The sequence below is a fragment of the Kribbella sp. NPDC000426 genome (genome assembly GCF_040300265.1).
Lineage (GTDB): Bacteria > Actinomycetota > Actinomycetes > Propionibacteriales > Kribbellaceae > Kribbella.
On sequence record NZ_JBEPDK010000007.1, the window covers coordinates 283,259 to 338,710 of the forward strand.

Below are 55,452 nucleotides of genomic sequence, written 5' to 3' on the forward strand. Positions count from 1 at the left end.
AAGGACCCGATCGAGACGCCGCCCTTGCCGTGGTAGGTGTTCAGCGTCGGGTCGCCGCCGGTCTTACCTTCCGGGGTGTCGAGCTCGACCGGCTGACCGCCGTCCGGACCGCCGACGATCGAGTAGTCCGGGGACTGCTCGCCGAAGTAGATCCGCGGTTCGTAGTCACCCAGCTGACCGGTCGGCGGCAGGTCCTTCTCCGTCCAGACCGGCGTACCGTCCGCGGCCCGCTGGTTGCCGTTCGCGGCGACGACGCCGTATCCGTGCGTGTAAACGGTGTGGTCGTTGTTCCAGTTGCGCTGGCCGGCCGGAAGCCGGTCGACCTGGACCTCGCGGACCGCGATGACGGTGTCGTTGACCTTGTCGCCGATCTTGTAGCGGTCGACGTCCAGATCGGTCGGGAACGAGTAGAACCCGCGGACCTGCTGGAGCTGCTCGAAGGTCGGCCCGACCACGCTCGGGTCGATCAGCCGGATGCCGGGCAGCACCTCGGTGTCCTGCAGCAGTTCCGTCGGCGTCGCCGTCGTCTTGGCCTGGTAGTCCGTCACCTCGGTCCCCGCGAGGCCGTAGGCGTCACGGGTGGCCTCGATGTTCTTGGTGATGTACGGCCCTTCCTTCACCGGCTCGCTCGGCCGCACCCGCAACTGCTGGAGGGCAGCCGGCCAGAGAGCGCCGAGGAGGATCGCCGACAGGATCAGCACGACCGTGCCGACACCGGGCAGCAACCAGGTCCGACGGACCACGTTGGCGAAGAACAGACCGGCACACAGGACCGCTATGACGGCCAGGATCTCTTTGCTGGGCAGGATCGCGTTGTCACCGGTATAGGAGATACCGGTGAAGAGCCGACTATCCGAGGTTGTGAGACCGAAGCGGTCGAGCCAGTAGCTGAACGCCTTGAGCAGCACGAGCAGACCAAGCAGGACGGAGAACTGCACCTGCGCCGCGCCAGAGGCCTTCTGCCCCTTCGCGGACGGGCGGAAGCCGCCGTACAGGTAGTGCGTGATGATCGCGGCGACGAGCGACAGCAGAACGATCGAGTATCCGAAGCCGAGCAGGACGCGCAGCCACGGGTAGTCAAAGACGAAGAACGCGATGTCCTTGTTGAAGTGTTTGTCGGTGACACCGAAGGGGGTCCGGTTCTTCCATGCCAGGAAGACCTTCCACTCCCCCGACGCGGCCGAGCCGCCGAAGACCAGCATGAGGGTCGCCACCACGCCGACCGCGATCTTCCCGTGCTGCTGGAGCAGGTCGCCGTACCGCTCGAAGCCCGGGCTCGGCGAAGGCGCGAGCGCGACGCGGGGACGGGTGCGGAACGCGACGATGATGTTCGCGACGACGGCGCCGGCCATCAGCAGCCCGACGACCACGAACAGCAACACCCGGGTCCCGAGCACGGTGCTGAAGACCGAGCCGAGGTCGACCGAGCGGTACCAGAGCCGCTGGGTCCAGACATCGGTGAAGACGCTGAACAGGATCAGGAGGACGATCAGGGTCGCGATCGTCGGCAGCAAGGCCCGAGGACGTCCGCCTGTTCGCCGCGATCTGCGCGCCGGTGGCTCCTCCGGCATGTCGTAGACGCCGTCGCTCATCGTCGCTTCTCCTCGTCACTCATGCCGTCGACCCCGGAACCCTCGCCCGGCCGGCTGCCGACCGAAGGTTCGAATGTCAAAGACAGTACTTCGCACAACGTGGGGACCAAGTCGACGCCGGAAAGCACCGCGCTGTCCTCGTCGTGCTCACGGAGCCGGACGGCGCCGAAGCGCCCGCCGTCCCGGAGCACCGCTGCGACCATCCGGACCTCGTGCCGGCGCGGATCGCTGCCGGCCAGCTGTGCCAGTTGGGAGTCGGACTCGACGCTGGACAGACCGGCCTCGGCCGAGGCCGGGAGCACGATCCGCTCGATCGCCAGCGCGCAGCCGGCGACTCCGTCGGGCCATTCGATCCGGCCGAGCGCATCGGCCAGGTTGTCGTCCTCCAGACCGCCGGGAAGCTCACCCTGGGCGACCGGCGTGAGCGGCTGGGAGGCGTCGTCGGCGCCGAGCTGCGCGGCCAGCTGCGGTTCGGCCCGGAGCAGTTCCTCGGTCGGGACCAGCGCGAACAACTGCGCGGGCTGGTCCCAGCCCGCGCTGCTCACGTGCTTCTCGATCTCGATCACCGCGCGGTTGAGCGCGTCAGGAGGCAGCGTGCCTACGGATTCCATGCCGGCAGGTCTTCCCTTCGGGTCACCGGGACGTACGGGTCGCTCATCAGCTGCACGACGGAACATCTCCCTTGCCGCTGGCGACAGCCTGCAGCGCGCTGATCGCACCGGTCAGGGTGCTGATCTTCACCAGCCGGATGTCCTTCACGTCCGCGTGCAGTGCGGCTTCGCAGTTCGGCGCCGGGACCAGGAAGACCGTGGCGCCGTCGTTCTTGGCGCCGGCGATCTTCTGCTGGATGCCGCCGATCGCACCGACCTCGCCGAGCGCGTCGATCGTGCCCGTGCCGGCGACGTGCTTGCCGTCCAGCAGCGGGCCCGGGGTCAGCTTGTCGTAGATGGCCAGGGCGAACGCCGTACCGGCGCTCGGGCCACCGATGTCCTGGCCGAGGTTGACCGTGACCTTGACCTGCGATTCGACGCCGATCGTGATCCCGACCATCGGGCGGGTCGCGTCACCGGGCGTCGCGGCGGTCTTCAGCTCGACGGTCTGTTCCTCGGTGCCCCGACGGATCAGGAAGACGACGTTCTCGCCGACCTTGTGCCTGCGGACGAAGTCACCGACCTGCGGGACCTGGGTCACCGGCTGGCCGTCCACGGCCAGCACGATGTCGCCAGGCTTCAGCTTGCCCTGGGCCGGCGTCTTGTCCGCGACCGTCGCCACCTTCGTGTGGAACGGGACCTTTGCCGCCTGCAGCGCGGCCGCGACCGCGCTGTCCTGCGAGCCGGTCATCTCGGCGGTGTTCTGCTCCTGGACCTGGTCGGCGCTCTGGTCCGGCGGATAGATGATGTCGCGCGGGAACAGGTCGTGGTGCGGGTCGAGCCAGTTGCGCATCGCTTGCGGCAGGGTCAGCTGACGGTCCGGCGAGGTCACGGACACCGTGGTCAGGTCGAGCTGCCCGGTGGTCGGGAACGTCTCGTGCCCGGTGATCTCGATGACCGGCTTGTTCTTCGCCGATCCCAGCGTGTCCTTCACCGGACCGGGGCTGAACGAGACGAACGGCACCGGGAACGCGGTCACCAACCCGAGCGAGACGAGCAGCACGACGATCGAGGTGACCAATGTGGCGGTACGACGTGTCACGAACCCTGCCCTGCGATCTTGGTGGAGGCCTGCTGATGATTACGACGACCCAGGCCCCGGCGACGTTCCGGAGTGGCCCGTGGACCGGGCGCGGCGATCGCGGCGTTGAACCGCCGGAAGTCCTCGACCGAGGCGAAGGCGCCGCCGGACCGGGGCCGCTCACGGCTGCGCCAGCCGCGCCAGGCTGCCCAGCACATCGCCAGCAGCGTGGCGATCAGCGGGAACGCCAGCCACGCCAAAACCTTCATCCGGCCACCTTCATGCGCCCAGCGTACGGGTCAGTGAGCGCCGACCCACTCGCTGCCACCGTCGATGAAGTGCTGGTGTTTCCAAATCGGGACCTCGGCCTTGAGGTCGTCGATCAGCCGCCGGCACGCGGAGAAGGCGACATCCCGGTGCGATGCCGCCACCGCGACGATCACGGCCGCGTCACCGATCTTGAGGTCCCCGGTGCGGTGGATAGCGGCCAGCGCGGTCACCGCGGGGTCGTCGCAGATACGCTGCGCAACCTTTCGCAGGTGCTCCAGCGCGTCCGGATGCGCCTCGTAGGCCAGTTTGTCGACCGGCTTCTCGTGGTCGTGGTTGCGCACAGTGCCGATGAAGATCGCGGTCCCGCCCGCCGTCGGATCGGCGACAGCAGCCAGCACCTCGTCGCTGGACAACGGGCTCTCCCGTATGTCCAGCAGCCTGATCGCGTCGCTCATCCGTCCCTCATTCCCGCCGGTCCCCCGTGCTCACTCGCACACCATCCCATTCCCGATCGCACAATTCTCCCTCCCAGCTCCCTCTGTGCGTACATCACCTCCCCTTCTTACCGGCATTTCGGCGTACCGGGGGCTGCGGTGCGTGGTGTGCCGCGTACCCGGAGAGACTGTTGCCTTCCTCACCTACCGGCGAACACGAGCGGTGATGCGTTCGCCGGTGGAGGAACTGATGGACGGAACCAGTACGTTGGAGTTGTACGCCCCACCCGCACAGGAAGGCCCTCCGATGAGCGACGAACCGGACAACCCGGACAACCCGTTCAAGGGAACGCCGTTCGAGGCCATGTTCCAACAGTTCTCCGGTGCGGCCGGCACGGGCGGCGCCCCGGACCTGAACGCGATCTTCGCCCAGGTCCAGCAGTTGCTGAGCGGTTCGACCGACGGCAAGCCGGTGAACTGGGACCTGGCCAAGGACATCGCCCGCAAGACCGTCGCCACCGCAGGCGACCGGTCGATGACTTCTGCCGACGGCGATCGCGTCGCGGACGCGGTCCGGCTCGCCGAGCACTGGCTGGACGAGGCGACCACGCTGCCCGAGGTGTCTGCCACCTCCGCGGCCTGGAGCCGCGCCGAGTGGGTCGAGAACACGCTGCCGGTGTGGCAGACAGTGGTCGACCCGGTCGCCGAGCACGTCGCGGGTGCGATGGGCAACGCGCTGCCCGCCGAGGCGCAGCAGTTCGCAGGCCCGATGGCCGGGATGCTGCGGCAGCTGGGCGGCTCTGTGTTCGGGGCCCAGGTCGGCCAGGGGCTCGGGGAGCTCGCCAGCGAGGTTGTGAGCTCGTCCGACATCGGGCTGCCGCTCGGGCCGACCGGTCAGGCGATCCTGCTGCCCGACAACGTTGCAAAGTTCGCCGAAGGGCTCGGGCTGAGCGACGAGGATGTTCGGCTGTACCTGGCGCTGCGCGAGGTGGCGCACCAGCGGCTGTACGCGGGGGTGCCGTGGCTGCGGCAGCACCTGCTGGCAGCGGTCGCGGACTACGCGGCCGGTATCGAGGTCGACACCGGCAAGATCGAGCGCGCGATGGCCGACATCGACCCGCAGAACCCGGAGGCCATGCAGGAGGCGCTCGCGGGCGGCCTGTTCGAGCCCGAGGACTCCGAGCAGCAGAAGGCGGCGCTCGTTCGGCTCGAGACCACGCTCGCGCTGGTCGAGGGCTGGGTGGACGACGTCGTACGCGAGGCCACCAGGGACCGGATGCCGTCGGCGATCCAGCTCTCCGAGACGGTACGACGCCGTCGGGCGGCCGGCGGTCCGGCGGAGCAGACGTTCGCGACTCTGGTCGGTCTTCAGCTTCGACCGCGTCGGCTGCGCGACGCCGCCAACCTGTGGGCCGCCGTTCGCGATGCCCGCGGAGTCGACGGTCGCGACAACCTGTGGTCGCACCCTGACCTGATGCCGAGCACTTCCGACCTCGATGACCCGATCGGGTTCGCGCAGCACGCGGGCGAACTCTCCAACATCGACATCACCGACTTCCTGACCGACGAGGACAAGCCGACCGACTCCACCTCGGACGACGACGGCGACAACCCCGCCAAGTAGCCGTTCCCGGGTCGCGGGGAGACTTGCCGGGTGCTTCTTGCGAATGCGGTTGAGGTCCTGGAGAGCTGGAGTGCGCCCGACGCGGAGCAGGAGGAGCTGCGGGCGCATTACCTGCGACACCTCGCGACGCATCCTGACGGGATGTGGCGGAGCTGTCGGCCGGAGCATGTGACGTCGAGTGCGCTGGTGGTTGACGGTGCGGGCCAGAACACGCTGCTCACGTTGCACAAGACCGTCGGCCGTTGGCTTCAGCTAGGCGGCCATTGCGAGCCCAACGACACGACGCTGCCCGGTGCGGCGCTCCGCGAGGCGACCGAGGAGTCAGGCCTCACGGGTCTGACGATCGGTCCGGAGCCGCTGCAGCTTTCGCGGCATCTACTTCTCGGCGGCGGATGCGCCGGGGCGTACCACCTCGACGTGCAGTTCCTCGTCATCGCGACGGCCGGAACGGAGTACGTCGTCAGCGAGGAATCCCACGACCTCGCCTGGTTCCCGCTCGATGGGCTCCCCGCAGATACGGATCCGTCGGTGAAGCAACTAGCGGCCCGGGCACGGCAGCAGCTCTCGCGCACCTGACGGCTCACTCAGCACGGCCGGCCTCTACAGCTGTGGGCCGACCCGAACGGCCGGCCCACCTCCCCACAGCAGGACATCAACACTTCCCCAGCCCTGCGATCCCTCCCACCCCACAACCCCCGCCAGCACACCAATCCCGCACCCCGCCGGTCCTGCGACCCCTGTTCCCAGTGGGCACTGCGATCCCCAGTGGTGCTGCGTTCCCCCGTTGGTACTGCGTTCCCCGTTGGCACTGCGTTCCCCGTTTGGCACTGCGTCCGCGCTGGTACTACGTCCCCGTCCCCGTTGGCACTGCGATCCCCGTTAGTACTGCGGCCGTGCTGGCGTTTGGTACTGCGTCCCGCTGGCGTTGCCTTCCCGTTGGTACTGCGTTCCTCGTTACCACCGCGATGCCCGTTGGCACTGCGTTCCCCGTGTTGCGATCCCCGTTTGGTACTAGGTCCGCGCTGGTGCTGCGTCCCCGTTTGTGGTGCGGTCCCCGTTTGTGCTGGTCTCCCGTTGGCATCGCGCCCCGTTCGCGATGCCGACGGTGTGCTGGGTCGCTGCGATCCCCCGTGATCCCCCCGGATCTTCGCGTCCCCCGCGACCTGCGATTCCCCCGCTGGTTTCGCTGTTCCGCGGGATCCCCTCGACCCTGTGGATACAGCTGTTCCACGTGATGTGTCCTGCTGTGTTCATCCCCCGTGCGATCCCCGTCGTACTGCTGCATCCCGCTGCCTGGATGGCCGTATCCCCCCGGGTGCGGCCGGCAGTGGGCTGATGTCGGGTGCCGCCCCTGAACGGCATCGGCTATCAGCTGGACTTCCCCCGAAGTCCCCCGCCGCATGATGAAACGAGCCGCCGGCAAGAAGGTGACGGGTCAGACAGAAAGAAGTTTCACGACTTCGGCTCGATCAGGCCGCGTTGGAGTGCCGTCATGATCGCCTGCGCGCGGTTCGACACGTCGAGCTTCTCGTACAGGCGTTCGACATAGGTCTTCGCCGTGGACACGCTCACGGACAGCGCCACCGCGATCGCCCGGACCGACAGACCCTGCCCGAGGAGCTCAAGCACCTGCGCCTCACGCGGGCTCAGCAGCGTCTGCGCCGCCGGATGGTCGCGCCGAGCCATGGCCGGCCCGAGCCCGGTCGCCGTGAACGAGGTCGGCGCGACGGCAGCATGCCGAATCGCAGCCAGAATCTCGTCCGTGGGCGCCGTCCTGGCGACGAAAGCGGACACCCCCGACTCGAGGGCCTCGAACAGGACGCTGTCCTGCCCCTCCGGTGCCAGTACGACGATGCCGAGCTCGGCGTACCGGTTGCGGAGCTCCCGGGCGATCCGCAGACCGTCGTGGTCGGGCGGCGTCGCATCGAGTACGACGACGTTCGCGCGGGTCGACAGCACGATGCCGACTGCCTCGGCGCGCTGGCCGGTGTCTCCGACGATCTCCAGATCCGGTTCATGGTCCACCAGACCGGTCAGGCCGTAGCGGACCAAGGTGTGATCGTCGATGACGACGACCCTGACGAAATCATTCATGGCTCCCCCCGCGGACCAAACTACGCAGCGTGACGCAGTTGCGATAGAGACTGTCGTCTCTGCCGCCTGATGATCTGGTCGCACCAGACACAACCTCATCAGCCCGGCCGCCACCATCCGAGGACTGTCACCGCACGCCGTCCCGCGACGGGCGCGGACGGATTGGCGTCGACAAGCCCGATCCTGGCCTGCAGCGCAGGGCGGCCGCTGGGCGGGCAGATCAGGCCGCCGGGACAGATGTACGCCGTGAGCTGCACCCCGAAGGTGAAGGCGGGCGAATCATTGGGTACGTCGATCGCCACACCGGACAGCGTCCCGAGGGCAGTCAGGCGCAACGCGCGAACCACCGCCCCGGCGCCAACCACCGGCGCTCCCGGAGCGACGCTGAGGTCAAGCGCCGCGGCGGGCGTGTAGACCGTGCCCAAAACCGACACCCGACCCGAGACCATCGCGCAAGCGCTTGTACTACTGGGATACGGCCCCTCGACAACACATCCGCCCGCAGCGCGCAGAGCAGGCGGCGTGTAGCTGAGCTCCAGCCGCACCGCGTCGATGTCCTCGGTGTCACCCTTGACCGGCAGCCCAGCGGTGAGAGCCACGCTCGCTCCAGTAAACGTCCCCGCATAGATCGCCTGCGCGAGCGACCCCGTGCCGCTCGCGTCGAGCGGCACGGTCTCGGTCTGGTACGACGTACCGCCCGCGACACCGGCTACCGACGCGGTCAACGGCGTACCGGAGCCCACGTCTAGCGACACGTCCAGCTTGTCCGCCGACGTGATGTCGCTGTGCCGATGGGTGATCTTCAACGCCGCCGATCGCAGCACCGAGCCAGCAGGGATCGGACCAGGCGGAGCGAAGCCGTTGATCGTGACCGGAGCGGTGTCGTCGGCGACCGAGCTCTTCCAGGTGGCCGCGACGCCGTCGACCGCACCGAGGCGGGACGGCGTCGCGGTCAGCCCGAACTTGCTCACCAGCGAGACCGCGGTCGGCCTCAACGCGCTCGCCCCGGTCGAGTCGACCGGAGAATCGGCCCCGCTGGTGAGTCCTCGGAGGGCGATCGGCGGCTCCGTGGCGGAATAGCTGCCGCAGAGCTCGGCCTTGCCCGACTTCACGTCCAGACGGCTGTCGCCGCCGAAGATGAACTGCACCCCGGCGGTCGCGCCATCGAGCGGACTCGCACACGAACTGCCTGACAGCGTGCCGCCGACCAGGTTGCCGCCGTCGACCGTCCAGACGTTGTCGCCGCTGTCGAGCAAGGGATTCGACTCGTTGTGGAAGTCGAAGTAGTAGATGCCCGGCTTGAACCACCAGGTGCTCCCGTGGCACGGGCTGTCGCTCTTCATCATCGCGCTCAGCCCGACCGCGTCGTCGTAGTAGCCAGGCAGAAACGTGACGACCGAGCCCGGCGTCGTACACGCGGGTAAGGCGCGCAGGGCGGGCACGCTGCTCAGCGGGGACGGGTACGCCGGGTCGTCGCCGCCCGGGAGTTCGCCAAGGTTGCAGAGCGGGTTCCCCAGCAGGTCCCCGGAGCACCCGCCAAGGGCGGACAGCGCGCCGGCGCTCAACTTGCCGGCCGGCACGGTGACGGACGAGTGGGATACGACCTTGCCGTGGATCTGCAGGCTCGAGCCTGCCGGCTGGTCGACGGTGAGGCCGTCCTCGCCGGCGATCTGGCCCAGAGTGAGCAGCGCGTTGTCTGGGCGATTGCACTCGCTCGCGTCCTGGCAGTGCACCACCACCTGCTTCGGATCCGGCTTGCACGTCACCGTGGCGGAGTCGAGTCCGTTGAACAGAAGGAGCGACAGGGTGTCGGACAGTCCGAAGCACCGCTGGCCCGATTCCCCGTTGTACCCGCTGTTGCGCAGGTTGTTGATCGCAGCCTCCATCGCGCCATCAGCTGCGTACGACGCCTCGGTCTGATCCCGGAGACTCGCAGACACCCGTTCCGCGGAGTCGGTCCGGGACAGGAGGGCCGAGAGCGCCAGTCCGATCACCGTGATGACCACGAGGACCAGCAGCAGGGAGGACCCGCGTTCGTCCCGGCGCCTCACGACTGTCTCCGCAGACCGCTGAGCGCGACCTCGTAGTCGCCGGTGGACGGCCTCGACATCACCAGTCGCAAGGTGATGGACGATGGAAGCGAGGCAGAGTCACACGCAGTCGAGCAGGTGACGGTCACGCTGCCCGGCTTCACATTCGACGCAAGCCGTAGATCAGACGAAGGCGTAGTACTCGGACCCAGGCAGCGCGCCCGATGCAGCTCCCCGGCGTCGTTCACGTAGTACGCCACGACCGCCGTACGCCGGACTGCCGGCGTGACCGACGTGTCCCAGTAATCCGACAGCAGCCGGACCGCGGCGGCCGGCAAGGGACCACAGACGACACCACCGGCAGAGTCCGCGGCGTCGAGCTGCACCGATGGTGAGAACGGCAGCGATCCGTCCACGGCGACGGCTCCGTAGTCGCGCAGACCCACCGCGGCGACGTCGCGGGCGAAGTACGTCGCACCGAGCTGGGCATCTTGCGCCATGTCCAGCCGGTCCGACGTCGCACTCATCTGGTGCAGCGCGTTGACGACCAGATCAGCCAGCCCGACCGTGACGACCCCCATCAGGGTCATGGTGATCAGCAGCTCGATCAGCGTGAAGCCTTGCTCGGTACGTCTCAGCCGCACGGCGGATCCCCGAGCCGACAGGGCTTCCGCAGTACGACGTCCAGCGTCTCCGCCGCACGCCCGTCCGTACTCGCCACCGACACCCGCAACCGCTGCAGTCCGCGATCCGGCAGGCAGAGGGGCAACCACAGCGCACCGGTCCAGTACTGCACCGACCCGCTCACCACGCGAGCTGTGAACCCAGGCGGCGCAGTGAAGCCCGGTACGACGTACGTCGAGGCACACGCGACGTAGTGGCCATCGGCGACGTACTGCTGCAGCGCCTCGGCGTAGTTGCGGACCGTCGTCACCGCGGTCGCCTGTTTGCGCTGGGTGTCCGACATCAGCACCGTCGTCGTCAGACCCGCCATTACTGCGACGACCGCGACACCCATCAGGGCGATCGCGACCACCAGTTCCAGCAGGCTCTCACCGCGTTCGCGCATCAGCCCTGCACCTGCCGGAAGATCCCGTACATCGCGGACACCAGCGCGATCGCCACGAAGCCGACCACACCGCCCATCAGCACGATCACGGCCGGCTCGAACAGGCCGATCAGCTTCTTCAGCTTGTAGTCCAGCTCGCCCTCGTAGTACTGCGCAGTGACCTCCAGCTGGGCGTCCATCGTCCCGGTGTCCTCGCCGACCCGGATCATCTGGGCCGCCGTGGCCGGGAACAGCTTGGTGGCCGCGAGCGGCCGGGCCAGCCCCTCGCCCTGCAGCATCGCCTCCATCACACCCCCGAGCGACCGGCGATAGACGCGGTTCGGCAGCGAGCCGGTCGCGACACGTAGCGCCTGGGGCAGCTGGACGCCCGCGCTGACCATCGAGGACAGGATCCGGCAGAACCGCTCGACCAGCGCGAACTGGATGGTCGGGCCGATCACCGGAACCGCGAGGACCAGGCGGTCCCGCAGATACCGCCCGGGCGTCGTGCTCAGCACGTAGACGAGCAGCAGGATCAGCGCGCCGAGACCGATCATCAACGCCCACCACCAGCCGGTGAGGAAGTTCGTGATCGCGAGCAGGATCCGCGTCGGCAACGGCAACCGTGCGCCCAGGCTGTCGAAGAACGCCTGGAACCGCGGCAGCACGAAACCGGCGAGGACGACGAGCGTCACCACCGACATCGCCGCAACGACCGCCGGATAGATGGTGGCTTGCTTGATCCGCCGCCGGGCTTCGAGATCGCGTTCCAGGTAGCGGGCGAGCTGGCCGAGCGCGGTGTCGAGACGGCCGCTGAGCTCGGCCGAGCGGAGGATGCCACGGTAGAACTCGGGGAAGATCCGCGGATGCCGGTCGAAGCAGTCCGACAGCCGCTCGCCGTCGCGGAGTCCGTCCTCGACCTCCAGCATCATCCGGCGGACCGACGAGTTTTCCGCCTCGCGCCCCAGACTGTGCACGGACTCGGTCAGGGGCAGCCCTGCCCCCACGAACGCACCGAGCTGGCGGGTCAGGTGCATCACCTCTTCCCGCTTCACCCGTCGCGCGGTGATCTCCAGCTGGAGCAGGCCCGGCTTCTCAGACAACCTGATGTTCCGCAGCTCCCGCTCGTACAGCGCCAGCTCTGCTTCCTCGCGGCTCTCGGCCCGCGTCGTACCGCGCTTGGTACTCCCGTCGGGCTTGGCCGCGACGTACGCATATCTCGTCATCGCATCCCCACCGTGTAGATCGACCGGACCACCTCGGCGACCGTGGTGACCCCTGTCTGCGCAAGCCGGGCGCCCTCCTCGTGCAGCGTCCGCATGCCCTCGTAACAGGCGACCTTGCGGATCTCGGCCAGCGGTGCGCGGTCGACGATCAGCTCCCGGATCGGATCGGTCACCGGCAGCAGTTCGTACACGCCGGTCCGTTCCAGATAGCCGGTGTGCGCGCAGAAGTTGCACCCCGCACCGCGGATCAGACCCCCGACCGGGACCTCGGCGCCGGTACTGCGCAGGAACGCCAGCTCCGCGGCCGGAGGCTCGTAGTACTCGCGGCAGTTCTCGCAGACCTTGCGGATCAGCCGCTGTGAGATCACCGCGCTCACCGACGAGGCGACGAGGAAGTTCTCGATTCCCATGTCCAGCAGGCGATGCAGAGCCGTCGCGGTGTCGGTGGCGTGCACCGACGACAGGACCAGGTGCCCGGTGAGTGCGGACTGTACGGCGATGCGCGCGGTCTCCGCATCCCGGATCTCCCCGACCAGGATGACGTCGGGGTCCTGCCGCAGGATCGATCGCAGCCCGGTCGCGAACGTGATCCCGGCCGCCTCGTTGATCTGGATCTGGTTGATCGAGGCGTAGCTGTACTCGACCGGGTCCTCGATCGTCATGATGTTGCGCTCCGGGCTGTCGATCTCGCCGAGCGACCCGTACAGCGTCGTGGTCTTACCGCTCCCGGTCGGGCCCGCGCAGATCACCATCCCGTACGGCGTCCGCAGCAACGCCGAGTACCGCTCCGCCAGCTCGGGCGGCATCCCGAGCTGCTCGAGCCGGAACAGCGGCCGGCTCTTGTCGAGAAGCCGCAGGACGACCTTCTCGCCGCCGACGACCGCTGCGGTCGACACCCGGATGTCGACGTCGCGGCCCTCGACCTGCATCCGGATCTGGCCGTCCTGGGCGCGTCGCCGCTCGACGATGTTCAAGTCGGCGAGCACCTTGATCCGGCTGGCCACCGCCGGTCCGATCGCCCCCGGCAGGTCGAGCTGGTCGCGCAGCGCTCCGTCCACCCGGAACCGCACCCGGACCCGGTCGTCGTGCGGCTCGATGTGGATGTCGGAGGCCCGGTCGCGCAGGCCCTGGGTGATGATCAGCTGGACCACCTGGACGACCGGCGCGTCCTCGTTCACCACAAGCTCGTCGGGCTCGTGCGACGTACCGCGCGCCTGGAACTGCTTGAGCGGCTCGTCGATCCCGGCCAGTGCACGGAAGCTGTTGTCGATCGCTCGAACGATGTCGGGAGCCGCCGCGAGGGCGAGCCGCACCGGGCGGCCGAGCGCGTCCTGGACCTGCAGACCCAGCGCCGGGTCCGCGAGTACGACGAGCACCTCGCCCTCGCGGATAGCCAACGGCAGGGCGGTCAGCTGGCGGGCGGTCTGCTCGTCGATCAAGGCCGTCGCACCGGGCTCCGGCGTGACGGTCCACAGATCGACCAGCGGGATACCGTGCCGCTCCGCGAGCAGTGTGGCCCGCCGACGCTCAGCGGGTAGATCGGCGGGCTGCATCGGGCCGGACGGAGGTGTGGAAGGCGGCTGTTTGGCTTGGCCGCGGTGCCTCATCACGCCTGCACCGTCCCGGCACGGAGCCTCGGCCGGAGCTCGATCTCGTTCGGGTGGGAACTGCGGGAGTAGGCGTCCTCCGGCCGGATCTCGCCGGTGACGATCAGCTCCGAGAGGGACTGCTCGAGCGTGATCATGCCTTCGCGCCGGCCGGTGACGAGCGCGTTGCGCAACTGGTGCGTCTTGCCTTCCTTGATCAGGTTGCGGATCCCGGCGTTCGCGACCATCACCTCGAACGCCGCCACCAGTCCGCCGCCGATCCGCGGGATCAGCCGCTGATGTACGACGCCGCTGAGCGCCGCTGCCAGCTGAACCCGTACCTGCGACTGCTGCTCGGGCGGGAACACGTCGATGATCCGGGCCAGCGACTGGGCCGTGTCGTTGGTGTGCAGGGTCGCGAAGACGAGGTGACCGGTCTCGGCGATGGTCAGCGCGAACCGGATCGACTCCAGGTCGCGCATCTCACCGACCAGCAGTACGTCGGGGTCCTCTCGCAGCGCGGCCCGCAAGGCATCCGGGAACGACGCGGTGTCGCTGCCGACCTCGCGCTGGTTCACCGCGGACCGACGATGTTCGTGCACGTACTCGATCGGGTCCTCGATCGTGATGATGTGGCAGGCCCGATCGGTGTTGATCTGGTGGATGACCGAGGCCAGCGTGGTCGACTTGCCCGACCCGGTCGGCCCGGTGACCATGACCAGGCCCTGATGCAGCCGGGCGAACGTTTCGACCACCGGCGGCAGCCCCAGCTCCGACATCGTCGGGATGCTGCGCGGGATGACGCGGAGCGCGAGTGCGGTGTCGCCGCGCTGGGTGAAGGCGTTCGCGCGGATCCGGGCGTTGTCCCGCCAGGAGAACGAGAAGTCGTGCTCGTACGTCGTCTGCCAGACGTTCGAGCGGTGTGGGTTGAGGATCTCCGCGAGCATCGCGTCGGTGTCCCGCCGGGTCAGCGGGTCCTGGTCCGCGGCCGGTCGCAGAACACCGTGGACGCGCAACTGCGGCGCCATTCCGACCGTGAGGAGCAGGTCGGTACCGCCGGCGTTCCAGAGTTCTTCGAGCAACAGATCTACCCGGCTGCCAGGCACGGGAATTCTCATGACGTCCCTTCGGCATGATCGTCTGACCGGAAACGACGCGCTGCGGACGGGCCGGGCCTCCTCCGACCGGTCCGTCCTGACAGCACGGGGGTGGCGTCAGGTGCAGGCGCCGGACGCGGTGACCAGGCCGTTCACGCCGAGGGTGATGGTGTAGCCGTCGCCGACCGGGCGACTGCGCAGCAGCTGGTTGGTTCCGACGGTGAGCTCCAGCCAGCCGGGATCACCGGCCGGCGGGTAGGCGCCGTTCTTCGCGTAGTACGCCTCGACGGCGACCTCGACGCTCTTCTTGTCGGTCTTGCAGGCGGCCGCGTTGCCGCGGTCCTGGATGCCGGAGACCGCGAACACGACGACCCCGGACAGCACGCCCAGGATGACGATCACGACGAGCAGTTCGATCAGGGTGAAGCCGGACTGGTTCCTGGTGCGGGTCTTCTGGTTGCGGGCACGGCGGACTGTTCGGGCAACGAAGGCCCGAAGCGGGTAGTTCATGCTGCTTTCCTTTACAGATGCTCCGGCAAGCGACGGAGACGGGGTCGTCCAGGCGCGGCAGCCGCGAACGAAGACTCAGCTCGACCCCTGTAAATCCAGCCGGATCCGCCTCACACATCCCCCCGGATGATGCTTGCTGCCGCGTCAAAGACTCGCCTCTGCAAGCCCCGCGTCACAGCGGGTGAACGCCCGACGTCCCTGGCCAGCCGACCGACAGCTGTCGGTCGTTCGACCGACATGCCTCAGGCACGGCGCAACAGCGACCGGGTCGCGTCCCAGCCCTCCAGACCGGGATCCAGCCGCGCTATGTCAGCCGCCGACCGCAGCCGGTGCCAGCCGGGACCGATCGCGACGGCGTGCCGGCGCGGCTTGAGGGCCTCCAGGACCGACAGCTCCGTGTCGAACGTCGGCGCGACCTCGGCAACCCAGTCGGCAATCGGCGTCTTCGTCCCGATGGCAGCGAGCGTGCCGTCCTCGGCCGGTGTGACAGCGATGTCGGCAGTGCTGAGGGCGCGGAAGAGCTTGCCGATGAGCAGGCCGGGCAGGTCCGGTACGTCGTGCGACACCGCGACAACCGCAGCGGCCGGACCGGCGAGCTCCACCGCGTGCAGGACTGGGCGATCGGGATCCACGGCGTACGTCGTTGTGCCCGGCCACGTCAGCGCACTGACCTCGGCGACCGCCTCCTCGTCTCCACCGGCCACCGCGACCGCTACCTCCACGCGATCCAGAGCAGCGAGTACTTCGTAGGTGTCCTCGGCCAACGCCAGCCGCCACGCGTCGGCATCCCGGCCCGGCGGAGCCCAGGTCCCAATAGCGGGCACCACAACAACCACAACGCGCCGGTCGGCGACAGCTGCGCCGGGGCCGGGAGAATCCGCGCGGGGGTCGTCGGCGGTCATGCTGTGGTGCTTACGTTGTCGTAGGTGTCGCGCGCTGTGTTGACCTGGGGCATGTGGGTTTCCGCCCAGGTCTTGATGGAGGCGATCAGAGGCATCAGCGTGCCACCGAGGGGTGTGAGTTCGTAGTCGACGCGGACCGGGACCGATGGGGTGACGGAGCGGGTGAGCAGGCCGTCGCGTTCGAGGGAGCGGAGGGTCTGGGTCAGCATCTTCTGGCTGACGCCGGCGATGCGGCGCGACAGGTCGGAGTACCGCTGGGGGCCGTCGGCGAGCGCGGTGAGGATGAGCGTCACCCACTTGTCGCTGATGCGGTCGAGGAGTTGCCGGGCCGGGCAGGTCGCCAGAAACGCGTCGTACTCACGAGCCGCCTCTTGGCGGAGCTGGGCGGCGGTGCGGGTGGGCATGGCTCTCCTCCTCGTACGGTAGGCACCCTGAAGTGCGTACTTCCCGATAGAGAGTAGCTCTCCCACAGTGGGTGTCGAACCCGATCCACAAGGAGAGAAACGATATGCGCGCACTTGTCGCCCGCCGGCTCGACGGGCCGGATGCGATCGAGCTGATCGAGACCGCCGTACCCGAGCCGGCTGAGGGCCAGCTCCGGATCAAGGTCGCCGCTGCCGCGGTCAACGCGGTGGACCTGGCAGTCAGCACAGGTGTTCTGGTGGAGTTCGGACTGACCGCCGCCCGCGAGCAGTTCGGTCTCGGCTGGGACGTCGCCGGCACCGTGGACGCCGTGGGTCCCAACACCCAGGCTCCAGCGCAGACCGTCGTCGGAGTGGCGGATCTGTTGGGCCGAGCCCTCAAGACGCACGCGGAGTACGTCGTGCTTGACGCGGACGCAGTGGTGCGAGCACCGGAAGGTGTCGACCTGGCCAACGCCTCGACGTTCGGCCTCAACGGCCTGACCGCGCTGCAGGCCGTCAACGCACTGCAGGGACAGACAGTGCTTGTCACCGGAGCAGCAGGAGGCGTCGGCGGGTACGCCGTTGAGCTGGCCAAGCACCGTGGTCTCACAGTGCTCGCCAGCGCCGGCGTACAAGACAAACAGCTGGTAGAAGACCTGGGCGCGGACCACTTCATCGACCGCAGCGACGACCTGGCTGCAGCGGTACGGCGGATCGTGCCCGCCGGTGTGGACGGCGTGATCGACGCGGCCGTGGTCGGAATCGCAGCACAAGAGGCAGTACGCAACGGCGGCCGCCATGTGCACCTACAAGGAGGTCCACGCCCGCCGCACCTGCGGGGCATCACCGTCGAGCAGATGTTCATCCACGTGAACCGCCCGGACCTGGAAGAACTCGTCTGGCTGGTCGAGACCGGCGCCCTCTCGACACGGGTCGCCGACACCTACCGCCTTCACGACGCCGCTATCGCCTACAAGCGCGTCGCTGCAGGAGGTGTTCGCGGCCGGGTCGTCCTGCTACCCGAGGGCTGAGTGAAGGCGCAGCGCCACCTGGATGTCGAGCGAGCGGTCCGGGGCCAGCCAGCCCTCACCGAGCAGCGCGGTCACGCGGTCCAGTCGTTGCTGGACGGTGTTGGGGTGGATGTGCAAGGAGGTGGCCGCACGAGTGGGGCTCTGGCCGGCAGCGAAGTACGCCTGGAGGGTGCCGATCAGGTCGGTACCACGCTGGGTGTCGTAGTCGATGACCTTGCCGAGCACGTGATTCACATGGCCCCGGACGTCTACATCGGACGCACCGACCAGACCGGCAACGCCTAGGTCGTCAGGTGTCGCCGACTCGCTCACGCGGCCCAGCCGCAGCATGGTCGCAGCCAGCCGTGCGGCCTGGCGGTGGGCTTCGACCAGAGGCTCACCCCAGGCCGCAGGACCTGTCACGGCGATCGTCACACCACCACGCTTCGCCACGTCGGCCAGCTCGCGTGCCGCACCACCAGGCGTCGTACGGGCGAACAGGAGCACCAGGTCCCCGCCGTACGGACCCGACAGCACCAGTCTGTCTTCCAGAGGTGCGGAGAGTCGCGCGCGTACGGCGGTGTGGTCGCCGCGGCAGACTGCGACGACGAGGCGGTCGTGGCGATGGTTCGGTGCGAGCAGCCGGAACCGATCGGTCAGGGTGCGTGGATCGGCGCTCCCACTCAGTACGTCGGCCAGCAGATCGGCCTGTGCGCGTTGGGACTGCTCAGCGGACTGCCGGCGGAAGAGCAGGACCAGCGCGGTGACAACAGCAGCCCGTTCGACGATGCGGCGGTCTGCGCCGGACAGGTCGTCAGCGCCTCCGATCACGAGAGCACCAAGGCGTTCGCCCTTCGCGGTCGCCGCGACGACCCAGCAGTCACCGATGCGGGTCAGGCGACCGGACTCGGACTCCTGCCAGGGCACCGATTCGGGAACCGCTCCGGCGACGGCAAGTTCGTTGCCAGCAGCATCGACCAGTGCGACCCACACATCGAGCAACTCGGCCAGTGCGGCGGCGATGGCGTCCACATCTCCGCCGGACAACACGATGTCGGCGAACCTGTCATGTGCGGCTGCAGCGTGTTCGACACCGGCATGAGCGGCAGACAGCTGGTCCAGCGCAGCAGCTGTCTCCGCGGCCGCCCGTACCTGGACGAGCGTCACCGCGGCCAGCGTGGCGAGCGAACCGAGCAGCGACACCTCGTCGCGACTGAAAGGCCTCGCTGTCCGGTTGGACGCAAACAGCACGCCTACGAATGCGCCGTCGACGATGAGCGGCGTACCGCAGATCGCCACGAGCCCCTCCTCGCCGACCGCATCGTCGATCGGCATGGTGTGGCGGAAGCGCCGGTCCGACGGGTAGTCCGCGGTCCAGTACGGCTTGTAGGTCTCCGCGACCAGTCCGCCGAGTCCAGCGCCCAGCGGCAGTCGCAGTTGCTGGAAGGCCGCCGACACGGACCCGTCCGTGGCCCGCATGTACGTGTCGCCGCGCGTCTCGTCGTACAGCGTCAGGTAGGCGACGTCCGTGCCGATCAGCGTGCGAGCGCGGTGGACGATCGTGTCGAGTACGCCGCCCGGGTCGCGCGCCGACGCCAACTCGCGGGCCACGTCGACCAGCGCGGACAGCTCGGCCTCACGCTTCTTGCTGGCGTCCATACCGGCCCGGATCCGCAGGGCGAGGTCGCGTGCCACCGCGTCCTCGCCCGCAGCCCGGGACAGCTCGCTCCCGGGCGCGTCCTCGGCCAGCAGCCGCAGAAGCTCCTCCATGGCTCTACAGACTAGTGAGATCCCGCCGGTGCGTTTCAGAGTACGACGTCACTGCGATCACGGAGATCACTGCACACGCTGCGACGTACACGGCGATCGCATAGCCCGAGTCGTACGCCTTCAGCAGCGCCACCGCGATGAACGGCGCCAGACCGCCCGCGATGATCGACGCGAGCTGGTAGCCGACCGAGACACCGGAGTACCGCACCCGTGTCCCGAACAGCTCGGTGAAGAACGACGCCTGCGGTCCATACATCGCACCGTGCAGGATCAGCCCGACAGTCACGGCCAGCGTCGCCAGTGCGAAGTTGCGCGTGTCGATGAGCGCAATGAAGACGAATACCCAGATACCCACGCCGACAGCACCGATCAGATAGACCGGCCGGCGACCGATGCGGTCCGACAGTGCACCCCACGCCGGGATGGCGAAGAAGTGGATGGCCGCACCGATCAGTACCGCGTTCAGTGCGAACGACTTTCCCATCCCCAGCTGCTCCTTCGCGTACGTCGCGATGACGATCGTGAAGATGTAGTAGCTGACGTTCTCCGCCATCCGCGCACCCATCGCGGTCAGCACCTCACGTGGGTACCTCGTGATCACCTCGAGCAGCGGCAGCTTGTCCGCCGGCTCCTGCTTGGCCCGAGCCTCCTGGAAGACGGGCGACTCCTCGATCCGCAGTCGGACCCACAGACCGACCAGCACGAGTACTGCGGACAGCAGGAACGGGATGCGCCAGCCCCACGAGTTGAAGTCAGCGTCCGACTGGAACGCGGCCAGCCCCGCGAGTACGCCGTTCGCAATCAGCTGCCCCGCCGGCGCACCTGCCTGCGGCCATGACGCCCAGAAGCCACGCCTAGCGGGGTCACCATGCTCGGACACGATCAGTACGGCGCCACCCCACTCGCCGCCGAGCGCGAAGCCCTGGATGAGCCGCAGTACGGTCAGCAGGATCGGTGCGAGCGCTCCAACCTGCGCGTACGTCGGCAGCAGGCCGATGGCGAAGGTAGCGAGTCCCATCATCAACAGCGACAGCACAAGCAGTTGCTTGCGGCCCAGCCTGTCACCGAAGTGCCCGAACACCACGCCGCCGATCGGCCGCGCGAAGAAGCCCACTGCGAACGTGGCGAAGCTCAGCAACGTCCCGCTGAGCTCCGCCCCCTTCGGGAAGAACAGGTCGCCGAACACCACCGATGCGGCGACACCGTAGAGGAAGAAGTCGTACCACTCGACCGTCGTACCGACGAGACTCGCGCCCACCACCCGGACGATCGACGTACGGGTGCGGACCGGTTCTGTAGCTGTCATGGGCGGGCTCCTGAATTAGTGGCGGGCTAGCCGTGAACTAGTGGGCGGTCCAGCCGCCGTCGAGGACGAACGAGCTCCCCGTGATGGAGGCGGATGCCGGGCCGCACAGCATGGCCACCAGCTCCGCCACTTCGGCCGGCTCGATCAGCCGCTTCACCGCGACCGGCTCGAGTAGGACCTTGTCCAGCACCTCTGACTCGGACAGGCCGTGCGTCGCGGCCTGGTCCGCCAGCTGAGCCGTGACCAGCGGCGTACGGACGTAGGCCGGGTTGACGCAGTTGCTGGTCACTCCGTGCGCCGCACCTTCCAGTGCGACGACCTTGCTGAGGCCCTCCAGCCCATGCTTCGCCGCAACGTACGCCGCCTTGAACGGGCTGGCCCGGAGACCGTGGACCGAGCTGATGTTCACCACGCGGCCCCAGCCGGCGCCGTACATGTGCGGCAGCGTCTGCCGGATCAGCCGGAACGGAGCCTCGAGCATGAGCCGGATGATGTAGCTGAACCGCTCCGGCGGGAACTGCTCGACCGGTGCGACCTGCTGTACGCCGGCGTTGTTCACCAGGATGTCGACGTCGGTCGGCAGCTCGGACAGCCGCTCCAGGTCGGACAGGTCGGCCCGAATCGTCTCCATGCCCGCCATGCCGTCCAGCGCGTCCAGACCGGTCTGGTCGAAGTCCACGGCGATCACGTGGACGCCGTCCGCGGCCAGGCGCTGGGCGCAGGCGGCGCCGATACCTGACGCGGCACCGGTGACGAGGGCTCGACGGGTCTCCATGGCCGATGACTGTAGAAATCCCGGCCACCGCACACTATGGGATCGCGGCACACAACCCGCGGACGCCCTATGGCGCGACACGCCACTTATCCGCAACCGTGCCTATCAAACCTGCGACGGTCGATAGCTGGACCTATTGTTGAAACATGGTCGATATCGAACAGCCGAAGAAGAAGGCCGCCGGCGTCCCCGCGGTGCTTTCGTCGTTCAAGTTCGGTTTCCGGGAGATGGGTCCCGCGCGGACCGGCAAGGTGTTGCTGAAGATGAACCAGGACGGCGGCTTCGACTGCCCGTCCTGCGCCTGGCCGGACCCCGACCACAAACGCAAGCACGCGGCGGAGTTCTGCGAGAACGGCGCGAAGGCGGTGGCCTGGGAGGCGACCCGCAAACGGGTGCCGCGGGAATTCTTCGCCGAGCACTCGGTCGAGGCGATGAACGAGATCTCCGAGTTCGACCTCGGCAAGCTCGGCCGGATCACCGAGCCGATGCTGCTGCGGGCCGGCGCGACCAACTACGAGCCGGTCGGCTGGGACGAGGCGTTCCAGGTCGTCGCGCGGCACCTGAAGGCCCTCGTCGACCCGAACGACGCCGTCTTCTACACCTCCGGCCGCACCAGCAACGAGGCCGCGTTCCTCTACCAGCTCTTCGTCCGCGCCTACGGCACCAACAACCTGCCCGACTGCTCGAACATGTGCCACGAGTCGTCAGGTACTGCGCTGTCGAAGGTGATCGGCAGCGGCAAGGGCGCCGTCACGCTGGAGATGCTCGAGGAAGCCGAGCTGATCGTCGTCGTCGGGCAGAACCCGGGCACCAACGCCCCGCGGATGCTCAGCCACCTCGAGATCGCCAAGCGCAACGGCGGCGACATCGTCGCGGTCAACCCGCTGCCCGAGCCCGGCCTGATGAACTTCAAGAACCCGCAGGCCGCGCGCGGCTGGATCGGCAAGGGCACGAAGCTCGCCGACCAGCACCTGCAGATCCGGATCGGCGGCGACCAGGCGCTGTTTCTTGCCATCGGCCACCTTCTGCTCGAGGCCGAGGCAGCGAACCCCGGCACGGTGCTGGACAAGTCGTTCATCGACTCGCACACCAGCGGGTTCGAGCTCTACGCCAAGCACAACACCGAGCTCGACTGGCCGGCGGTCGAGCAGGCGACCGGGCTGCGGCGCGCCGAGATCGAGGAGCTCACCCAGCGGTTCATCAAGTCCAAGGCGACGGTGATCTGCTGGGCAATGGGCCTGACCCAGCACCGCGAGGCCGTCGCGACGATCAGCGAGATCGTCAACGTCCTGCTCCTGCAGGGCAACATCGGCAAGCCCGGCGCCGGCCCCTGCCCGGTGCGCGGTCACTCGAACGTGCAGGGCGACCGCAGTATGGGCATCTGGGAGAAGATGCCGGACAAGTTCCTCGACAACCTCGACTCCGAGTTCGCCTTCACCTCGCCGCGGGAGCACGGCATCGACGCGGCCGAGACGGTGAAGCGGCTGCGGGACGGCGCCGTCCGCGTGTTCTTCGCGATGGGCGGGAACTTCGCGTCCGCGACGCCGGACACCGAGGTCGTTCATCGCGGTCTGCGCGCGTGCGATCTGACCGTGCACGTGTCGACGAAGCTCAACCGGTCGCACACGATCACCGGCCGCGAGGCGCTGATCCTGCCGACGCTCGGGCGGACCGACCACGACCACACCGCGGCCGGCCCGCAGTCGGTGACGGTCGAGGACTCACAAGGCGCCGTACACCTCTCGACCGGGAACCTGATTCCCCCGGGTCCGGAGATGAAGTCGGAGATCGGCATCATCTGCGGGCTGGCGCGGGCCGTGGTGCCGGACGTCGGCGAGATTCCCTGGGCAGACTTCGCGGACGACTACAGCCTGATCCGGCAGCGGATCGGCCGGGTCGCCGACGGGTACGAGGACTTCGAGGACCGCCTGCGGGCCAACGGCGGCGGGTTCTTGCTGGCGCATGCGGCGCGGGACAAGCGCGAGTTCAAGACGTCCGACGCGCGGGCGCAGTTCACCGCGAACGACCTGGTCTGGTTGCCGACCGAACCCGGCCGGCTGCTGCTCCAGACGCTGCGCAGCCACGACCAGTTCAACACCACGATCTACGGCCTCGAGGACCGGTACCGCGGCGTGCACGGGACCCGCGAGGTCGTCTTCGTGAACCCGGACGACCTGGCCGAGCTCGGCCTCGAGGACGGCGCGTACGTCGACATCGTCAGCGAGTTCCGCGGCGTCGAACGGCGTGCCTCGCGCTTCCGGCTGGTGTCGTACCCGACGGCGCGCGGCTGCGTCGCGGCGTACTACCCGGAGACCAACGTGCTGATGTCGGCCGACGACGTCGCGAAGGGCAGCAACACCCCCGTCGCCAAGGGCCTGACCGTCAGGCTGGAGCCAGTCGCTTCCTGAACCACGGCTGCAGTACTGCGAGCGCCCCGGCAACCGCTGCGCTCATGAGCCACAAGCCGGTCGGGCCTGTCCGTTCGAGGAGTTGCGTGACGGTGAGCGGGGCGATCGTGGTCGCGATCCCCCAGCTCAGGCCGAAGACGGCGAGGTACCGGCCGCGCGCCTCGTCGGGTGCTAGGCCGGAGGCTTGGGTGAGGTAGCGGGTCAGGAGAAAGAGGTCGCCGAGGCTCCACAGGATCGAGGCGACCACGAAGACCGGCAGGCTGCCGGCCAGCGCGCAGACGACCAAGCCCGCGGCGAGCAGCGCATAGCCGATGGCGATGGACCGGAAGTCGTCGAGGTTGCGCACGCGCAGCAGCCGTTGCGCCACGATCAACGTGATCGCGGAGATGGCCAGGATGATCCCGATGCCGGACTTCGGGAGCCCTTGCTCGACCAACGTCAGCGGCAGTCCGATGATGATCTGCATGTAGATCGTCGCGAACACAGTCCCGCCGGCAAGAAGCAGCAGCAGCCGGCGATCGCGCCAGACCGACACCCCGCGACGACCACCTGGCCCCTCGAGCACCGGCGAACCAGCTTCCTCACGCACCGCCGAGCTGGCTTCCTCGCGCACCGGCTGTCGCCGATCGCTGGCGACCAGCCGTGCGCCACCGGGCGCTGTCACTTCGTCCAGTCCATGCCGCGCTTCGCTCGGGAGGGCGACCGCCACCAGCGCGGCGCAGGACAGGCAGGTGATCGCGTCGGCGATGAAGAGCCAGCGGAGATCCCAGTGGCTGAGCGCGGCGGCGAGGAGACCAGCCAGCACGCCCGCGGCGGCCAGTGCGGCGCTGTAGAGACCGTAGGCGGCGGGGCGGTCGGACGGCTCGGTGACATCGGCGATCATCGCCTGGCTCGGCGGCTCGTAGATCTCGAACGCAAGGCCGAGCAGGATCGTGGCGAGCACCGCCGACCACAGCGAGTGGCTCAGCGCGATCCAGAGTTGGGCGATCGCACAGCCGGTCAGGCCGAGGACGATTGTCCGGCGCCGGCCGAGGCGGTCGGCCAACTGACCGCCGAGCAGCCGGGACGGGATCGTCGCGGCGCCGAAGGCCGCGAGGATCAGGCCGGCCTGTCCGAGCGAAGCACCGAACTCGACCGTCAGCACCACCCCGAGGAACGGGAGCGTGAACGCACCGATCCGGTTCACCGCGCGGGCGACCACCAGGATCCAGACAGTCCGGGACAACCCACGCCAGGGTTCGGTCAGCGTGGCAACAGCACTCATGGCGACTCCATGACTGTCTAAACGGATATGATCGGTCACGCACGAGCTTAGAGAGAGGCGTCATGACCGGTCAAGTGTCTTTTGATAGTCACGCACGGAGCGTGCTCGCCGCCGCGGTCGAGTACGTGAACCGGCTGACCCCCGGGTACTCCGGCGGCGTCGCGTACGCCGCACCCGCCGACGACCCCGACGCGATCACCGAAGCCGTGGCGCAGGCCCTGACGGCGATCGGTCATCCCCCGAAGTCGGTGCCGGTCGACGACGCCCGACGCCTCAAGCAGCTGGCCGGCCGGATGCGGCTGATCTTCGAAGCCGCCGCGGCCGACGACCTGGACGCGGCCGCCACGGAGATCAACGCACTCCTCCTGGACACCAACGCCCGCCCTCAACTCGACCGCGGCCGGGACCGCCCGTGGAGCCTCCACTTCCACGGCCCCGACGAACAACTAGCCAACGGCTGGGCCGCCGGCTGCGCCGCCGGCCTCGCCCTTGCCGTCGGTAGCGACCTGGCCGGCCGCCTGGGCGTCTGCGCGGCCCCCCACTGCGACCGCGTCTTCGTCGACTTCTCCAAGAACGGCCAACGCCGCTTCTGCTCCCCCCAATGCCAAAGCCGAGTCAAAGCCGCCGCCCACCGCGCCCGCCAGCAGGCCACTAACTGAGCCGCGGACGAGCCCTCGGGGACTGGGGATATGCCATTGCCTATTCCCAGTCCCCAGCAGGCGGTCCGCGATCCGCTACGCGCGGCGGGTTAGACGAGGGGCCGCTGGGTCCTCGTTGTTCACGACTAGTTGGGCGCGGGTGGCAGGGTGGATCTGGTCGACGTACATGCGTTCGCCGGGGATGTATCTGGTCAGGTAGCGGTGCTCGGCGGCTGCGGGGGAGTCCATCCAGGCCTGGTCGCGGGCGGTTCCTCGGTGGAGGACGGTGTCGAAGCTGACGTGGAGGTAGATGCGGAGATCCCAGTGCGCGTCGAGTTCGGGTCGTTGGAGGAAGGCGCCGTCGGCGAGGAGGATGGCGTCTGGTGCGGCGGTTTGGACTGGTGAGTCGAGGGCGGAGCGTGCAGAGGTTTCGCGGACCCCGACGACATAGCGGCGGTCGCCATCTGGTCCGAGTGGCAGCAGGAGCTGGTTGCGGACTGCGTCGTAGTCCCACATGTCCAGGTAGTAGCTCTCGGGCGAGTCGATCGGGTACGCCGTTCGCAGTTCCGGCGCTCGCTTGAAGTAGTCGATGCCGGCCCGGATCACCTCGCGCGAGGTGCGCCCACGCAGTACGTCAGCCAGCTCATCGGCGAGCGTGGTCTTGCCGGCCGCGGAACAGCCGTCGATCGCCACCCGCACCGGATGCGGCCGCTCGACCGCGAGTACCTCGGACGCCAACTCCCCCAGGACCTCTGCTCGCATGAGCGCCATCCTCCACGACGACAGGCGCCCCACCCGAATGGTTTTCGGGTGGGGCGCCGGGTCAGCGGTTCAGCCGACGGGAGTCAGCTCGCGCTCCTCCTCGGGCGCCGGCGGGAGCGGCGATGCGTGCTTGGCACGCTTGCCCCGAAGCCACCTCGGTGCCCACCAGTTGGCGTCGCCGAGCAGGATCATCACGCTCGGCAGGACGACAGCGCGGATGATCGTCGCGTCGATCAGGATCGCGACTGCCAGCCCGACTCCGAGCTGCTTCATGTCCAGCGTGCTCAGCGTCGCGAAGACCGCGAACACCCCGATCATCACCGCCGCCGCGCTGGTCACCACGCCGGCCGAACCGGTGATGCCCTCGGCGACAGCCTGCCTGGTCGGCACACCCCGCTGCACTGCCTCACGGATCCGGCTGACGACGAACACGTGGTAGTCCATCGACAGACCGAACAGCACCACGAAGAGGAACAGCGGGAGCCAGCTGACGACCGCGCCGTTCGACCGGAAGTGCAGCAACCCTTCGGCCCAGGTGTTCTGGAAGACCGCGGTGACGACGCCGTACGCCGCTCCCGCGCTCAGCAGGTTGAGTCCGATCGCGGTGACCGCGACGACCACCGAGCGGAACGTCACCATCATCACGATCATCGTCAGCAGCAGCACGAACCCGATCACCAGCGGCAGCTTGTCCCGCGTGTGCGCCGCATAGTCGACGTCCGCGGCGACGAACCCGCCGACGGCGTACTCGACACCGGGCACCTTGCCGACCGTCTCCGGCATCAGCTCCTTGCGCAGCTTGGTCAGCGAGTCCCGAGCCTGCTGGCTGCCGCCCTCGTACGGCGTGGCGACCTCGAGCGTCGTGACCGTGCCGTCCTTGGAGACCCGCGGCTCCTCGAGACCGTCCGCGGCGAACAGCTTGTCGTCCTTCGTCCGCTGCATCAGGTCGGCCAGCGCGGCCTTGACCGCGGGCGCCTGGTTGGCCGGCGCCCGGACGGCGACCTCGTGGCTCGTCCCCGTGCTCGGGAACGCCGCGGTCAACCGGTCGTACGCCTTCATCACCGACGTCGTCCGGGGCAGGTCCTCGGTGCCCGGGAATTTCAGCTGCATCCCCAGCGCGGGCGACGCGACCGCGAGCAGCGCGGTGACGGCGACGAGCAGCGTGGCGATCGGGTGCTTCAGCGCCGGCTTCAGCACGGTCGGCCAGAACCGCGGCTGACCCTTCGACGCCGTCAGGCGCCACAGCAGCGGGATCCGCGGCCGATCGACCCACCGACCGAGCTTCGCCAGTACGGCGGGGAGCACGGTGAGCGAACCGACGACAGCCACCGCGACGACGAGGATCGAGCCGACCGCGAAGGACGAGAAGACTGCGTCGCGGGCGAGGAACAGGCCCGCCATCGAGATGATGACCGCCGTACCCGAGACGACGACCGCGTGTCCGGAGGTCGCCGCGGCGATCTCGACCGCGTCGACGTGGCCGCGACCCTTGGCACGCTCCTCACGTTCACGGCGCAGGTAGAACAGCGAGTAGTCGACGCCGACCGCCATACCGATCAGCAGGATGACGCTGTTGACCGCGTCGACCGCGGGCACGAGGTGTGATGCCGCCGCCGCTAAGCCGATCGCTGCGGCGACCGCGGACAGTGCCAGCAGCAACGGCACCGAAGCGGCGATCAGGGCGCCGAACGCGATCAGGAGGATCGCCAGCGTCACCGGCAGGCTGAACATCTCCGCCCGCTTGAAGTCCTTGCCCAGCGTCTCGCTGAGCGCCTTGTCGATGGACAGTCCACCGACCTCTTCGATCCGGAGATCCGGATACTGCTTCTGCACCTGGGCGGTGGTGTCGAGCAGCGGCTGCACCCGTGCATCGGAGTCGGCCCCCTCGGCGGCGTCCTTCAGGGTGACCCTGACGATCACCGCTTCCTTGTTCGGCGACGGCATCGGCTGCGCGACCTCCGCGACCCCACCGAGGGCGCGCATGCGCTGGATGACGACGCCGGCGGCCTTGTTCGCCGCGGCCTGGTCGAGCTGTCCGGACGGCGCCGTGATCAGCACGCTCTCCACGTCCGGGTCGTCGAAGTTGCCGGACTTGACGATGTTGTCCGCCCGGGTCACCTCGCCGATGTCGCCCTCGTTCTTCGACTCCTTCGTGCCGGTCATCGAGCCGAGCGCGAAACAGGCGGCCACGACGACAACCCACATCGCGATCGCCCGCCACGGATGGGTGGCGCTCCAGCGCGCCGCCCGTACCGTGATCTGTCCCCTGGCCATGCTTCCCTGCCCCTCTGCGCCCCCTCGGGCACCCCACCCAGCGCTCCTGGCGTGGCGCTGGCTACGGGCAAAAGCCTGACCGGCCGGGACCGGTCGCGGCCATGGAGGAAGCCACCCAGCCGACCCTGGGGCTGGCCCTACCCCACCCTTTCCCGTACGCCGTACGAGCCGGGGTGATCGGAGGTCAGAAGTCCTCGAAGTCGAGCGAGGCGGCGGCCGAGACACCCTCCAGGTACCCCTCGGCGCGCTCGGCCTTCGGGTACCGGTGGACGAGGTTCCAGAAGGTGGCGTTGTGGGTCGGCTCGATCAGATGCGCGAGCTCGTGGACCAGCACGTAGTCGACCACCCAGGCGGGCATCGACTGCAATCTGGTCGACAAACGGATCGATCTGTCCGCCGGAGTGCAGGATCCCCACCGTCTGTTTTGGTTCGAAACCCACCTCACAGACGCAGGTTCGGGCACTTCCGGGAGGTGGCGACACGCGAGTTCGTGTGCTCTGGCCAACAATTTTTCGTCCGACACGCGCGATCGGCTGCGCTGCTTCTCGAGTCGCGCCAGCATGGTCTCGACCCAGCGCGCCTCCTCGGCGGCGGACAGCCGGTCGGGCATCAGCACGACCACCCGCTCACCGTCCCGGTACGCGCTGACCGTCCGCTTGCGGCGCTTGCTGCGCCGGATATCCACATACGGCGGGATCGGGCGCGGTGGAGAGTCGGCCATGGCTCAAAAATGTACCCCCCGAATCCGACAACTTTCTTCGGTCCACACCCTGTGCATCGGCGTTTCCGCAGGTCAGACGCCAGATCTTGAATCCGTCGACCCGTGTTGTTCACATCCTGTTCCCCTGGGTGTCCACAGCGTCGAGCGGCGCGTCCCACAGGTTGCGCACAGAGTTATCCACAGGGGTGGACAACGCGGGCTTGCCTGTCCGGCCGTCGCCTCCTAGCGTCATCTGCAACAGGCTCCCGGACCGCCTCCGGGGCCGCTCGGAGGGGAAGCCGAGCTGCTCCGGAGGCGGATCACCGGGAGCCTGTTCCGTGCCGGCGAAAGTTTCGGTAAGGGCTTTCCCCCCGGGATTCAGGCGGCGCGCTGACCGTGAGGTGCGCTTGAGCCTGCGCCAGGAGGCCGTAGGGTGAATCCCGACTGGGCCGCACGGCCTACGGCAGGACGGTCTGCCGTTCAGCATCCAACGACTGCCCGGGGCGAGACCCCGGGCTGGAATTCAAGCAAGGAGAGGGCCCTCATGGCAGAGACCTGGAGCGGCGAGTTCTACTGCGTCAAGTGCAAGGCCAAGCGCACCGCCGACGGCGAGGTCAAGGTCAACGACAAGGGCACGCGCATGGCGAAGGCCAAGTGCCCCGAGTGCGGTACGAACCTGAACCGGATCCTCGGCAAGGCCTGACGCACAAGGTCGTAGGGGCGGTGTCCGGCACGATGTCTGTGCCGGGCACCGCCCCTGGTTCGTCCCGGCTTGGGCGACCGGACAGAATGGAGACGTGTCGGACCTTCCTCGCAAGGCGCTGAGCCGGACCGCGAAACTTGCCAGCCTGCCCCTCGGTGCCGCCGGGCGGGCGACGGTCGGCCTGGGCAAGCGCATCGGCGGCGCTCCCGCCGAGGCCGTGTTCGCCGAGTTCCAGCGCCGGACGGCCGACCAACTGTTCGCCGTCCTGGGTGAGCTCAAGGGCGGCGCGATGAAGTTCGGGCAGATGCTCAGCCTGATGGAGTCCGCGATGCCGGAGGAGCTCGCGGCGCCGTACCGGGCGACCCTGACCAAGCTGCAGGACTCCGCCCCGCCGATGCCGGCCTCGACCGTGCACACGATCCTGTCGCGGGAGCTGGGCAAGCGCTGGCGGGACCGGTTCGAGGAGTTCGACGACCTGCCCGCGGCGGCCGCGTCGATCGGTCAGGTCCACCGCGGCCGGCTCAAGGACGGCCGTGAAGTCGCGGTCAAACTGCAGTACCCGGGCGCCGCGGAGGCGCTCCGCTCGGACCTGAGGCAGCTGGGGCGGTTCGCCCGGACGATCGGCGCCGTGGTCCCCGGTCTCGAGGTGAAGCCGCTGGTCGCGGAGCTCCAGGAGCGGATCGGCGAGGAGCTCGACTACGACCGCGAGGCGCAGGCCCAGCAGCAGTACGCCGACGCGTTCAAGGACCACCCGGAGTTCGTCGTACCGCGGGTCATCAAGCACTCCCCCACGGTCATCGTGTCCGAATGGATCGAGGGCCGCCCGCTGTCGTCGTACATCACCGACGGCAGCAAGCAGGAGCGGGACGAGATCGGGCTGAAGTATGCCCGGTTCATGTTCAGCGGCCCGAAGTACGCCGGTCTGCTGCACTCCGACCCGCACCCGGGGAACTTCCGGGTGATGGCCGACGGGCGGCTCGGAGTGGTCGACTTCGGGCTGTGCGCGCGGCTGCCGGACGGCCTGCCGCCGGCGATCGGGCGGCTGCTGCGGATCTCGCTGATCGGCGACGGCGAGGCGGTTCGCGACGGCCTCAAGGCCGAGGGCTTCATCAAGCCGCGGATGGAGATCGACCCCGAGCAGCTGATGGACTACCTGTCGCCGTTCGCGGAGCCGGCCCGCGAGGAGACGTTCCAGTTCAGCCGGGCCTGGATGCGCGCGCAGGCGAACCGGACCGGTGACTTCCGGTCCCCCAACGCGTCGCTGGCGCTCCGCCTCAATCTGCCCCCGTCGTACCTGCTGATCCACCGCGTCTGGATCGGCGGCATCGCCGTGCTGTCGCAGCTCGAGGCCGAGGCCCCGTTCCGCTCCGTGCTGGAAGAGCTCCTGCCTGGCTTCACCGACGCCTGAGGGCCGGGATCGCCCGCAACGTGACGGCCAGCAGGACCGCTACGGCGGCCAGAGCCACCGCGGTGATTCCTGCGGCCAGGTGGAGGCCGCTCGTGAAGGCGTCACGCGCCTGGTCCAGGAGGTCGCCGCTAGCGCCCTGGGCGATCGCCTCGCCGAGTGAGTTGCCGCCGCGGCCGTCCATCTGGCCGCGGTACACCGCCGTGACCACGCTGCCCAGTACTGCGATGCCGAGCGAGTAGCCGAACTCGTTGCTGGTCTGCGTCAGCGCGGCGGCCGAGCCTGCCTTCTCCGGCGGGACCGAGCCGATGACCAGGTTCGTGCCGAGCGTGACCAGCGGTGCCGGGCCGACGCACTGGATCGCGAAGGCGACCACCAGGACCGTCGTGGACGTCGCCAGCGCCATCATGAGCATCCCGACGACCGTGAACGCGATCGCCGCCGGAATCAGCACGCTCGGCCGGATCCGCTGGGCCAGCCGCGGCGCCACCTGGAACGCGACGGTCGTCGTGAGCATCCCCGGTACCAGCGCCAGCCCGGCGGCCAGCGGGGTCATCCCCTGGACCAGCTGGAAGTACTGCGCGACGAACACCATCACGCCACCGGACAGCATCGAGAACGCCAGCATGCTCCCGAGCGTCACGCTGAACGTCCGCCGCGTGAACAGCCGTACGTCGACCAGCGGGTCCTCCAGCCGCCGCTGCCGCCGTACGAAGATCCAGCCGAACACGCCCCCGATGAGGAGTGCGCCGATCGACTGCACGCCCGGGCCGTGGGCGGCCAGGTGCTTCAGTCCGTGGATGGCCGGCAGGATCGCGGCCAGCGACAGCAGCACGCTCGGTACGTCGATCCGCCCGGCCGTCTCGTTGCGGTACTCCGGGAGCAGGAACGGCCCGACGACGAGCAGCACGACCATCGCAGGTACGCCGATCAGGAACGCCGAGCCCCACCAGAAGTGGTTCAGCAGGACGCCGCCGACGATCGGACCGATCACCGCACCGACCGTGAAGCAGCCGGCCCACACGCCGAGCGCCTTCGCCCGCCGGCCCTCGTCCGGGAACAGCGTGGAGATCAGCGACAGCGTGCACGGCGCGATCGCGGCGCCGGCGATACCGAGCACCGCGCGAGCCCCGATCAGCATGCCGGGGTTGACCGAGTATGCCGCGACGATCGAGGCGATCCCGAAGACGGCGGCCGCGATCAGCAGCAGCCGACGGCGACCGAGCCGGTCCCCGAGGTTGCCCATGGTGATCATCAGGCCCGCCACCATGAAGCCGTACACATCGAGGATCCACAGCTGCTGGCTGCCGGTGGCGCCGAGCGCCTCGGTCACGGCCGGGACCGCCAGCAGCATCACGAACAGGTCCAGCGAGACCAGCAGCGTGGCGAGGCACAGCACGCCCAGCGCGATCCATTGCCGGCGGCCGGTGCTCACCGTGTCCGTCTCCGGAGCGAGCGTCATGATCGGGGTCCTTCCACAGGAGTGTTGTCACCTCTGCGTCGGACGAAGCGGTCCGGTATCGACACCCGCCGGGATTATGTTCGGGTCATGACGACGTTCGGAAATCTGCCCGAGGTGGTTGCGTCGGAGGAGTGGCTCGCGGCCCGTCTGGAGCTGCTCAGGCTGGAGAAAGAGGTCACGCGGGCGCGCGACCGCCTCAACGCCGAGCGCCGACGGCTGCCGATGGTCCGGATTGACAAGCCGTATGTCTTCGCGGGGCCGGACGGCGAGGTCGGGCTGCTGGACCTGTTCGACGGGCGGGACCAGTTGGTGATCCACCACTTCATGTTCGGCCCGGACTGGGACGAGGCATGCCCGAGCTGCTCGTCGGCCGCCGACGAGATCGGCAACCTTCGCCAGCTGTACGTGCGCAACACGTCGCTGGTGGCGGTGTCGCGGGCGCCGTACCCGAAGATCGCGGCGTTCAAGGAGCGGCTGGGCTGGGCGTTCCCGTGGGTCTCGTCGTACGGGAGTGACTTCAACTACGACTTCCACGCCACGCTCGACGACCGGGTCGCGCCGGTGCTGCTGCACTTCCGCTCGCAGGAGCAGCTGGCGAACGAGAAGGGTACGCCGTGGTCGGGCGGGCCGTGGACCGCCGACATGAACGGCGAGGAGCTGCCGGGGATCAGCACGTTCCTCCGGGTCGGCGACGAGGTGTTCCACACGTACTCGACGTTCGGGCGCGGCATCGAGGACTTCCACAACTGCTACCGGTACCTCGATCTGACCGTCCTCGGCCGGCAGGAGGTGTGGGAGGAGCCGAAGGGACGCGCGGAGCCGCTCGGGCTCCACGTCGGCGGACCCGCGATGCGGGTGCCTGATCAGTACTGATTCACCAGTAGACCGAGTCGAGCTTGCCTTCGATGCTGCGGACGTTCTCCCGGGCACAGCGGTCGCAGTACACGAGCTTGCGCCCGTCCTCGATCGAGGTCATCCAGCTCAACGGCACGTCCTCCGACTCCGCCTGCTGACCACACAACGCACAGGTAGCACTCGCCATGGCACCAGGGTATGTCGCCCGATCCCACGCCGTAGCGAGCAGGTGCCGTGCCGAGTGCCGCGCAGTAGGCGTGGGGTCGGGCGACATGCCCTAGTCTGCACCGCGTGCGATGGACAGTTCACGGCGAGGCCGAGGTCTGGGGCAATCGGTGGCTGAGCGTACGGCGGTTGGACGTCGAGCAGCCTGACGGTGAGCGTTTCGACTATCACGCGGTGCGGCTGAAGGACATCGCCGCCGCAGTGGTCACTCAGGACGACCACGTGTTGTTGATGTGGCGGCATCGGTTCCTGACCGATACGTGGGCCTGGGAGCTGCCGATGGGGATCATCGAGGCGGGTGAGAGCCCGGAGGCCGCGGCGGGGCGTGAGCTGGAGGAGGAGACCGGGTGGCGGGCCGAGGGGCTCACCGAGCTGATCCGGTCGGAGCCGGCGGCCGGGATCATGGACTCGCGGCACTTCGTGTTCCGGGCACGTACGGCGATCCGGGTCGGGGAGCCGACTGAGCGGAACGAGTCGGACCGGATCGAGTGGATCCCGCTGGCCGACGTACCCGGGATGATCGCACGCCACGAGATCGTCAGCGGGATCACGCTGGTCGGATTACAGCAGCTGTTGATCCAGGAACGCTGAAGGGGCGGCACCCCCTGTGGGTGCCGCCCCTCAGTTGTTTCAGCTGGTCAGGCTGGTGGTACTGGTGGATCAGACGAGACGGGCAAGTGCGAGGCGCGCACGTGCGCTGGCCCTCTCAGCTCGCCGGCCTGCCCGCTCGGCCTGCTTCTGCGCCTTCTCGATCTGGTGAGCGAGGCGGAAGCGCCGGTTCTGCTCTGCGGCCTTCAGTGAAGCCCGACAATGAGCACGAGCGAGATCTTCATTGAGTAAATGCATTTCGGTGCTCCTGTGTGAAGTCTGGTTGGTCATCGTTCGGTCTCGTTTCGGATGGTTGGGTGTCGTTCAGGCTGCGGTAACGGTGTCGCTCTTGCGGGGACGCCCACGGGGCCGCTTGCGCGGAACCACCACACCTTGGACGAACAGCTCGCCACCCCACACGCCCCACGGCTCGGAACGCTCGAGCGCCCCGGCCAGGCACTCGGCCTGCAGCGGGCAGGTCGTGCAGAGAGACTTTGCGTACTCGACATCCGCCGGCGATTCGGCGAAGAAGAGTTCTGGCGCGTAGGACCGACAGGGCAGGTCCTGCGACGTTGCGACCTCGGTGAAGACATCGAGGAAGCTAACGCTCATTCCGGTCACCTCCCAGTGACTTTTGGATGCTGGTCTCTTGTCGTCGGTGAGGCCTACCGGTTGGCAAACCCCAAATCTGTGGACAAACAAAAGGGCCGCGGGACCCTTTGGTGGGTTCCGCGGCCTTGGAGGTGCCGGCTCTGACGCTTGTCAGACCGGTGGACTCCATATCCGAGAACCCGAACCGCCGTACTTCACATCGCCGACAGCTCCGCCCTTGATCTGGGCAAAGCCGGAAGCCATGAGCACAACGGTCGCGACGTGCAGGCGCGGCGAGGCACCCGGGATCTGGGCGCACGGCAGCGCGGCAGCGTCGCTGAACGGCTTCTTGACCGTGTTGGTAATCATTTCCAGGGCACCTCCTCTCGTTGTGGCGAAGCGGGCGGTTAGCTCGATCGCTATGGTTGTTTGAAGTTTTCGGCCAGGCTTCGACCGCAGAAAGAACAGTACGCCGTCCGCGTCGGAGCCCGCAAACTATTTATCGCCAGTTTGCGAAGTTGGCCGGAAGTTGCCGCTGCGGCGACCGGATCTGGTTGCCACTGCAGGTTTCCGGCACGCTCCGGGACGCCATCCGCACGCTCCGGGATCGTTGCCTCTGTCACCTAACTGCCACGTCTGCCGGGAGCAGAATGCGGCACGTCCTCCAGAGTGCGCCCCGGAACCCGTGCCTGGCAAGACAATTCCTGCGACCGGTTGCCCGAAAGGGCAGTCAGCGGGTGCAGAGGTTGAGGATGTGCTCGCCGTACTTGGCCATCTTGGTGTGGCCGATGCCCGGGATCTGGCGCAGCGCCTGGGCGTCGGCCGGGCGGGTCTCGGCGATGGCCGTCAGCGTGGCGTCGGTCAGGATGACGAACGCCGGCATCCGCTCGGACTCGGCCTGCTCGGTGCGCCACTCGATCAAGGCGTCGTACAGCTTCTGGTCGATCTTGGACGGGCAGTCCTCGCAGCGGCCGAGCTTGCGGGCGCCCGGATCGAGCAGGCCGCGACCGCAGACCCGGCACTTCGGGATCGGGCGGCTGGACCGCGGGGCGCTCGACGGACGCTCCCAGCTGGTCTGTGACGACGGTGTCCACTCGGTCCGCGCCGTACGGACGCCGATCGGGTCGAGGAAGCGGGTCGGACCGCGGGTCCCGCGGCCGCCCGGCGAGCGGGACGTCGACCAGCTGACGAACAGCTGCTGCTTCGCCCGCGTCACGCCTACATAGAAAAGCCGCCGCTCCTCCTCCACCTGCGCCGGCGTCTGGGCGTAGCTGATCGGCAGCGTCCCCTCGTGGGCGCCGACGATGAAGACGCACTCCCACTCCAGGCCCTTGGCCGCGTGCAGCGTCGCCAGCGTGACCCCCTCCGCCAGCGGCGCGTGCTGGATCGACGCCCGCCGGTCCAGCTCGTCCATCAGGTCCGGCAGCCGGGCGTCAGGGTGAGCGGCGGCAAAGTCGGCCGTCATCGTCACCAGCGCGCTCAGCGACTCCCAACGGTCCCGGACCGCACCGGTCCCGGTCGGCGGCTCCTGCGTCCACCCGGCTCCGGCCAGTACGCCGGTCACCGTCGTCACCAGGTCGTCCGACAGGTCTCCCGCCTTTGCCTGACCCCGCAGCAGGACGGCGGCCTGCCGGATCTCGGCCCGCTCGAAGAACCGCTCCGCACCCTTCAGGACGGTCGGGATCTTCCGCTCGGCCAGCGCCTGCTCGAAGTTCTCCGACTGCGCATTGGTCCGGAACAGTACGGCGATGTCCCGCAGCGCCACGCCCTCGTCGCGCAGCTTCACGACCGCCCGCGCCACCGCATCCGCCTCGGCCACCTCATCGGAGTATTCGCGGTAGACCGGAGTCGGACCGGCTTCCTTCTGCGACCGCAGCGTCACCCGGCCGGGCAGACCGGTCGGACCGGCCGCATCGAGGATCTTGTTCGCCACGTCGACGATCTGCGGCGTCGACCGGTAGTCACGGACCAGCTTGATCACGGTGGCGGACGGATGCCGGGAAGCGAAGCGCACCAGGTTCTCCGGCTCGGCACCTGCCCACGAGTAGATCGTCTGGGCCGGATCGCCGACCACGCAGACGTCCTCCCGGCCGCCCAGCCACAGGTCGAGCAGACTCTGCTGCAGCGGCGACACGTCCTGGTACTCGTCCACGACGAACGTCCGGTACTGCCGGCGGATCTCCGCGGCCACCCGCTCGTCCTCCGCGAGCAGAGCGACCGCGCAGAGCAGCACATCCTCGAGATCGATCCGCCCCCGCTCCAGCTTCACGTCCTCGTACGCCGCGAAGATCCGCGCGATCGTCGGCGGGTCGAAGGCAGCCAGCGTCCGGGACGACTTCGGCGCCAGCCGGGCATAGTCGTCGGGCCGGACGTTGCTCACCTTGGCCCACTCGACCTCACCGGCCAGGTCGCGGAGCGCAGGCGTGTCCACCCGGACCCGGCAGCGGGACGCGGCCTCGGTCAGCAGCGGGAACTTCCGGTCCGCGATCGGGGGCAGCTCCCCGCCGTACACCTTCGGCCAGAAGAAGCGGGCCTGCCGGAGCGCGGCGGAGTGGAACGTGCGGGCCTGCACCCCCTGTACGCCGAGCTGCGCCAGCCGCCCGCGCATCTCCCCCGCCGCCCGCTGGGTGAACGTCACCGCGAGCACGCGGACCGGGTCGAACGTCCCGGTCTGGACGCCGTACGCGATCCGGTGGGTGATTGCCCGGGTCTTGCCCGTCCCGGCACCGGCCATCACGACGACCGGGCCGTGCAACGCGGACGCGACGGCCCGCTGCTCCGGATCGAGCGCCTCGAGAAGGCTCTCGGCGGAAGCAGATCGTGTGAGGTCGCTCACGGGTTGAGACACGCGGGAACAGCACCACCTACGGCATGGTTCGAATACGTCGAAGGCAACCCTAGACGGGCGGCCCGACATAAACCCCTCCCACTCCTCAAGGAGTCCGCCGATGTCGGCTTTCACCATGTACTCGACCCCGTGGTGCGGCTACTGCCACCGCCTAAAGGGCCAGCTAAAGCGCGCGGGCATCGAGTTCACCGAGGTCGACATCGAGCAGGTCCCGGACGCCGCACAGCTGGTCGAGAAGATCAACAACGGCAACCAGACGGTCCCGACCGTGGTCTTCCCCGACGGCACCGCGATGACGAACCCGTCGCTGGCCCAGGTCGCGGAGAAGCTCGCCGCCTGAACAATCCCGACTCAGGTCATATCGCCTGAGTTATGGACATTACGGTCATGACCGTTATACCTTGCGATGAACTACGTCGCAGGGAGTCCGCCCATGTTCTCGCGCCGTCACTTCGGTCATGCCTTGACGACCCTCGTCGTCGCCGTCGGTCTGCTCGCCGCGGGTGGGCTGCACGCCACCGCGGCAGCACCGCCGCCTGATCCGTTCCCGTCGGAGACCTGGCCGCTCGGGCCGCCGACGAGGTCGTTCGCGCCGGCCGATGACGCCATCTTGGATCTCGGCTCGCCGGTCAGCTCGCTCACGGTCATGGAGGGCGCGGTCGGCCACACTCCCGACGGGCGCGACGTTGTGTACGCCGTACCCGCCGGTGAGAACGCCCGCCTCAACGTCGCGGACCTGCATACCCACGAGCTGGTCCGGAGTGTGCCGCTGCCGGGAGCCGCCGGCGGCTGGGCGATCGTGGTGACGCCGAACGGCGACGTCTATCTCGGCACCTATCCGTACGCGCACCTCTACCGCTACAGCCCGGTCACAGGTGAGGTGACCGACCTGGGCCAACCGATTCCGGGTGAGTCCCAGATCTACGGCCTGACCGCTGACGCAGAGGGCAACGTGTACGCCGGCACGTACCCGACGGCGCACGCGTTCAAGTACGACCCGTCGAACAGACAGGTCACCGACTACGGCTCACTCGACCCGGTGCAGCAGTACGCGCGCTCCACGGTCTACGACCCCGACCACCGCAAGCTGTTCGTCGGCGTCTCCACTCCGAACGCCCGCCTGCTCCGGATCGACGTCGACACCAAGGCGGTCGAGGACATCACTCCCCCGGGCACTACGGCCAAGGACTTCATCGACCTGGACTACGCCGGCGGCAGAGTGTTCGCGAACGCCAGCAGCCGACTCGTGGTGGTCGACGCGGTGACCGGTGAGCAGATCAAGTACACCGACGCCACCACCGGCCAGCAGGTGATGGACTACCCCATCGCCGCTCGTGGCGTGTCCGCAGCCGGACCGGGTGGCGTCTACTTCACCAACAACACCCTGGCCCTCACGCACTACGACCTGGACACCAACACTGTCGGTCCGGTCTCACCGCCGCGGACGCTGACGCGTGGCGCATCCATCGGCTACGGCTGGGTGACCGAGAACGGCGTACCGGTTCTCTATGGCCTGGCCGGTAACTACTCCGGTGGGACGTTCCGCTACAACCCGGCCGACGGGACGCTGGCTCAGTGGAGCTCCCCGTTCCAGTACGTGCCGTCGCCGCTGATGCACGAGCTGGCGGACCCCGTCACGGGCAAGGTGTTCGTCAACGTCTACCTCAACGGCTCCACCGCTATCTACGACCCGGCGACCGGCAAGTCCACTGTCACCACTCGCCAGGGACAGGTCGAGGGCTGGGCCTGGGACGGCACCGGCAAGATGTACGTCGGTATCTACCCGTACGGCCGCTTGTCCCTCTGGGACCCGTCGCTACCGGACAGCACCACCAACCCGAAGGAACTGTTCAGCCTGGTCGACAGCGACCACCAGAACAGGCCGGTGTCAGTGGTCCCCGACGGCAACCACGTGTACGTCGGCACCACGCCGGCGTACGGCGAGTACGGCGGCGCCCTGACCGTGTACGACGTACCGACGGGCAGCCACACCGTCTACCGCAACCTGGTGACCGACCAGACGATCGCGTCGATCCTGCCGGCCGGTGCGAACGTGTGGGCCGGTTCCAGCATCGAGGGCGGTCAGGGCACCGACCCGAAGGCCACCGAGGCCCACCTGATCAAGGTGGACCCGTCGACGGGCGCGGTGCTCTCCGACATCGTCCCGGTGCCAGGTGCAGCCAGCATCAACGAACTGACGTACGGACCCGACGGCAACATCTGGGGTCTGGCCGACGGCATCGTCTTCGTCGTCAACCCGACAACCGGTGACGTGCTACGGCTGCTGCCCGTGTTCAGCGCAGTCACCGGCTCACAGGACGGCGCACTGTCCTGGCGCGATGGCTACTTGTACGGCGTGACCGGCGGGCGTCTGTTCGTTGTGGACAGCCTGAGTGGTCACACCACCGTCCTCCGCGACCACGGCCTCAACCGGCTCACGCAGACGCCGGACGGCACCTACTACACGCTGCTGCGGCCGGACGGCTTCACCAACCCGACCAACCTGGCGTCGTACACGCCACCGGTCGACTCGTGTCCGCAGTCCGACGTCAGGCCGACTGTCTGGACCGGGAACATCGACAGCCACGTGTCGAACCGCTTCCTGACCTATGGCTGCACACTGACGGACACACTGCCGAGCGCGAAGGCGGACTGGCCGAGCCACGCGGCGTACGTCATCGCAGTCGACCGCAAGCTCCGTCAGCTCGAGCAGGCCGGCTCGGTCGAGCGCTGGGAGGGCGTCCTGATCCGGATCGCGGCCGCCCGGTCCAACGTGGGCCGGTGATCACCAGCTACCGGTAAGGCTCTCGCCGTACCAGCCTTCGATCAGGCGGCGGGAGATCGAGATCGCACCCGGGAGGGCCATCGTGCCGGCTTCGACCAGCACGCGGACGTCCTCCCGGGTGAACCACTTGGCCTCGGCGATCTCGTCCTGGTCCACGTCGATGTCGAAGCTCGACGCCTTCGCGTAGAACCCGAGCATCAGGCTCGCGGGCAGCGGCCACGGCTGGCTGCCGGCGTACACGATCTCTTCGCCGACGATAACGCCGGTCTCCTCGAGCACCTCACGCCGTACGGCGGCCTCGAGCGACTCCCCCGGCTCGACGAACCCTGCCAGCGTGGAGTACCGACCGACCGGCCAGGCCTCGTTGCGACCCAGCAACGCACGGTCCTGGTCGTCGGTGACGAGCACGATGATCGCCGGGTCGCTGCGCGGGAAGTGCGAAAGACCGCAGGCCGGGGAGCGCCGTACGTGGCCCGCCTCGACCACCTCGGTGTGGTCGCCGCAGTTCGAGCAGTGGGTGTGGACGGCATGCCAGTTGGACAGGCCGATCACGTTGACCGCGATACCGGCCTCACGGTCGTCCAGCAGCGCGCCGAGCTCACGCAGACCGCCGTACGACTCGTCTGCCTCGCCCTCCACCAGCACGCCGAAGACAGCGCGGCCGTCCGCGGTCATGCCGGCCCCCGACTCGCGGTCGATGCCCAGGAAGATCCGGATGCCCTCAGGCGCCGCGGCCGGCGCCAGGAAGAGCAGTGCGGAACGGTCGTCGACCACGCGGATCTTGTCACCGGCTACGACGACCACCTGGGTGTCGGGCGCGGCCCACGCCTTCTCGAGCCAGTCGTCGTCACGACGGCGGTCGGCGGCGCGGTCCAGAACCGAACGGGACAGGGCAAGCGAACCAGGGTCAATGGAGTAGGCCACGTGCCTCAACCTACCCCGGCACCATGAGAGCATCCCCGCATGAGTATTCACATCGCCGCCGAGAAGGGGCAGATCGCTCCGCGCGTGCTGTTCCCCGGGGACCCGCTGCGGGCCAAGTGGATCGCCGAGACCTACCTGGACGACGTGATCTGCTACACCGAGATCCGGAACATGTTCGGGTTCACCGGCACCTACAAGGGTGAGCGGATCTCCGTGCAGGGCTCCGGCATGGGCCAGCCGTCCGCGTCCATCTACGCGAACGAGCTGTTCGCGGAGTACGACGTACAGACCCTCATCCGGGTCGGGACCTGCGGTGCGCTGGTCGAGAACGTGCGGGTGCGCGACGTGATCGTGGCGATGTCCGCGAGCACCGACTCGCAGATGAACCGGCTGCGCTTCCACGGCATCGACTACGCGCCGACGGCGGACTACCAGCTGCTCCGCGCGGCGGTGGACGCGGCCGAGGCGGCCGGGCTGAACGTACACGTCGGCCAGGTGTTCTCCGGCGATCTGTTCTACAACGACCGGGCCGACCTGGTCTCCCGGACCGCGGAGTACGGCGTACTGGGCATCGAGATGGAGGCGTCGGCGCTCTACACGCTGGCGGCGAAGTTCGGCCGCCGGGCGCTCGGCATCATGACCGTGTCGGACCACCTCATCACCAAGGAGGAGACGACCGCCGAGGAGCGCCAGACGACGTTCTCGGAGATGATCACGATCGCCCTCGACGCGGCGATCGAGGTGCCGGTCTGAACCCGCGGTACGGCGCCGCCGTCCTGGCCTGCGCCGTAATGGCCCTCGGTACGGCGGCGTGCTCGGGCAGCAAGTCCGGCGACAACAAGCCGGACGCGGCGGGGAGCTCCAGCAGCTCCGCCGCGCCGGGCACCACCAACAGCAGCAGCGCGTCGTCGTCCGGTCCCGAGGAGAAGCTGCCGGACCTCACTGCCGCACAGGTCGTCACAGCCTTTGCCGGCAAGGGCTACAAGTGCAGCACCGACGAGGCGTACCAGACCTGCGCTCAGGGCACCACGTCGGTCCAGGTGCTCATCGGCACCCAGCCGCGCCCGCCGGTGATCTCGCTGCAGGCGACCGGTGTGGCCGCGGAGGCGACGACCAAGCTGACTGATTTCGCACCGCAGGCGCTGGAGCTGGCCCATGTGAACCCGCGCGGCCAGATCACCGACTGGCTGAAGCAACAGCAGGGCAAGGCCGGACAGACGACCGCCGGCAACTGGACCGTGGAATTCTCGACCGAGGCGGACACCGATCAGCCCGGGGCGATCCTCACGCTCACCGACAAGCTCTGCAAGGCCGACTGCGGAGCCGAGTGAACCAGCCGCCGAAGATGACGGCTACAACCTGCTGATGCTCTGCGGGGCCAAGGACGAGACTGGTGCGCGCGCTGTACCCGACGGGAGCCAACGAAGGCACCTCGCGGACGGCGGGCTACTGCTCGGCTGGGACGAGAAGTACGAGCAGATCCGTTGACTGCAGCAGAACTTCTCACTCGTCGGCCTGAGCGGTACGCCGGGGGTCGCCTGCATCGAGCTCATCACAGAACTCTCGATCCCCAGGCGCGAGATGGGCCGCGAAGCTGAACCACACGGCCAGCTTGAAAGGCGAGGGCTCCCCGGGCGGGGATTTGCTGGGACGACGGCTCGGACCCGCAGCAGGGTGAATGCGTCAGGCTGCAGTCAGCAGCGACCCGCCGTTGACGTCGAGCACGGTGCCGGTGACGTAGTCGTTGCGCATGAGGTAGAGGTGCGCCATGGCGATGTGCTCGGGCTCACCGACGCTCCCGACGAGTGTGTTCTGCGCCAAGCGGGCGAGGATCGCGTCGCGCTGCGGCTCCGGGACGCGGTCCCACATCGGCGTGCGGATGGCGCCGGCACGGACCGCGTTGACCCGAACGGGAGCGAGTTCGACGGCCAGCCCTTTGACCAGAGCTTCGGCCGCACCGGCGCCTGCGGCCGCGAGTGCCGCACCCGAGACAGGACGTTGACCTACCGTGCCGGTCATCAGCGTGATCGAGCCGGTCGGGCGCAGGCGTGTGATCGCGTGCTTGATGACTGTGACTGCGCCCCAGAAGCGGACCGCGAGCATGCCTTGCGCGGCGGCGAGGTCGAGTTCGGCCAGCCGACGAGGCGTGAAGCTGTCTCCGGCCGTGAACACCAGGTGGTCGATGGCCCCAACGCGTTCGAGCGCGTTGGCGACCTGCGTCTCGTCCCGGACATCGACGGCGATTCCCGCGCACCCGTCAGGTAGCTCGCGCAGCGCCGCGTCGACGCGATCTTGGCGACTTGAGGCGATAGTGACCCTGGCACCCTCGAGGGCGGCCGTTCGTGCGGTCGCCAGTCCCATGCCGGAACTGCCTCCGACGAGAAGTATCCGCTGTCCGTTCAAGCTCATGTGGTCCTCCGCGACTCGATGTCTCATTGGGACATCACTGTAGCACGATGATGTCCCAATGAGACATAGCTGGTAAACTGGGCTTGTGGCCAGGTGGGATCCCGAGAGTGAGCAACGCCTGCGCGCGGCCGCCATCGAACTGTTCCTCGAACATGGCTACGACGACGTCACCGTCGCCCAGATCGCTGGCCGGGCCGGCCTGAACCGGCGCACCTTCTCGCGCTACTTCGCAGACAAGCGGGACGTGCTATTCGCCGGCTCCGACCAGCTACCGGGACTGCTGGCGGACGCCGTGCGACGCGTCGCCCCCGACGTTCCTCCGTTCGAGGCCGTACTGCAGGCGCTCACTGACATCGCTCCCGTGCTCGGCAACCAGGTAGCCGAGCACGCCCCGCAGCGTCAAGCGATCATCGCCGCCAGCCCTGAGCTGCAGGAACGCGGCCACGCGAAATTCGCCGCTGTCGCCGCCGCCCTCGCGACGCAGCTGCGCGACCGCGGGGCCGATGAGTCGACAGCGCAGCTCATCGCTGACGTCGGGGTCGCCATCTTCCGCAGCGGATTCAACCAATGGGTAGCCGCCCCCGGCGCCACCGACCTGGACGCGCATATTCGCAAAGCAGCCACTCAGCTCAGCGATGCGGCCGCCCAACGCTGATCAAGCAATTGGATACCGCCGTGCAGCGCCTGGCCGAGGGTGCCGATCGTGGCAATGACAACCGATTCTGACAGGACCTGCAACAGCCGATGCGAGCTACGCTGCGACGAGCTTGGGCAGGACCTGCAGGAGCCGATCTGTCAGCAGGTCCGGGGTCTTGTCCGGGTTCGCGGCGAAGCCCACCACGGCCTGCTCGAACAGTCCGTCGATCAGTGCGTACGCCGTCGGCGCGTCGACGGTCGGTGTGGTCGCGGTGAGATCGGCGTACCGGCCGAGGATGCGCCAGATCATCTCTTCCAGCAGCTTGTCGATCGCCTCGACGTCCGGGCGCAGCTGCTCCTCGAACATGCTCTGCGCGCGCAGGTCGTACCAGAGCTTGTGCATCGGGGTCTCGTCGACCAGGGTCTGCGTCATCTTCGCCAGGAACCCGGTGACCAACTCCTGGCCCGACGTCGCGGTCTCGACCACTTCGTCGTACCGCCGGGCGCACTTGGTCTTGTAGTAGCGCACGCAGTAGCTGATCAGGTCGATCTTGTCGCGGAAGTAGTAGTGCACGACGCCGTGGGTGAACTCGGAGTTGTTCGCGATCTCCCGCAGGCTGGTCCGCGCGTACCCGAGCTCGCCGAGGGTCTTCAGCGCGGACTCGGCCAGCGCGACCCGGCGGCGCTCGATCTTGTCGATCCCGGAGACGCGGGCGGGCCGGGCCGGTTCGGTTGCACTCGCTGACGACACTGCCACACCGCCCTCTCCTCATCGGGTCGTTGCGTCAGAGTACCCCGCCCCGGGCCAGGCGCGTCCCGGTGCGGGGAGATTTCTTGACAAGTGTCAAACAAAGTCTTGACGGGTGTCAAAGACCTGGCCAGAGTGTGAAACAGCCAGCCTCGTCGTGTCAGCAAAGGAGCTACAGATGGGTTCACTCGATCTCTCCGGCCGCAAGGCCCTCGTCACCGGCGGCGCCCAGGGGCTGGGTGAGGGTATGGCGAAAGCCCTCGCGGCAGCCGGCGCGAAAGTCGTGATCAGCGACCTGCAGAAGGACGCCGGCGAGAAGGTCGCCGACGCGTTGGACAGCGAGTACGGAGCGGGTAACGGCTTCGTCGCCCACGACATCACCGACGACGCCCAGTGGGAGAACGCGGTCGTCGCGGCCAACGACATCATGGGCGGCCTCGACATCCTGGTGAACAACGCGGGGATCGAGATCACCAGTCTGCTCACCGAGGTCAGCGCCGACGACATCCGCAAGATGCTCGAGGTCAACGTCCTCGGCACCACGCTCGGCGTCAAGTGGGGTCTGCGGACGATGCGTCCGGAGGGTCTGGCCGGTCAGGGCGGCGCGATCATCAACGTCGCGTCGGTCGCCGCGACCATCGCCTTCCCGGGCATCGCGGTCTACTCCGCGACCAAGTCCGCTGTCGACCGCCTCACCAAGGTCGCCGCGATGGAGTCCGGCAAGCTCGGGTACGGCGTCCGGGTCAACTGCATCTACCCCGGCCTGGTCCCGACCGCGATGGGCGCCGGCCTGGCGAACGACGTCGCGCAGCTCGGGCTGTTCGAGTCGCCCGAGGCCGCGGTGGCCGCCGTGGTCGGGCTGACCCCGGCCGGCCGGCTCGGCGAGGTCGCCGACATGGCCGACGCGGTCGTCTTCCTCGCATCGGACGAATCCCGGTTCATCACCGGTATCGGACTGCCCGTCGACGGCGGAATGGGGATGTGATCGCATGAGCAGCAAGCCAGTCGTCGTCTACGGCGCCTCCGGCTACACCGGGCGCCTGGTGTGTGAGTACCTCCGGCAGTACCACGTCCCGTTCGTCGCCGCCGGTCGCGACGAGGCCAAGCTGAAGGCCTCGATGGACGCGCACGTCCCCGGCATCGAGACAGCCGACTACGAGATCGCCACGGTCGACCATGACACCGCTGCACTCACCGATCTGTTCAAGGGCGCATCCGTCGTCCTGAACACCGTCGGACCGTTCAGCGAACTCGGTCCGGCCGCGGTGGAGGCCGCACTGGCCGCAGGTGCTCACTACACCGACACGACTGGTGAGCAGGACTGGCTGATGACCTGCGACGAGAAGTACGGTCCGCAGTTCGCCGAGGCCGGTCTGGTGCTGGCGCCCGGCATCGCACAGATGTACACGACCAGTGAGATCGCAGCCCAGCTCTGTCTCGAGCAGCCGGGCCTGGACACGCTGGACATCGCTGTGTTCTGGGGCGGAAGCCCGACGATCGCCTCCACGCGCACGATCCTGGTGAACGCTGCGACGTCGAAGGCGCACTACCTGGAGAACAACCAGTACGCCGAGTTCCCCACGCAGGGACTGGTGCAGCTGGTCGTTCCCGGGCAGCACGAGCTGGCTCTGTCGCTGCCGTGGGGTGGCATGTCGCACCCTGTGTGGTTCAAGCGCGATCCACGCGTGGCCAACTGCAAGGCGCAGGGCGGTGTGTTCAACGCGGCGCTGATGAACGGGGTACCGCAGATCGTTGCCGCAGCGCTCGAGGCGACCAAGGACATGGCGCCGGACGAGCGCAACGAGGCACTGACCGCGACTGCGCGTCAGGTGATGAACGAGATGCCGCCGCGGGAGAACCCACGGGTCAACAAGACGCTCGACTCGGTGCACGCCTCCGGACCGCTCGGCCGCGCGCACTGCGTCATCCACGGCAACAGCAACTACCAGCAGACCGGTCTGATGCAGGCGTACGCGGCGTACTCGCTGCTGCAGACGCCGCCGAAGCGGGTCGGTTTCGCGAGTGGCTGCCAGGCATTCGGTCACCGCGAGCTGCTCGGCGTACTGCGGAGCTTCGGACTGGTGTCCGAGCCGCAGCTGACTGTCCAGCACTAGAGCAGCACTAGAGGAGTTGTCGTGCGACTGGTCGACTACCTGGACAAGGGCGCCTCGCTGGGCCCGGATGCGGCCTGCCTCACCACGGACGGCGAGACCCTCTCGTACGCCGAGGTGCAGCAGCTGTCGTACCGGATCGCCGGCGCGTTGGAGGCGACCGGGGTACAGCCGGGTGGAAAGGTCGCGATCCTGTCCGCGAACGACCCGATCGCGTTCAGCTGCGTGTTCGGGATCAGCCGGGCCGGCGCGATCTGGTGCCCGATCAATCCGCGCAACGAAGCGGCGGAGAACCGTGAGCTGCTCGACCAGTTCGACTGCGAAGTACTGATCTACCAGTCGGCGTTCACGCCGCTGGTGGACCGCATCCGGGACTCACTGCCGAAGGTGCACACGTTCGTGTGCCTCGACGGGGAGCCCACAGACTCCGGCCCAGACCCCCACCCCAGCGGTCGGAGAATCGTCGGTTGGGACGCGTTCTGCGGGGGCGCGTCCCAACCGGCGCCTGATCTGACCGATCCGGACGACCTGGCGATGATCGTCGGGACCGGCGGTACGACGGGCCGTCCGAAGGGAGTGATGCTCGGCAACGCCAACCTCGAGACGATGACCGCGCTGACGCTGATGGGGTACCCGTTCGGCGAGCGGCCGGTCTACCTCGCACTGGCGCCGCTGACACACGCGGCCGGGGTGCTGTGCTTCCCCGTGCTGGCGCTCGGCGGGGAGATCGTGATCATGCGAGCTCCCGACGTCCATGCCTTCCTCGACCTCATACCGCGACACGGGGTGACGCACACGTTCCTGCCGCCGACGCTGATCTACATGGTGCTGGCGGCGCCGGAGCTGGACTCCACGGACCTGTCGTCGTTGCGGTGCTTCTGGTACGGCGCGGCGCCGATGTCGGTCGCCCGGCTCGAGGAGGCGCTGCAACGGATCGGTCCGGTGATGGCGCAGCTGTTCGGGCAGACCGAGGCGCCGATGATGATCTCGATCCTGCCGCCCGCCGCGCATTTCGATGCTGCAGGCAACATTGCGCGGAGCCGGCTGTCGTCGGCGGGGCGGCCGTCACCGTTGGTCACGGTGGCAATCATGAGTCCGGACGGCGGTCTCCTTCCCTCGGGCGAGCGAGGTGAGATCGTCGTCCGCGGCTCTCTGGTGATGCGGGGGTACTACCGCAACCCGGATGCGACCGCGGCGGCGTCGGCGTACGGCTGGCACCACACCGGTGACATCGGCTACCTGGACGGCGACGGCTACCTGTACATCGTCGATCGGGCCAAGGACATGATCATCACCGGCGGCTTCAACGTGTACTCCACCGAGGTCGAGCAGGCCCTGATGGCGCACACCGACGTACAGGATTGCGCAGTTGTCGGACAACCTGATGAGAAGTGGGGCGAGCGCGTCGTCGCCGTCGTACAACTCCAGCCGGGCAGTCTGGTCGGGCCGGAGGAGCTGATCGCGTTCGCGAAGGCACGCATCGGCAGCGTGAAGGCACCGAAACAGGTCCTCGTCTGGCCCGACCTGCCCCGCTCCAAGGTCGGCAAAGTAGTCAAACCTGAGATCAAGGCCAGGCTAGCTACCGGATGAGCCACCTGCGGTTGCGGAGACCACGATGGCAGCCGTCACCGCGGCCTGCACCTGGGCGACGGCCTTCTTGACCGCATCCGCAGCCCAGTCCGAGTCGGCGATCTCCTTCGCACGCCGCTTCAGCGCCCGCTTGTCCACTGCGCCGATAACAACCTTCGGTACGACGTTCAGCGCGCTGAGCAGGGCGATCAGCGCACCGGTCCGCTGGTCCGGCGCCAGCCCCTGGATCAGCACACTCTGCAGCTGGGCGCGAACCTCGCCCTCGTGCCGCGCATCCATGGCCGGCCAACGTGTCACCGGGAACAGACCGAGCACTCGCCCCTTCTCCTCCTCCAGCACACCGCGCTTCGCGAGCCGCATCAGCAACTGGCCGCGGAGGCCCCTGGACAGCGCACCGATCTGGTCCTTCGGCTTCTTCCCTGGCTTGTTGAGCACGTACGACAGCCGCTCGTCCAGAATCGGGTCTCCGGTCAGCGCACCGTTGGTCACCTTCAGCCGCCCTGGCTTCTCCGCATCCCGGTAGTCGGTGATGTCCAGCCGGCCCTGCAGCGTGAGCTCGATCAGCACCGCCCCGGCCAGCGCGTAGTCCAGGCCGGGGGACCCGGTGATCGGCTTGCCGGTCTCGTCGTCGTACATGAGCAACAGCAGGTCCTCGGCGATCAGCATGCCTCCACCGTAGTCAGTAGTGGTGGCCGTTGAGCTCCACTGACTCACCGAGCGCGCCTGCGACCTCGGTGAGGAAGTCCGGGGAGAAGTAGTACCAGCGGATCGAGCGGACCTTGCCGTTCTCGGTGGTCAGGCGCATCAGGTCGTTCACGGCCGCGTGGCCGTCGCGGACTATGCGGATGACCAGGACTGGCTCGCCCCAGAGGTCTACGACGTCGGCTGTGTAGCGATAGGGCTTGGACGGGTCCAGCGTGTGCTCGATCGACCCCTCGCGGATGTTGTCGGCGCCGTACTCCGTCAGCACGCCGAGGATCTCGCTGTCGGCATCGGCGAGCAGCAGTGCGGTCAGCCGCGGTACGTCGTACGCCGTGAACGCGTCGGCGACCGCATCGAGCAGACGGCGGTCCGGGGCCGCACGGGTCTTCAGCGAGCGATCCGGGTCGGCCAAGCGCCCGCGTCCGCGGTGGAGTGCTGCTTTGACGGCTCCGACCGAGGTACGCAGTACGTCGGCGACCTCGGTGAGCGTGAAGCCGAAGAGGTCCTTCAGGGCGAGTGCAGCACGCTCTTGCGGCGGGAGGAGAGTCACGAGCTCAGCCCAGGCGTCACGGACCTCTGCGGGGTCAGCTGTGTCCGGTGCGGCCTGCTCCGGCGCGTCGACGAGCACAGGCGACTGGCGGCGGTAGCTGTCGACGTACGCGTTGGTGGCGACCCGAAACAACCAGGCGCGCGGGTTGACGATCGGGCTGTGCGCCTGGGCCGCCTGGGTGAAAGCGCGGGCCAGCGACTCCTGCACGAGGTCCTCGGCATCGAACGCGTTGCCGCTCAGCCGGCGGCAGTACCTGTACAGGTCGGAGCGCAGCGGCTCGAGGCGGTCGAGGAACTCCCGCCGCGCCTGCCTGGTCGCCTTCAGCTCAGGCATGTCGAGTGCATCCGTCATGGTCATACCAGTGTGGACGGACGAGGCAGCCGTCAGGATACGGACCCGGTTCTTCGGACTGTCGAGCGTCTAGTAAGGTAAGCCTTAGCTAACAGGACCGCCCACCTCGACAGCAGAGAGTCCGCCATGACCAGAGCACTGCCCGAGCCGACGTACCGGCGCTTCGTCGCCGGCCTCGGCACCCTCAGCCTCCGGCCGTTCGACCTGACCGAGGACGTCACCACGCTGCACAGTTGGGTCACCCAGCCGTACGCGCGGTACTGGGGTCTGCTGGACGCGTCGGTTGCCGACGTGCACGCGGAGTACCTGCAGATCTCGCAGAGCGCGCATCACCGTGCCTTTCTCGGCGAGCACGACGGCCGGCCCGCGTTCCTGATGGAGCGCTACGAGCCGGCGTACGACGCGGTCGGCAAGGTGTACGACGTCGCGCCGGGTGACATCGGCATGCACGTCCTGGTCGGACCGCCGGTCACGCCGATCGCCGGCTTCACCGCGGCGGTGTTCCAGACGATCATGGACAGCTTGTTCAGCGATCCGCTGGTCGACCGGGTCGTGGTCGAGCCCGACGTACGGAACGTGAAGATCCAGGCACTGAACGAGCGGATGGGTTTCCGCAAGCACAGCGTCGTTCAGCTGGCAGACAAGCAGGCGTGGTTGAGCTTCTGCACCCGCGACCAGTACGCCGACGCACACCGGATGAACGAGGCAGGCTGATGATCTCGCATTTGAACCCGGACGTCTGGGCTGTCGCCAACCGCGCCCTGGTGCGGAAGGCGCTGGCCGAGTTCGCGCACGAGCGGATCCTGTCGCCTGTTGCTGTCGACAACGGGTTCGCGGTCGACGGGTACCGGTTCGCGGCCCGGCTGTATCCGTTGAACCACTGGGAGATCGATGCCGCTAGCATCGTCCGGGACGACGGCGGGCCGATCGACGCGCTCGAGTTCATCACGACGTTCCACGAGCAGCTGGGGATCGGCGCGGAGATGCTGCCGGTGTACCTCGAGGAGATCAGCAGCACGCTGGCGTCGGCGGCGTACAAGCTGTCGAAGCCGGACCTGACCGCGGCGGACCTGGTCACCGCGGACTTCCAGGCGATCGAGGCCGCGATGACGGAAGGGCATCCGTGTTTCGTGGCGAACAACGGGCGGCTCGGGTTCGGGGTGAGCGACTATCTGGCGTACGCGCCGGAGACCGGTGCGGCGGTGCAGCTGGTCTGGATCGCGACCCGGCGGGACCGGACGACGGTTGCTCACAGCAACACGCTGACGTACGACGAGCTGCTGCGGGCCGAGCTGGGCAGCGCAGTACTCGACCGCTTCGCCGCGGAGATTGTTGTCGCGGGCGCCGATCCTGGTGATTACGTATACCTGCCGGTGCATCCGTGGCAGTGGGAGAACAAGACGTCGATCACGTTCGCGGCGGATATCGCGCAGCGGCACATCATCTACGTCGGGACGACCGACGACGTCTACCAGCCGCAGCAGTCGATCCGGACGTTCTTCAACCGGTCGCAGCCGGCCCGCTGCTATGTGAAGACGGCGTTGTCGGTGCTCAACATGGGATTCATGCGCGGGCTGTCGCCGTCGTACATGGCCGCGACGCCGGCGATCAACGACTGGGTCCACTCGGTGGTCTCGAACGACCTTGTGCTCAAGCGCTACGGCTTCAGCGTGCTGCGCGAGATCGCGGCGGCCGGGTATCACAACCGGTACTACGAGAACGCGACGGCCAAGACATCGCCGTACCGGAAGATGCTGTCGGCTTTGTGGCGTGAGAGCCCGGTACCTTCGCTTGAGCCCGGTGAGCGGCTCGCGACGATGGCGTCGTTGCTGCACGTCGATCGACACGGCGCATCACTGGCCGCTGCGCTGGTACGGGCGTCGGGTCTCGCGCCGACGGACTGGCTGCGGGCATACGTCGACGCGTACCTGATCCCGTTGGTGCACAGCTTCTACGCCTACGAGCTGGTGTTCATGCCGCACGGCGAGAACCTGATCCTGGTACTGCGGGACGCCATCCCGATCCGAGTGATCATGAAGGACATCGCGGAGGAGATCGCCGTCCTCAGCCCGTCGACGCCGATCCCGGCGGACGCTGAGCGGGTGCGCGCCGAGGTCCCCGACGACGAGAAGCTGCTGTCGATCTTCACCGACATCTTCGACTGCATCTTCCGCTTCCTGTCTCCGTTGCTGGACAGGGAGGGTCTGCTGACGCCCGACGAGTTCTGGTCGGTGGTCGCTGACGCGGTGCGCGACTACCAGTCCGCGACGCCGGAGCTGGCCGACGCGTTCGCGAAGTACGACATCTTCACGCCGGAGTTCGCGCTGTCGTGCCTGAACCGGCTGCAGCTCCGCAACAACCAGCAGATGGTCGACCTCACCGACGTCGCCGGCTCCCTCCAGTTCGTCGGCACCTTGCAGAATCCCATCGCCTGTGGATAACTCCGACGGCGAGATGCCGAGATCGGTCAAGCTGTTGGAGTGACCACGCTCGAAGCCACGCGGGACGGCCGAAGATACGAAGTAGTCAACGGCCGTCTCCTCATCACCGGCGCCCAACCACCCGCGCACCACGCGGCCGTCATCGCGTTGATGATTGCCCTGAAACAAGCCTGCCCACCCGACCTGCTCATCTCGGTCGGCTCACTGGCCTTCCGCCCCACACCTCACACAACGCTCCGCCCCGACCTCCTCGTCTGCCCCCGCAACTACACCGCCACCGAACCACCCGACTTGGCCGTAGAGGTCCTCTCCCCCTCCACCCGCACCACCGACGTAGTCCTCAAACGCGCCCTCTACGAAACCCACCAAGTCCCGTCCTACTGGCTCCTCGACCCCATCACCCAAGAACTGACCGTCCTCGCCCTGACCCCCACCGGCTACACCTGCCAAGCCGTAGTCCAAGCCGAAGAAACCTTCCACGCCACTCTCCCGTTCCCCATAGCCCTGACACCGTCCGCCCTCCTCCGCTGACGGGGCATCCCGGGGCATCCCAGGGCAACCCGGGGCAGATTCCCGAAATGGTGTCGACTGCCCGTTGACAGCCGCCATGCTGGTCGAATGACGACGAAGGAGGCACGATGGGGTTCGTGGACACCACGCCGCAGAAGCTCACGCTCGCACAGTTCGACGCACTTCCCGACGACGGGATGCGGCACGAACTGCTCGACGGACGGCTACTGGTGACACCTGCGCCTAAGGAGGAACATCAGCGGGCCGCCGGCGTGTGCTACGCAGCGCTGTTGAGGGCATGTCCGGAGGACATGGAGGTCTTCTTCGCACCCTTCGACTTCCGGCCGAACGGGCGGACCAGCCTGCAACCCGATCTGATGGTCTTCCAGTACCAGGATGTCGGTGGAGACGAGGCTCGGCGCACACTGGTCCTCGTCGTCGAGGTCCTGTCGCCGTCGAACCGGTCGACCGACCTGATCATGAAGCGCCACGCGTACGAGAAGGCCGGCATCGCGTCGTACTGGATCATCGACCCTGATGCCTTCGTGCTGACGGTCCTCGAGTTGGCCGATGGAGAGTACGTCGAGCGAACGTTCAAGGGCGACGAGGCGTTCGCAGCCGAGCACCCGTTCCCGGTGCGGATCGTTCCGGCCGAGCTGGCACGTCGAGTCAACCGCTCGGTCTGATTCCAGGGCATCTCGGGGCAGCTGCTGATCTGCCCTGCCACCGCAGGCGTGTTCGGTCCAGAGTCGGATCATGAGACCGGTTGAACCAGGCGAATTCACGGTGGCCGACCTAGAGCTGGCTCCGGATGAAGGCCCGCGGTACGAGCTTGTCGACGGCGTGCTGTTAGTGACCTACATGTCATCGACGATTCATCAGCGAGCGCTCGGCGCGCTGATGCTGCACCTGGCCTCAGCCTGTCCCGAGCACCTCAAGGTTCTGCCAGGGCCGCTGGAATTCCGGCCCAACGATCGGCTGGCGCTGGTTCCCGATCTGCTGGTGCTTCCCAACAAGGAGCACGTGATGCGATGGGTTGACGAGTTGGCTCTTGTCGTGGAGGTTGTCGTGTCTACGACGCGCACGGTCGACCAAGTTCTCAAGCCTGAGCTCTACGCACGGGCCGGCGTGCCCGCCTACTGGATCTTCGACCCGGTCGAGGAAGAGCTGACCGTGCTCGAACTGGCGGACGGTTCGTACCAGGTGCGTGCCGTTGTCAGCGGCAACGACGTGTTCGAAGCAGAACTGCCATTTTCAGTGCGGATCGTCCCGGCTGACCTCATCGAGTGACGGTCGGGCGGACACGCTCGTGGGCCGTTAGTTGTAGTAGCGGCGCGCGCTGGAGCCGATGCGGGTGACGTCGGTGCCGTAGATGTGGATTGAGATCGCCGTGGTGTCGGACGTGTTGTTGACGCGGTGGATGTCGCCGGGAGGTGCGAAGCCGCTCACGTCGCCGGCGTGGTTGTCGCTCTGGCCGATCAAGCGGAGGTCGGCGTCGTACAGGTCCTCGTGTTCGACGCCCTGGATCACACCGAAGACGCACCAGGTCACGTGGTCGTGGATCCTGGTGAGCTGACCGGGTCGCCAGACCAGCGCGATGATCGAGAACGAGCCGTCGGGCTC

Annotated in this window: 57 protein-coding genes (2 of these 57 only partly in view); 23 read left to right on the top strand and 34 right to left on the bottom strand. The window is 68.0% G+C overall.

Annotation, left to right across the window (positions count from 1 at the left end):
* The 5 genes in view from ABT313_RS32940 to ABT313_RS32960 are tightly spaced (at most 46 nt apart) and all read right to left on the bottom strand, a layout consistent with a single transcriptional unit that may run on beyond the window.
* Nucleotides 1-1,592 carry the 5' portion of a UPF0182 family membrane protein gene (locus tag ABT313_RS32940; RefSeq protein ID WP_350861864.1) on the bottom strand. It extends 1,411 nt beyond the left edge of the window, so only the first 1,592 of its 3,003 coding nucleotides appear in the window; it begins with the start codon at nt 1,590-1,592; its stop codon lies off the left edge, out of view.
* Nucleotides 1,589-2,203 carry a PPA1309 family protein gene (locus ABT313_RS32945; RefSeq protein WP_350861866.1) on the bottom strand — a complete coding sequence of 205 codons (615 nt, stop codon included), beginning with the start codon at nt 2,201-2,203 and terminating at the stop codon, nt 1,589-1,591. The genes ABT313_RS32940 and ABT313_RS32945 overlap by 4 nt, the downstream gene beginning before the upstream one ends.
* A 46-nt stretch (nt 2,204-2,249) precedes the next feature.
* Nucleotides 2,250-3,284 (bottom strand): YlbL family protein, encoded by a 1,035-nt coding sequence (locus ABT313_RS32950; protein ID WP_350861868.1) that lies wholly within the window; start codon nt 3,282-3,284, stop codon nt 2,250-2,252.
* Nucleotides 3,281-3,532 (bottom strand): hypothetical protein, encoded by a 252-nt coding sequence (locus ABT313_RS32955; RefSeq protein WP_350861870.1) that lies wholly within the window; start codon nt 3,530-3,532, stop codon nt 3,281-3,283. Before ABT313_RS32955 ends, ABT313_RS32950 begins: the two co-directional genes overlap by 4 nt.
* A gap of 30 nt (nt 3,533-3,562) precedes the next feature.
* The gene (locus tag ABT313_RS32960) at nt 3,563-3,988 is read right to left on the bottom strand and encodes a molybdenum cofactor biosynthesis protein MoaE (RefSeq protein ID WP_350861872.1); all 426 of its coding nucleotides are present in this window, start codon (nt 3,986-3,988) and stop codon (nt 3,563-3,565) included.
* A gap of 229 nt (nt 3,989-4,217) precedes the next feature.
* On the opposite strand from ABT313_RS32960, the gene ABT313_RS32965 reads away from it, so the two are divergent.
* Both ABT313_RS32965 and ABT313_RS32970 read left to right on the top strand, forming a co-directional pair.
* Complete coding sequence (locus ABT313_RS32965) at nt 4,218-5,591, top strand: zinc-dependent metalloprotease (RefSeq protein ID WP_350861874.1); 1,374 nt, start codon at nt 4,218-4,220, stop codon at nt 5,589-5,591.
* A 30-nt stretch (nt 5,592-5,621) separates the two neighbouring features.
* A complete protein-coding gene (locus tag ABT313_RS32970; RefSeq protein ID WP_350861876.1) occupies nt 5,622-6,167 on the top strand; it encodes an NUDIX hydrolase in 546 nt (181 codons plus the stop codon).
* An 876-nt stretch (nt 6,168-7,043) separates the two neighbouring features.
* Here ABT313_RS32970 and ABT313_RS32975 read toward each other — a convergent pair.
* The 10 genes from ABT313_RS32975 to ABT313_RS33020 form a co-directional block, all read right to left on the bottom strand.
* Nucleotides 7,044-7,685 (bottom strand): LuxR C-terminal-related transcriptional regulator, encoded by a 642-nt coding sequence (locus ABT313_RS32975; protein ID WP_350861878.1) that lies wholly within the window; start codon nt 7,683-7,685, stop codon nt 7,044-7,046.
* 98 nt (nt 7,686-7,783) lie between these two features.
* The gene (locus tag ABT313_RS32980) at nt 7,784-9,736 is read right to left on the bottom strand and encodes a hypothetical protein (protein WP_350861880.1); all 1,953 of its coding nucleotides are present in this window, start codon (nt 9,734-9,736) and stop codon (nt 7,784-7,786) included.
* The gene (locus tag ABT313_RS32985) at nt 9,733-10,359 is read right to left on the bottom strand and encodes a PulJ/GspJ family protein (RefSeq protein ID WP_350861882.1); all 627 of its coding nucleotides are present in this window, start codon (nt 10,357-10,359) and stop codon (nt 9,733-9,735) included. The genes ABT313_RS32980 and ABT313_RS32985 overlap by 4 nt, the downstream gene beginning before the upstream one ends.
* Complete coding sequence (locus tag ABT313_RS32990) at nt 10,350-10,784, bottom strand: type IV pilus modification PilV family protein (protein WP_350861884.1); 435 nt, start codon at nt 10,782-10,784, stop codon at nt 10,350-10,352. The genes ABT313_RS32985 and ABT313_RS32990 overlap by 10 nt, the downstream gene beginning before the upstream one ends.
* A complete protein-coding gene (locus ABT313_RS32995; protein ID WP_350861886.1) occupies nt 10,784-11,989 on the bottom strand; it encodes a type II secretion system F family protein in 1,206 nt (401 codons plus the stop codon). Before ABT313_RS32995 ends, ABT313_RS32990 begins: the two co-directional genes overlap by 1 nt.
* Entirely contained in the window at nt 11,986-13,542 is a 1,557-nt protein-coding gene (locus ABT313_RS33000; RefSeq protein ID WP_350861888.1) for a GspE/PulE family protein, read from the bottom strand. Before ABT313_RS33000 ends, ABT313_RS32995 begins: the two co-directional genes overlap by 4 nt.
* Before the next feature lie 53 nt (nt 13,543-13,595).
* Nucleotides 13,596-14,693: a type IV pilus twitching motility protein PilT gene (locus ABT313_RS33005; protein WP_350861890.1), complete on the bottom strand. Its 1,098-nt coding sequence runs from the start codon at nt 14,691-14,693 to the stop codon at nt 13,596-13,598.
* 96 nt (nt 14,694-14,789) lie between these two features.
* Complete coding sequence (locus ABT313_RS33010) at nt 14,790-15,182, bottom strand: type II secretion system protein (RefSeq protein WP_350861892.1); 393 nt, start codon at nt 15,180-15,182, stop codon at nt 14,790-14,792.
* Nucleotides 15,183-15,424: 242 nt separating this feature from the next.
* Nucleotides 15,425-16,084, bottom strand: coding sequence for a DUF2064 domain-containing protein (locus tag ABT313_RS33015; RefSeq protein ID WP_350861894.1), 660 nt, complete (start codon nt 16,082-16,084; stop codon nt 15,425-15,427).
* The gene (locus ABT313_RS33020; protein WP_350861896.1) at nt 16,081-16,488 is read right to left on the bottom strand and encodes a winged helix-turn-helix transcriptional regulator; all 408 of its coding nucleotides are present in this window, start codon (nt 16,486-16,488) and stop codon (nt 16,081-16,083) included. Before ABT313_RS33020 ends, ABT313_RS33015 begins: the two co-directional genes overlap by 4 nt.
* Nucleotides 16,489-16,592: 104 nt before the next feature.
* On the opposite strand from ABT313_RS33020, the gene ABT313_RS33025 reads away from it, so the two are divergent.
* Nucleotides 16,593-17,519 carry a zinc-binding dehydrogenase gene (locus tag ABT313_RS33025; protein ID WP_350861898.1) on the top strand — a complete coding sequence of 309 codons (927 nt, stop codon included), beginning with the start codon at nt 16,593-16,595 and terminating at the stop codon, nt 17,517-17,519.
* Here ABT313_RS33025 and ABT313_RS33030 read toward each other — a convergent pair.
* The 3 genes from ABT313_RS33030 to ABT313_RS33040 are packed head-to-tail and all read right to left on the bottom strand — an operon-like array spanning nt 17,505 to nt 21,349.
* Nucleotides 17,505-19,268, bottom strand: a complete 1,764-nt coding sequence (locus ABT313_RS33030) for a helix-turn-helix domain-containing protein (RefSeq protein WP_350861900.1) — start codon at nt 19,266-19,268, stop codon at nt 17,505-17,507. The genes ABT313_RS33025 and ABT313_RS33030 overlap by 15 nt on opposite strands.
* A gap of 4 nt (nt 19,269-19,272) precedes the next feature.
* Complete coding sequence (locus ABT313_RS33035) at nt 19,273-20,574, bottom strand: MFS transporter (protein WP_350861902.1); 1,302 nt, start codon at nt 20,572-20,574, stop codon at nt 19,273-19,275.
* Between the two features lie 37 nt (nt 20,575-20,611).
* Entirely contained in the window at nt 20,612-21,349 is a 738-nt protein-coding gene (locus ABT313_RS33040) for a 3-hydroxybutyrate dehydrogenase (protein ID WP_350861904.1), read from the bottom strand.
* A gap of 146 nt (nt 21,350-21,495) precedes the next feature.
* On the opposite strand from ABT313_RS33040, the gene ABT313_RS33045 reads away from it, so the two are divergent.
* Nucleotides 21,496-23,757: an FdhF/YdeP family oxidoreductase gene (locus ABT313_RS33045; RefSeq protein ID WP_350861906.1), complete on the top strand. Its 2,262-nt coding sequence runs from the start codon at nt 21,496-21,498 to the stop codon at nt 23,755-23,757.
* On the opposite strand, the gene ABT313_RS33050 is transcribed toward ABT313_RS33045, so the two are convergent.
* Nucleotides 23,732-25,021 carry an MFS transporter gene (locus ABT313_RS33050; protein ID WP_350861908.1) on the bottom strand — a complete coding sequence of 430 codons (1,290 nt, stop codon included), beginning with the start codon at nt 25,019-25,021 and terminating at the stop codon, nt 23,732-23,734. The two genes, ABT313_RS33045 and ABT313_RS33050, sit on opposite strands and share 26 nt — an antisense overlap.
* 62 nt (nt 25,022-25,083) lie before the next feature.
* Here ABT313_RS33050 and ABT313_RS33055 point away from each other — a divergent pair, with 62 nt between their 5' ends.
* The gene (locus ABT313_RS33055) at nt 25,084-25,680 is read left to right on the top strand and encodes a CGNR zinc finger domain-containing protein (RefSeq protein WP_350861910.1); all 597 of its coding nucleotides are present in this window, start codon (nt 25,084-25,086) and stop codon (nt 25,678-25,680) included.
* A 75-nt stretch (nt 25,681-25,755) separates the two neighbouring features.
* Here ABT313_RS33055 and ABT313_RS33060 read toward each other — a convergent pair whose 3' ends face one another.
* The 3 genes from ABT313_RS33060 to ABT313_RS33070 all read right to left on the bottom strand — a co-directional run bounded on the left by ABT313_RS33060 (nt 25,756) and on the right by ABT313_RS33070 (nt 29,416).
* Complete coding sequence (locus tag ABT313_RS33060; protein ID WP_350861912.1) at nt 25,756-26,421, bottom strand: nucleoside/nucleotide kinase family protein; 666 nt, start codon at nt 26,419-26,421, stop codon at nt 25,756-25,758.
* A gap of 69 nt (nt 26,422-26,490) precedes the next feature.
* On the bottom strand, nt 26,491-28,695 hold the full coding sequence (locus ABT313_RS33065) for an MMPL family transporter (RefSeq protein WP_350861914.1): 2,205 nt from the start codon (nt 28,693-28,695) through the stop codon (nt 26,491-26,493).
* A 184-nt stretch (nt 28,696-28,879) separates the two neighbouring features.
* Complete coding sequence (locus ABT313_RS33070) at nt 28,880-29,416, bottom strand: M48 family metallopeptidase (protein ID WP_350861916.1); 537 nt, start codon at nt 29,414-29,416, stop codon at nt 28,880-28,882.
* 523 nt (nt 29,417-29,939) lie between these two features.
* Here ABT313_RS33070 and ABT313_RS33075 point away from each other — a divergent pair.
* Entirely contained in the window at nt 29,940-30,098 is a 159-nt protein-coding gene (locus ABT313_RS33075; RefSeq protein ID WP_012922897.1) for a DUF5679 domain-containing protein, read from the top strand.
* Nucleotides 30,099-30,192: 94 nt separating this feature from the next.
* Nucleotides 30,193-31,506: an ABC1 kinase family protein gene (locus ABT313_RS33080; RefSeq protein ID WP_350861918.1), complete on the top strand. Its 1,314-nt coding sequence runs from the start codon at nt 30,193-30,195 to the stop codon at nt 31,504-31,506.
* On the opposite strand, the gene ABT313_RS33085 is transcribed toward ABT313_RS33080, so the two are convergent.
* Entirely contained in the window at nt 31,493-32,965 is a 1,473-nt protein-coding gene (locus tag ABT313_RS33085; RefSeq protein ID WP_350861920.1) for an MFS transporter, read from the bottom strand. The two genes, ABT313_RS33080 and ABT313_RS33085, sit on opposite strands and share 14 nt — an antisense overlap.
* 87 nt (nt 32,966-33,052) lie before the next feature.
* On the opposite strand from ABT313_RS33085, the gene ABT313_RS33090 reads away from it, so the two are divergent.
* Nucleotides 33,053-33,838 (top strand): DUF899 domain-containing protein, encoded by a 786-nt coding sequence (locus tag ABT313_RS33090; RefSeq protein ID WP_350861922.1) that lies wholly within the window; start codon nt 33,053-33,055, stop codon nt 33,836-33,838.
* 1 nt (nt 33,839) lies between these two features.
* On the opposite strand, the gene ABT313_RS33095 is transcribed toward ABT313_RS33090, so the two are convergent.
* A complete protein-coding gene (locus tag ABT313_RS33095; protein WP_350861924.1) occupies nt 33,840-34,007 on the bottom strand; it encodes a hypothetical protein in 168 nt (55 codons plus the stop codon).
* A gap of 104 nt (nt 34,008-34,111) precedes the next feature.
* On the opposite strand from ABT313_RS33095, the gene ABT313_RS33100 reads away from it, so the two are divergent.
* On the top strand, nt 34,112-34,636 hold the full coding sequence (locus ABT313_RS33100; protein WP_350861926.1) for an NUDIX hydrolase: 525 nt from the start codon (nt 34,112-34,114) through the stop codon (nt 34,634-34,636).
* 69 nt (nt 34,637-34,705) lie between these two features.
* On the opposite strand, the gene ABT313_RS44775 is transcribed toward ABT313_RS33100, so the two are convergent.
* From ABT313_RS44775 to ABT313_RS33115, 4 genes are all read right to left on the bottom strand, one after another.
* The gene (locus ABT313_RS44775) at nt 34,706-34,924 is read right to left on the bottom strand and encodes a putative WhiB-interacting protein (RefSeq protein ID WP_233715080.1); all 219 of its coding nucleotides are present in this window, start codon (nt 34,922-34,924) and stop codon (nt 34,706-34,708) included.
* 33 nt (nt 34,925-34,957) lie between these two features.
* Nucleotides 34,958-35,245 (bottom strand): WhiB family transcriptional regulator, encoded by a 288-nt coding sequence (locus ABT313_RS33105; protein WP_209693530.1) that lies wholly within the window; start codon nt 35,243-35,245, stop codon nt 34,958-34,960.
* 150 nt (nt 35,246-35,395) lie between these two features.
* Nucleotides 35,396-35,593, bottom strand: coding sequence for a hypothetical protein (locus ABT313_RS33110; protein WP_350861928.1), 198 nt, complete (start codon nt 35,591-35,593; stop codon nt 35,396-35,398).
* A gap of 361 nt (nt 35,594-35,954) precedes the next feature.
* Complete coding sequence (locus ABT313_RS33115; protein ID WP_350861930.1) at nt 35,955-38,072, bottom strand: ATP-dependent DNA helicase UvrD2; 2,118 nt, start codon at nt 38,070-38,072, stop codon at nt 35,955-35,957.
* 100 nt (nt 38,073-38,172) lie between these two features.
* Here ABT313_RS33115 and ABT313_RS33120 point away from each other — a divergent pair, with 100 nt between their 5' ends.
* A complete protein-coding gene (locus tag ABT313_RS33120; RefSeq protein ID WP_350861932.1) occupies nt 38,173-38,412 on the top strand; it encodes a mycoredoxin in 240 nt (79 codons plus the stop codon).
* A 93-nt stretch (nt 38,413-38,505) separates the two neighbouring features.
* Nucleotides 38,506-40,857 (top strand): hypothetical protein, encoded by a 2,352-nt coding sequence (locus ABT313_RS33125; RefSeq protein WP_350861934.1) that lies wholly within the window; start codon nt 38,506-38,508, stop codon nt 40,855-40,857.
* Here ABT313_RS33125 and nudC read toward each other — a convergent pair whose 3' ends face one another.
* Complete coding sequence (nudC, locus tag ABT313_RS33130) at nt 40,858-41,781, bottom strand: NAD(+) diphosphatase (protein WP_350861936.1); 924 nt, start codon at nt 41,779-41,781, stop codon at nt 40,858-40,860.
* A 39-nt stretch (nt 41,782-41,820) separates the two neighbouring features.
* On the opposite strand from nudC, the gene deoD reads away from it, so the two are divergent.
* From deoD to ABT313_RS33145, 3 genes are read left to right on the top strand one after another with little or no spacing between them, the layout of a single operon-like run.
* Nucleotides 41,821-42,534 (top strand): purine-nucleoside phosphorylase, encoded by a 714-nt coding sequence (gene deoD, locus ABT313_RS33135; RefSeq protein WP_350861938.1) that lies wholly within the window; start codon nt 41,821-41,823, stop codon nt 42,532-42,534.
* Nucleotides 42,535-42,572: 38 nt separating this feature from the next.
* Entirely contained in the window at nt 42,573-43,112 is a 540-nt protein-coding gene (locus ABT313_RS33140) for a hypothetical protein (protein WP_350861939.1), read from the top strand.
* Between the two features lie 34 nt (nt 43,113-43,146).
* Nucleotides 43,147-43,269 carry a hypothetical protein gene (locus tag ABT313_RS33145; protein ID WP_350861941.1) on the top strand — a complete coding sequence of 41 codons (123 nt, stop codon included), beginning with the start codon at nt 43,147-43,149 and terminating at the stop codon, nt 43,267-43,269.
* Between the two features lie 195 nt (nt 43,270-43,464).
* On the opposite strand, the gene ABT313_RS33150 is transcribed toward ABT313_RS33145, so the two are convergent.
* Nucleotides 43,465-44,325: an SDR family oxidoreductase gene (locus ABT313_RS33150; protein ID WP_502884049.1), complete on the bottom strand. Its 861-nt coding sequence runs from the start codon at nt 44,323-44,325 to the stop codon at nt 43,465-43,467.
* Here ABT313_RS33150 and ABT313_RS33155 point away from each other — a divergent pair.
* Nucleotides 44,276-44,845, top strand: coding sequence for a TetR family transcriptional regulator (locus tag ABT313_RS33155; protein ID WP_350861945.1), 570 nt, complete (start codon nt 44,276-44,278; stop codon nt 44,843-44,845). The two genes, ABT313_RS33150 and ABT313_RS33155, sit on opposite strands and share 50 nt — an antisense overlap.
* Nucleotides 44,846-44,941: 96 nt before the next feature.
* Here ABT313_RS33155 and ABT313_RS33160 read toward each other — a convergent pair whose 3' ends face one another.
* Nucleotides 44,942-45,583, bottom strand: a complete 642-nt coding sequence (locus ABT313_RS33160) for a TetR/AcrR family transcriptional regulator (RefSeq protein WP_350861947.1) — start codon at nt 45,581-45,583, stop codon at nt 44,942-44,944.
* 169 nt (nt 45,584-45,752) lie between these two features.
* On the opposite strand from ABT313_RS33160, the gene ABT313_RS33165 reads away from it, so the two are divergent.
* From ABT313_RS33165 to ABT313_RS33175, 3 genes are read left to right on the top strand one after another with little or no spacing between them, the layout of a single operon-like run.
* Nucleotides 45,753-46,559, top strand: a complete 807-nt coding sequence (locus ABT313_RS33165) for an SDR family NAD(P)-dependent oxidoreductase (protein WP_350861948.1) — start codon at nt 45,753-45,755, stop codon at nt 46,557-46,559.
* A gap of 4 nt (nt 46,560-46,563) precedes the next feature.
* On the top strand, nt 46,564-47,688 hold the full coding sequence (locus tag ABT313_RS33170) for a DUF5938 domain-containing protein (protein WP_350861950.1): 1,125 nt from the start codon (nt 46,564-46,566) through the stop codon (nt 47,686-47,688).
* Between the two features lie 21 nt (nt 47,689-47,709).
* Nucleotides 47,710-49,275 carry an acyl-CoA synthetase gene (locus ABT313_RS33175; RefSeq protein WP_350861952.1) on the top strand — a complete coding sequence of 522 codons (1,566 nt, stop codon included), beginning with the start codon at nt 47,710-47,712 and terminating at the stop codon, nt 49,273-49,275.
* Here the strand turns inward: ABT313_RS33175 and ABT313_RS33180 are convergent.
* Together ABT313_RS33180 and ABT313_RS33185 are read right to left on the bottom strand one after the other, a co-directional pair.
* On the bottom strand, nt 49,261-49,941 hold the full coding sequence (locus ABT313_RS33180) for a GOLPH3/VPS74 family protein (protein WP_350861955.1): 681 nt from the start codon (nt 49,939-49,941) through the stop codon (nt 49,261-49,263). The two genes, ABT313_RS33175 and ABT313_RS33180, sit on opposite strands and share 15 nt — an antisense overlap.
* Before the next feature lie 13 nt (nt 49,942-49,954).
* Nucleotides 49,955-50,878, bottom strand: coding sequence for a sigma-70 family RNA polymerase sigma factor (locus ABT313_RS33185; RefSeq protein ID WP_350861957.1), 924 nt, complete (start codon nt 50,876-50,878; stop codon nt 49,955-49,957).
* 126 nt (nt 50,879-51,004) lie between these two features.
* Between ABT313_RS33185 and ABT313_RS33190 the strand changes: the two genes are divergently transcribed.
* The 5 genes from ABT313_RS33190 (at nt 51,005) to ABT313_RS33210 (ending at nt 55,119) form a co-directional block, all read left to right on the top strand.
* Complete coding sequence (locus ABT313_RS33190; RefSeq protein WP_350861959.1) at nt 51,005-51,592, top strand: GNAT family N-acetyltransferase; 588 nt, start codon at nt 51,005-51,007, stop codon at nt 51,590-51,592.
* On the top strand, nt 51,592-53,319 hold the full coding sequence (locus tag ABT313_RS33195; protein ID WP_350861961.1) for an IucA/IucC family protein: 1,728 nt from the start codon (nt 51,592-51,594) through the stop codon (nt 53,317-53,319). The genes ABT313_RS33190 and ABT313_RS33195 overlap by 1 nt, the downstream gene beginning before the upstream one ends.
* 39 nt (nt 53,320-53,358) lie before the next feature.
* Complete coding sequence (locus tag ABT313_RS33200) at nt 53,359-53,850, top strand: Uma2 family endonuclease (protein ID WP_350861963.1); 492 nt, start codon at nt 53,359-53,361, stop codon at nt 53,848-53,850.
* A gap of 107 nt (nt 53,851-53,957) precedes the next feature.
* Nucleotides 53,958-54,515 carry a Uma2 family endonuclease gene (locus ABT313_RS33205; protein ID WP_350861965.1) on the top strand — a complete coding sequence of 186 codons (558 nt, stop codon included), beginning with the start codon at nt 53,958-53,960 and terminating at the stop codon, nt 54,513-54,515.
* Between the two features lie 70 nt (nt 54,516-54,585).
* Nucleotides 54,586-55,119: a Uma2 family endonuclease gene (locus tag ABT313_RS33210; protein WP_350861967.1), complete on the top strand. Its 534-nt coding sequence runs from the start codon at nt 54,586-54,588 to the stop codon at nt 55,117-55,119.
* A 27-nt stretch (nt 55,120-55,146) separates the two neighbouring features.
* Here ABT313_RS33210 and ABT313_RS33215 read toward each other — a convergent pair whose 3' ends face one another.
* A protein-coding gene (locus tag ABT313_RS33215; RefSeq protein WP_350861968.1) for a cysteine dioxygenase family protein crosses the window boundary here: on the bottom strand, nt 55,147-55,452 show its 3' portion. The gene runs 204 nt beyond the window's last position; the window shows 306 of its 510 coding nt (coding positions 205-510); its start codon lies beyond the right edge, outside the window; it ends in the stop codon at nt 55,147-55,149.

Coding starts and splice junctions, on each gene's coding strand:
- ABT313_RS32945 (WP_350861866.1), bottom strand. CDS start 2,203: ATGGAATCCGTAGGCACGCTGCCTCCTGACGCGCTCAACCGCGCGGTG.
- ABT313_RS32955 (WP_350861870.1), bottom strand. CDS start 3,532: ATGAAGGTTTTGGCGTGGCTGGCGTTCCCGCTGATCGCCACGCTGCTG.
- ABT313_RS32960 (WP_350861872.1), bottom strand. CDS start 3,988: ATGAGCGACGCGATCAGGCTGCTGGACATACGGGAGAGCCCGTTGTCC.
- ABT313_RS32965 (WP_350861874.1), top strand. CDS start 4,218: ATGGACGGAACCAGTACGTTGGAGTTGTACGCCCCACCCGCACAGGAA.
- ABT313_RS32975 (WP_350861878.1), bottom strand. CDS start 7,685: ATGAATGATTTCGTCAGGGTCGTCGTCATCGACGATCACACCTTGGTC.
- ABT313_RS32990 (WP_350861884.1), bottom strand. CDS start 10,784: ATGCGCGAACGCGGTGAGAGCCTGCTGGAACTGGTGGTCGCGATCGCC.
- ABT313_RS32995 (WP_350861886.1), bottom strand. CDS start 11,989: ATGACGAGATATGCGTACGTCGCGGCCAAGCCCGACGGGAGTACCAAG.
- ABT313_RS33000 (WP_350861888.1), bottom strand. CDS start 13,542: ATGCAGCCCGCCGATCTACCCGCTGAGCGTCGGCGGGCCACACTGCTC.
- ABT313_RS33005 (WP_350861890.1), bottom strand. CDS start 14,693: ATGAGAATTCCCGTGCCTGGCAGCCGGGTAGATCTGTTGCTCGAAGAA.
- ABT313_RS33010 (WP_350861892.1), bottom strand. CDS start 15,182: ATGAACTACCCGCTTCGGGCCTTCGTTGCCCGAACAGTCCGCCGTGCC.
- ABT313_RS33015 (WP_350861894.1), bottom strand. CDS start 16,084: ATGACCGCCGACGACCCCCGCGCGGATTCTCCCGGCCCCGGCGCAGCT.
- ABT313_RS33020 (WP_350861896.1), bottom strand. CDS start 16,488: ATGCCCACCCGCACCGCCGCCCAGCTCCGCCAAGAGGCGGCTCGTGAG.
- ABT313_RS33025 (WP_350861898.1), top strand. CDS start 16,593: ATGCGCGCACTTGTCGCCCGCCGGCTCGACGGGCCGGATGCGATCGAG.
- ABT313_RS33030 (WP_350861900.1), bottom strand. CDS start 19,268: ATGGAGGAGCTTCTGCGGCTGCTGGCCGAGGACGCGCCCGGGAGCGAG.
- ABT313_RS33035 (WP_350861902.1), bottom strand. CDS start 20,574: ATGACAGCTACAGAACCGGTCCGCACCCGTACGTCGATCGTCCGGGTG.
- ABT313_RS33040 (WP_350861904.1), bottom strand. CDS start 21,349: ATGGAGACCCGTCGAGCCCTCGTCACCGGTGCCGCGTCAGGTATCGGC.
- ABT313_RS33045 (WP_350861906.1), top strand. CDS start 21,496: ATGGTCGATATCGAACAGCCGAAGAAGAAGGCCGCCGGCGTCCCCGCG.
- ABT313_RS33050 (WP_350861908.1), bottom strand. CDS start 25,021: ATGAGTGCTGTTGCCACGCTGACCGAACCCTGGCGTGGGTTGTCCCGG.
- ABT313_RS33055 (WP_350861910.1), top strand. CDS start 25,084: ATGACCGGTCAAGTGTCTTTTGATAGTCACGCACGGAGCGTGCTCGCC.
- ABT313_RS33060 (WP_350861912.1), bottom strand. CDS start 26,421: ATGCGAGCAGAGGTCCTGGGGGAGTTGGCGTCCGAGGTACTCGCGGTC.
- ABT313_RS33065 (WP_350861914.1), bottom strand. CDS start 28,695: ATGGCCAGGGGACAGATCACGGTACGGGCGGCGCGCTGGAGCGCCACC.
- ABT313_RS33070 (WP_350861916.1), bottom strand. CDS start 29,416: ATGGCCGACTCTCCACCGCGCCCGATCCCGCCGTATGTGGATATCCGG.
- ABT313_RS33075 (WP_012922897.1), top strand. CDS start 29,940: ATGGCAGAGACCTGGAGCGGCGAGTTCTACTGCGTCAAGTGCAAGGCC.
- ABT313_RS33085 (WP_350861920.1), bottom strand. CDS start 32,965: ATGACGCTCGCTCCGGAGACGGACACGGTGAGCACCGGCCGCCGGCAA.
- ABT313_RS33090 (WP_350861922.1), top strand. CDS start 33,053: ATGACGACGTTCGGAAATCTGCCCGAGGTGGTTGCGTCGGAGGAGTGG.
- ABT313_RS33095 (WP_350861924.1), bottom strand. CDS start 34,007: ATGGCGAGTGCTACCTGTGCGTTGTGTGGTCAGCAGGCGGAGTCGGAG.
- ABT313_RS44775 (WP_233715080.1), bottom strand. CDS start 34,924: ATGACCAACCAGACTTCACACAGGAGCACCGAAATGCATTTACTCAAT.
- ABT313_RS33105 (WP_209693530.1), bottom strand. CDS start 35,245: ATGAGCGTTAGCTTCCTCGATGTCTTCACCGAGGTCGCAACGTCGCAG.
- ABT313_RS33110 (WP_350861928.1), bottom strand. CDS start 35,593: ATGATTACCAACACGGTCAAGAAGCCGTTCAGCGACGCTGCCGCGCTG.
- ABT313_RS33120 (WP_350861932.1), top strand. CDS start 38,173: ATGTCGGCTTTCACCATGTACTCGACCCCGTGGTGCGGCTACTGCCAC.
- ABT313_RS33125 (WP_350861934.1), top strand. CDS start 38,506: ATGTTCTCGCGCCGTCACTTCGGTCATGCCTTGACGACCCTCGTCGTC.
- deoD (WP_350861938.1), top strand. CDS start 41,821: ATGAGTATTCACATCGCCGCCGAGAAGGGGCAGATCGCTCCGCGCGTG.
- ABT313_RS33140 (WP_350861939.1), top strand. CDS start 42,573: ATGGCCCTCGGTACGGCGGCGTGCTCGGGCAGCAAGTCCGGCGACAAC.
- ABT313_RS33145 (WP_350861941.1), top strand. CDS start 43,147: ATGCTCTGCGGGGCCAAGGACGAGACTGGTGCGCGCGCTGTACCCGAC.
- ABT313_RS33150 (WP_502884049.1), bottom strand. CDS start 44,325: ATGGCGGCCGCGCGCAGGCGTTGCTCACTCTCGGGATCCCACCTGGCC.
- ABT313_RS33165 (WP_350861948.1), top strand. CDS start 45,753: ATGGGTTCACTCGATCTCTCCGGCCGCAAGGCCCTCGTCACCGGCGGC.
- ABT313_RS33170 (WP_350861950.1), top strand. CDS start 46,564: ATGAGCAGCAAGCCAGTCGTCGTCTACGGCGCCTCCGGCTACACCGGG.
- ABT313_RS33180 (WP_350861955.1), bottom strand. CDS start 49,941: ATGCTGATCGCCGAGGACCTGCTGTTGCTCATGTACGACGACGAGACC.
- ABT313_RS33185 (WP_350861957.1), bottom strand. CDS start 50,878: ATGACGGATGCACTCGACATGCCTGAGCTGAAGGCGACCAGGCAGGCG.
- ABT313_RS33190 (WP_350861959.1), top strand. CDS start 51,005: ATGACCAGAGCACTGCCCGAGCCGACGTACCGGCGCTTCGTCGCCGGC.
- ABT313_RS33195 (WP_350861961.1), top strand. CDS start 51,592: ATGATCTCGCATTTGAACCCGGACGTCTGGGCTGTCGCCAACCGCGCC.
- ABT313_RS33205 (WP_350861965.1), top strand. CDS start 53,958: ATGGGGTTCGTGGACACCACGCCGCAGAAGCTCACGCTCGCACAGTTC.
- ABT313_RS33210 (WP_350861967.1), top strand. CDS start 54,586: ATGAGACCGGTTGAACCAGGCGAATTCACGGTGGCCGACCTAGAGCTG.